This window comes from Paraclostridium sp., from assembly GCF_051657365.1.
Lineage (GTDB): Bacteria > Bacillota > Clostridia > Peptostreptococcales > Peptostreptococcaceae > Paraclostridium.
This window is the reverse complement of record NZ_JBOFKN010000032.1, coordinates 1-57,671: the sequence shown is the minus strand read 5'-3', so window position 1 is coordinate 57,671 and position 57,671 is coordinate 1. Positions and strand designations below refer to the sequence as shown.

Genomic DNA, 57,671 nt, shown 5'->3' with positions numbered 1-57,671 from the left:
ATAGCTAATAAAGTAGAAAATATATTTAAAACTAGAGATAAGCCATTAACTGTAGAAGAGATACAGGACTTAGTAGAAGTTTTACTTATGGAATCAAATAGAAAAGATGTAGCAAAACATTATATACTTTATAGAGAAAAAAGAGCTAATATAAGAAAAAAACCTTGGGAAATGGATGAGTTACAAAAATCTATATGGAAAAATAAATATAGATATAACGGAGAAAATTTTGATGAATGGATAAATAGAATATCTGCTAAAAGTAATAGAATTGCTAAATTAATAAGACAAAAAAGATTTTTATTTGCAGGTAGGATACTTGCAAATAGAGGTTTATATAAAGATGGATTGAAAGTTACATACTCAAATTGTTATGTATTAGAGCCTCCAAAAGATAATTTAGAAAGTATATTTGATACAGCTAAAAAGCTTGCTAGAACTTTTAGTTATGGTGGCGGTGTTGGAATAGATATATCTAAATTAAGACCTAGAGGAGCTAAAGTTAACAATTCTGCAAAGAATACAACAGGAGCAGTTTCATTTATGGAACTATATAGTATGACGACGGGATTAATAGGTCAAAGAGGAAGAAGAGGAGCATTAATGATATCTATGGATGTGAGTCATCCTGATATAGAAGATTTTATTGATGTAAAAACTGATTTAACAAAAATAACAAAAGCAAACATATCAGTAAGAATAAATGATGAATTTATGAAAGCTGTTGAAAATAATGAAATGTATAAGTGTGAATTTATAGTAGATGAAGGAAGTGAATATATTACTAAGGAAGTAGATGCTAGAAAATTATTTATGAAACTTTGTAAAAATAATTGGGATTATGCGGAGCCAGGTATATTATTTTGGGATAATATAAAAAATAATCATATTATGAGTGAAGACGAAACTTTTTCTCATTCAGGCGTTAATCCTTGTGCAGAAGAACCACTTCCAAGTGGAGGAAGTTGCTTACTTGGATCTATAAACTTATCTGAATTTGTTATACAACCATTTTATGAAAATGCTATATTTGACATGAATAAATTTAAATCATGTGTTAGAGAATCAGTTATAGCTTTAAATGAAGTTTTAGATGAAGGATTAAAGCTACATCCATTAGAAGAACAAAAAATAAGTGTAGATAAGTATAGACAAATAGGACTTGGAGTTATGGGAATAGGTGATATGCTTATTAAAATGAACTTAAGATATGGATCAGATGAATCTATAGAGTTATGTAGTTTAATAGCTAAAACCATGCTAAATGAAGCAGTTAAGCAATCAGCATTACTTGCAAAAGAAAATGGACCATTTAAAGAATATAAAGAAGATGCGGTATTTAAATCGGAGTTCTTTAAAAATAATATAGACCAAAATATAAAAGAATTAGTGAAACTTTATGGGCTTAGAAACTCTCAATTACTTACTATACCACCTACAGGTTCAATATCAACTATGTTGGGTATAAGCGGAGGAATAGAACCAATTTTCAACTTATCATATATAAGAAAAACAGAAAGTTTGCATGATGAAGATGTATATTATAAAGTATATACACCTATAGTGAAAGAATATATGGATTTAAATAACATAACAGAAGAAAGTGAATTACCGGATATATTTGTAACTGCGATGAATTTGGATTATAACGATAGAATAAAAATGCAACAAGCTTGGCAGAGATATATAGACGCATCAATATCATCCACAATAAATCTACCAAATGAAACTACAGTAGAAGATGTGTATGAAATATATATGAAAGCTTGGAGAGCTAAACTTAAAGGAATAACAATTTTTAGAGATGGATGTAAACGTAGTGGGGTTCTTATAAATGAAAAGCCTAAAAAAGAAAAAGAAGAAATTAAAATTGAAAAAGAAATTGCAATAACTAGTGAAGAAAGTGAAAAATTTACATGTCCTGAGTGTGGAAATGAACAAATGGCCAATACTGGGGGATGTAGTATTTGCTTAAAGTGTGGATATAGTGGATGTAATTAAATGAAATTCAAATTAAAGTGCTTAAACTTATATTAAGCACTTTAATTTTTTGTTAAAATATATAATAAAGATAAAACTAAAGGAGACGTGCAAATGAAGAATAAAAGCGTTAAGGAAATAAATGCAATTATAGAAGATATTAATGTAGATGAATATTTAAAGTATATAGATATTTTAAAAGAGGATGAAAGAAAGTCAGTTAAAAATATAGCTATTAAGTTGGCAAAGAAGCTAGATAAAATAAGAATTGAAAATGAAAGGTTAGAAATTATAAATACATTTGAAAATGAAGGTTATGAAAATGGATATACTTATATAGGAGGTATAGATGAAGCTGGAAGAGGTCCGTTAGCTGGACCTGTAGTAGCAGCTGTAGTAGTTTTTAAACCGGGAACAAAGATAGAAGGAATTAATGATTCTAAAAAACTAAGTGAAGCTAAAAGAGATGAACTATTTGATATAATAAAAGAACAAGCTCTAGATTACGGTATAGGAATAGTACAAAAAGATGAAATAGACGAGTATAACATATTAAATGCAACTTACATGGCTATGAAAAAAGCTGTAAACTGTTTAAAGAAAACTCCAGATTATCTATTAGTAGATGCAGCTCATGTACCTGATGTAGATATAGATCAAAAATCTATAATAAAAGGAGATTCAAAATCTATATCTATAGCTGCAGCTAGTATAATAGCTAAAGTTACAAGAGATAGTATAATGTATGAATATGATAAAATGTATCCTGAGTATGGATTTGCATCTCACAAAGGCTATGGAACAGATCAACATTATAAAGCTATAAGAGAACATGGAATAACATCTATACATAGAAGAAGTTTTTTAAAGAATATATTATAATTTAAAATTGAAGTGGTATAATTATATTGTTAACTAGGATGAAGGGAGATATTTAAATGGAATATAAAGAGATGTTGAAAAATGCAAGAGAAAACCTAAATGGAAGTTGCAGAGTTTGCAAAGTTTGCAATGGAGTAGTTTGTGCAAGTGAAGTTCCTGGAATGGGCGGAAAAGGAAGTGGAAGTGCATTTATAGATAATTATAAAAGTTTAGATAAAGTAAAATTAAACATGAGAGTTATACATGATGTTAAAAATCCTGATACAAGTATAGAAATGTTTGGAAAAAAAATGAAAGCTCCTATATTTGCGGCGCCTTTAACTGGAACTACTTTAAATATGGGTGGTAAATTAACTGAAAGAGAATATATAAGTAGTGTTGTAAAGGGATGTTTAGAAAATGACATATATCCTATGGTTGGAGATACAGCAGTTGATGAATTTTTAATAGAAAATTTAAGAGTATTAAAAGAATTCAATGGAAATGGAATTGTATTTATAAAGCCATGGGAAAACTCAGATATAAAAAGAAAAATAAAGTTAGCTGAAGAATCAGGAGCATTTGCAGTAGGAGTAGATATAGATGCTTGTGGATTGGTAACTTTATCTATGCATGGTAAAACAGTAGAACCTAAATCAATTGATGCTATAAGGGATTTAAAGGCATCTACAAAACTACCATTCATACTAAAAGGTATAATGACTAAAGAAGATGCATTGATGGCCGTAGAAGCTGGAGTAGACGCTATAGTGGTATCTAACCATGGAGGACGAGTATTAGATCATACTCCTGGAGTTTGTGATGTTTTAGAAGATATAGCAAATGCAGTTAAAGGAAAAGTGATAATTCTTGCAGATGGAGGGGTTAGAACTGGAGTAGATGTTGTAAAAATGTTAGGGCTTGGGGCAGATGCAATTTTAATAGGTAGACCATTTGTTACAGCTTCATTTGGAGGACTTAGTGAAGGCGTAGACATGTATGTCAAAAAACTTGTAAATGAGTTGGAATCTACAATGATTTTAACAGGATGCAAGGATATTAAAGCTATAGATGAAAAAGTTATATTTAAAAAAGATTAAGCATAAAAATAGGTGCCTGTTATAGGCACCTATTTTTACGTTTATTTAGTTGTTTTTAACTTTTATGATATCAGAAGATTTAATTATAGAAGTTGTATTGTTATACGAATTTTCTACCTTATCTAAAGGTAAATCTTTAATATTTGAAAGTTGATCTTTATTAATTATTGGGATTATCTCATAAGTTAACTTTCCATCTTTATTTGTATATTTGTTTACCCATGTTGGTATGTACTCTACACCAGATATGGTAGTTTTATCAGTTTTTAAATTTTTGTTTATATCTATATTAACCATAACTCCATCTTCAGTATAATTTTTATTTAAAATTTCATTTCTTTGATTACTTAAAAAGTTACCCATTGAGTATATGACTAGAGTTTCATTATTATTTTTAGTTGATTTAATCATCTCTATTGGTTGAACAACATGTGGATGAGAACCTATTATTATATCAACCCCATAATCACATAGCTTATTAGCTAATTCAATTTGAAATTCATTAGGATTTCTCTCATATTCATTACCCCAATGAAGAACTACAACTTGAAGGTCAGTTTTATTTTTATTCATATTATCAAGTGTATTTGTAATTTCATTAAAAGCAGAGTCTACATCATGATAGCTAAATATATTCATATTATTTAAATCACTAGATTTTATAGGCAACCCATTTAAAGCTTTGTTATTAGAAGCAACTTGTCCATAAGAATAAGAAGTAATACCTAATTTTATACCGTCTACATCTTGGATTAAAAAGTTATCACTATCTGAATTTTTTTTTGTGCCTACTGTTTTTAAATTTTTAGACTTTAAAACATCTAGCGTTCTATAAACAGAATCAGAACCTCTATCATAAGCATGATTATTAATTGTAGATACTATATCAAAACCACTATTTTTAATGGAATCTGCTAATTCATCAGGAGAATTAAATCTAGGAAAAGATGAATAACCAGCATCACTACCTGCTAAAGTGGTTTCTAGATTTGCAATGGCTAAATTAGAACTAGATATATATGGTTTTATATATTTAAAATTATTATCGAAATTATATGTTTTATTTTTTGAATTAAACTGAGCTTTTAACTGATCGTCATGGACCATTATATCTCCAACAGCTGAAAGGGTTATATTTATATTATTTTTAGAGTTTGTTACTGGATTTTCATTTTTATTGGAATTATCATAACTGCTCTTGAAAATAGTATTAAATATAAAAACACTTGTAAAAATTAAAGCTAAAACAATTGTTAAAACAATGGTGCATAGTAATATTACTTTACTTCGTCTATACTTTAATCTTTTTTTCTTTAATGTACGTTTCATAAGACCCCCAAAATTTTGATTAATATATATCCATCATAATCCTTGAAAAACTAATTAGCAACAAATAAAAAGTTACATTTAAAAAGTTGTATACTAAATGAAAGTAATGACAATAATCTAGAAAAATTTAAAATAAGGATAATTTATATGAATAATATAGAAAAAGGTAACTTGGGTGAGGAAATTGCAACTAAATATTTAAGAAGTATGGGTGCTTATATTATAGAAAATAACTATAAAATAAAATGTGGAGAAGTAGATATAATAGCCTCATTAAATAATGAAGTTATATTTGTGGAAGTTAAGGCTAGAAGTAATACTAATTTTGGTTATCCAGCTGAGGCTGTCAATTATAAAAAAAGACTTAAAATAATCAATGTTGCTAAATATTATATATTGAAAAATAAACTAGATCAGATGCCTATAAGGTTTGATGTTATAGAAGTATATTTAAAGGACAATCATATAAATCATATTGAAAATGCTTTTTAAAATAATTAATTATATTTAAAAGAGGTAAATAGATGTTAAGTATTATAAAATCAAGTACTTTAATTGGTATAGAAGGAATGTTAGTAAAAGTAGAAGTAGATATAACCAATGGAATTCCAAGTTTTAATATAGTTGGATTAGCGGGAGTATCCATAAAGGAATCAAGAGAGCGAGTAAAATCAGCTATATTAAATAGTGCATTTAAATTCCCAAACTCCAGAATTGTAGTTAATTTATCTCCAGCAGATATGAAAAAAGAAGGTGCATATTTTGATTTACCAATAGCTATAGGAATATTAAGGAATTTAATAAAAGAAAATGATGAATTTTTAGATGAAAGTATGTTTATAGGAGAGCTTTCACTCGATGGAAGGCTTAGAAAAGTAAAAGGTGTTTTATCTTTGGTTATAAATGCTAAAAATAAGGGAATAAAAAGAGTATTCTTACCTAAGGAAAATGAAAAAGAAGCTTTATTTATAAGTGATATAGATATAATTCCAATTGAAAACTTATGTGAATGCATAAGCTTTATGAATAAGGAAATAGATATAAATATAAGTAAAAGAGAAATTATTCATAACAAAGAAATATACGATGAAGATTTTTCGGATATAAAAGGAAACTATTTTGTAAAAAGAGGTGTTGAAATAGCAGCCGCAGGAAATCATAATTTTTTAATGATAGGACCTCCAGGATCAGGGAAAACAATGATTGCAAAAAGAATAAGAACTATACTTCCTAACATAAATGAAGAGGAAATTTTAGAAATAAGTAAGATATACAGTGCATCGGGGCTTATAAAAAACAATGAAGGAATTATAAGTTCAAGACCTTTTAGATCTCCACATCACACAGCGACAAAACAAGCTTTAATAGGTGGAGGAATTGATGCTAGACCAGGAGAAGTAGTACTTGCTCATAAGGGAATATTATTTTTAGATGAAATAGCAGAATTTGATAAAAAGATATTAGAAACATTAAGACAGCCAATTGAAGATAAATATATAAATATATCTAGAGTTAAAATGAACTTAAAATATCCATGCAATACGATGTTTATAGGAGCTATGAATCCATGTCCATGTGGGTTTTACATGTCTGATAAAGAATGTAAATGTAGGATGAACGAAGTTAACAGGTATTTAAATAAAATATCAGGGCCATTATTAGATAGGTTTGATATGTTTATAGAAGTAAACTCTATATCTTTTGAGGAGTTTAACAACCATAAAGTAGAAGAAAAATCAAAAGATATAAAATTAAGAGTTAATAATGCTAGAAGAATTCAGAAAAATAGATTTAAAAATGAAAATATAGAATTTAATAATGAAATAAGTTCTTCTAAATTAAATTTATACTGTGTATTAACTGATGATGCTAATGGTATGTTAAAAACAATATATAATAAATTTAACTTAGGAAATAGAAGTTATACTAAATTAATAAAAACAGCTAGAACTATTGCGGATTTAGATGATAGAGAACTTATAGAAGAAAGTCATATTCTAGAAGCTTTTTCTTTTAGAAAAGCTTATTACAATTATTTTATGGCTGAATAAATATATTTTGATGTGGAGGTGAAATATGGATAAAAGAGATATATACTTATGGCTATTATCTCTAGGAGGTATAGGAAATAAAACAATAGAAAAAATAGAAAATAGTGTAGAAAAAATAGAAGACTTAATAGATTATCCAGATAAAGATATACTTAAAATAGAAAATTTAAATTTAAATATAAAACAGAATATAGTAAAATATAAAAGTCGCTCTTATATAGATGATATAAAAAACAAATTGTATAAATATAATGTTGGATATATAAGCAAATCAGATGACTTATATCCATATGAATTAAAGCATATTTATAATGCTCCAAGTATACTTTTTTACAAAGGAGATATAACTCAACTTAAAAGCAACTTATCATTAGCTATGGTTGGATCAAGAAAGCCTACGTCTTATGGCATATGGTGTGCTCAAAATATAAGTGAAAAATTATCAAACTGTGGTATAAATATTATTAGTGGGATGGCAATGGGCATTGATGAACATTCCCATAAAGGATGTTTAAGAGGAAATTCAAAAACTATAGCTGTGTTAGGATCAGGGGTTGAAAATCCTCTACCAAAGAGTAATATGAAACTAGCTGAGCATATTTTAGAAGATGGAGGACTTTTAATATCAGAGTACAATGTAGAATATCCTGTTTCAGCTGCTAATTATCCAGCGAGAAATAGAATAATAAGTGGTCTGAGTGAAGGAGTTATAGTTGTTGAAGCTGCTAAAAAAAGTGGAGCACTCATAACTGTTGATTTTGCACTTGAACAAGGAAAGAATGTTTTTGCAATACCAGGAAATATTAATTCAGATATGAGCAAGGGTTGTCATAGAATAATAAAAGAAGGTGCTAAATTAGTTGATGATATTGAAGATATAATAAATGAATATAATTTAAAAAAATTTGATGAAATATCGGATAATAGTGCAAATAAGCCATTAAAAGGTATTCAACAAAGTATTTTTGATATTATAAAAGAAAAAGGAAGCTTGCATATAGATAAGATTTGTGATTATACTAATATGAATATACAAGATATAAATTGCATTTTAAATCTTCTTGAAATAGAAGGAATGGTTGTAGAAATGCGAAATAAGATATATAGTGTAAAATAGAATTAAAAAATTGTGGGGGTGTGGTTAAATGGCAAAAAACTTAGTCATCGTTGAGTCGCCTGCAAAAGCTAAAACCATAGAGAAATTTTTAGGAAAAAGTCATTATACAGTAAAAGCATCAGTAGGACACATAAGAGATTTACCTAAAAGTAAATTAGGAGTAGATATAGAAGATAATTTCGAACCTCAATATATAAATATCAGAGGTAAAGGGGACGTAATAAAGGAATTAAAAAAAGAGGCAAAAAAATCAAAAAAAGTCTTTTTGGCAACTGACCCCGATAGAGAAGGTGAAGCTATATCTTGGCACTTAGCGCATATATTAGCGTTAGAAGATACTGAAAACTGTAGAATAGAATTTAATGAAATAACTAAAGATGCTATAAAAAAGGCTATAAAAAATCCTAGAAATATTGACTTAGATTTAGTAGATGCACAACAGGCAAGACGTGTTTTAGATAGATTATTAGGGTATCAAATAAGTCCAATACTTTGGCAAAAAGTAAGAAAAGGACTTAGTGCAGGTAGAGTTCAATCTGTTACTACAAAATTAATTTGTGATAGAGAGAAAGAAATAGAAGCATTTATACCTAAAGAGTACTGGACTATAGATTTAGAAGCAAAGACAAAAGAAGGAGAACCTTTGACTTTAAAATTCTATGGTGAAGATAATAAAAAAGTAGAACTAGAAAATGAAACACAAGTAAATGAAATATTAGACAGAATTAAAGATGAAGATTTAGTTGTAAAAAACATAGAGTCTAAATCAAGAAGAAAATCAGCTCCTAAGCCATTTACAACAAGTATGCTTCAACAAGAAGCTGCAAATAAACTTGGCTTTACAACTAAAAAAACTATGATGATTGCACAAGAATTATATGAAGGTATAGATATTGACGGTGAAGGAACTGTCGGTTTAATTTCATACATAAGAACAGATTCAAAGAGAATATCAGAAGAAGCTAAAGAAAAAGCTAAAGAATTTATAGTTGAAGAATATAGTCAAGAATACTATAAATTTGAAGATAAGAAAAAACCTAAAACTGAATCTAAAAAAGTTCAAGATGCTCATGAAGCAATAAGACCTACATCTGTAGATAGAGTTCCAAGTAAAATAAAATCATCCCTAAGTAAAGATCAATTTAAATTATATGACATGATATGGAGAAGATTTGTAGCAAGTCAAATGGAAGATTCAGTGTTCGATACTTTAAACTTAACTTGCAAGGTTGATAATGTTATATTTAAAGCTACTGGATCAAAAATGAAATTTGATGGATATACTAAAGTATATAATTTTACAGATAGAGAAGATAAAATATTACCACATGTATGTGAAGAAGATAAATTAATTACTGAGGATGTAGAATCTAATCAGCATTTTACACAACCTCCAGCAAGATACACTGAAGCTAGTTTAGTAAAAACTTTAGAGGAACTTGGAATAGGTAGACCGTCTACTTACGCTCCAACTATAGCTACTATACTTAATAGAGAATATGTTGAAAAAAATGCCCAGAGTTTATGTCCAACAGAATTAGGTAAAATAGTTACTACTATATTAGAAGATAATTTCCAAAAGTTTGTTGATGTTGACTTTACTGCAGATATGGAAAATATGCTAGATGGAGTAGAAGAAGGTAATATAGCTTGGAAAGAAGTTGTAGCTGATGTATATGCACCATTAAAAGAAGCTATAGAAGTAGCTATTGAAAATATTGAAAAAGTAAATATGGATGAAGATACTGACGAAATATGTGAGACTTGCGGTTCTAATATGGTTATAAAATATGGTAGATTTGGTAAATTTATAGCTTGTAAGAATTATCCAGAATGTAAAACAACTAAGCCACTAGTTAATAAGATCGGTGTGAAATGTCCAAAATGTAGCAAAGGCGATATAATACTTAGAAAATCTAAAAGAGGCAAGGCTTTTTATGGATGTTCTAATTACCCTGAATGTGATTTTGTATCATGGAATAAACCAACAGGCGAGTTATGTAGTGAGTGTAATTCGTATTTAGTAGAGAAGATAACTAAGTCTGAAACCAAGGTGATTTGCTCTAATAAAGAGTGTAAAAAGGAAAAAGATTTAGAAAATAATGATAAAAGCAATGAATAATGCAAATAATGTGTCGAAATACGCTTAATAGTATTGAAAAAGATTTAAAATTATGATAATATGACAATTGCTAAAGCAAGAACGTTAACAATAATATAAATGTATTAAGGGTTATAAATTGGCCAAACTTCATGAGGAGATGATTAATAGATGGCAAGTCAAATGCTAGAGAAAACAAGAAAAATAAACAAAACACTACAAACTAGTGGTGGTAGCAGTGTATCTTTTAGTTTGTTAGCTGAAGCATTAGGTGAAGTTTTAGATTCAAATGCATATGTAGTAAGTACAAAAGGGAAAATATTAGGAGTATATCTTAACGTTGAAAAGGATAGCTCAGTTATAGAAGATGAAGAAACGCACAAGAAAATGTTTCCTGAAACATATGTAAAGAGTTTATTAAAAGTAAGCGAAACTAGAGAAAACTTAACAGGAGAAACAATGGTTGAGTTATTCCCATATGAGGGAGAAAGACAAAATAAATACTTAACTATAGTTCCTATATTATCTAGTGGACAAAGATTAGGGACACTAATACTTTCAAGATACGATGAAGAGTTTACAGATGATGATTTAGTAATTGGAGAATATAGTGCTACAGTTATAGGTCTTGAAATATTAAGATCTATGGGAGAGCAACTAGAAGAAGAAATGAGAAAAACAGCTGTAGTTAAAATGGCTATAGGAACGTTATCTTATTCAGAACTAGAAGCTGTAGAGCATATATTTGAAGAATTAAACGGAAAAGAAGGACTACTTGTTGCTAGTAAAATAGCTGATAGAGTAGGTATAACTAGATCTGTTATAGTAAATGCACTTAGAAAATTCGAAAGTGCAGGAGTTATAGAATCAAGATCATTAGGTATGAAAGGTACGCATATAAAAGTACTTAATGACAAATTAATAGAAGAATTAGATAAATTAAAATCTAATTAATTTTTAAAAATAAGACATCCATATTAATGGATGTCTTATTTTTTGGAATTAAATCGTATAAACCTTAATATGTATAAGTATAGATATTTTTAGGGGGGATAAGATGGGCAAGTCAATGGTGGCTGAACACGCTATTTGGCCTAAAGAAGAAGATATAATATTTAGCTTATCAGAAAGAGCACAAATAGATGAAAAACTATGTGGGATAGAAAATATAATAAATGCGACTATAGGTGCACTTGTAGATGATAAAGGAAAGCTTATAACATTAAAATCGGTATATGATGAGTATAAAAATTTGGACAATGAGTTAATAGCTCCGTATGCACAAATAGCAGGACAAAAAAATTATATAGAGGCTGTAAAAAAAGCATGTTTTAAAGATTATATGCCAAATGGAAATATAAGGGTAGTAGCATCACCAGGAGGGACTGGCTCCATAAAAATGGCTATTTTTAATTATACAAATGAAAACGAATCTATATTAGTACCAAATTGGTATTGGGGACCGTATAAAGTAATAGCAGAAGAAATAAATAGAAATATTATAAATTATGAGTTGTTTGACGAAGAGGGCAACTTTAATTTTAATTCATTTAAAAATCAATTCTTAAACTTATCAAATAATCAAAATAGAGTTTTTACAATATTTAACACTCCAGCACACAATCCTACAGGATACACTGTAACTGATAAAGAATGGGATGAAATACTAGGACTTTGCAAAAATACATCTTTGCAACATGAAAAAAATATAGTTTTATTTATAGATATAGCATATATAGACTTTTCAGGAAAAAATGGAAATGACACAAGAAAGTTCTTTAAAAAATTTTCCGATTTACCTGAAAATGTATTAATAATAATTGGTTATAGCATGTCAAAAGGATATACAGCTTATGGAATGAGAAGTGGAGCTTGTATATGTATATCATCAAATAAAGATATATCTGATGAATTTTACTATTCATGCTCACATTCAGCTAGAGCAAACTGGTCAAATTGTAATAGAGGAGCTATGGAACTTTTATCAACAATAATAAATGATGAAGAAAAATTGGAAAAATATGAAGAAGAAAGAAATAACTATAAGAGCTTATTAAAAGAAAGAGCTAAAAGTTTTGTACAGGAAGCTAAGGATATAAATCTTGAAATACTTCCTTATAGAGATGGTTTCTTTATAAGTATACCTTGTGAAAATCCAATTGATGTATGTGAAAAAGCTATAGAAAGCAAGTTATATATGATACCTCTTAAGATGGGGGTAAGATTTGCTGTATGTGCTGTAAGTAAAGAAAAATGTAAAAGGGCACCTAGAATAATAAAAGAAGCTATAGATTTTGTAAGTAAAAACTAAATTTTATATAAAATTATATAGATTAAATAGGGGGATAAAAGAATGAAAGTATTAATGACTGGTAATGAAGCTATAGCTCGTGGAGCGTACGAAGCTGGAGTTAAGTATGCATCAGCATATCCAGGAACTCCAAGTACTGAAATTTTAGAAAATGTAGCTACATATAAAGAAAGTATCTTAGCAGAGTGGGCACCTAATGAAAAAGTAGCACTAGAGGCTAGTATAGGTGGATCTATAGCAGGGGCTAGGACACTTTGTTGTATGAAGCATGTAGGGGTAAATGTAGCAGCTGATCCATTATTTACATTTGCATATACAGGAGTAAATGGAGGTATGATATTAATTTCAGCAGATGAACCAGGAATGCATTCATCTCAAAATGAACAAGACAATAGAAATTATGCTAAATTTGCTAAAATAGCTTTATTTGAGCCATCAACAAGCCAAGAAGCTAAGGATATGATTAAAGAAGCTTACAAAATAAGTGAAGAATATGATACTCCAGTTTTATATAGAGTAACAACTAGATTATGTCACTCTAAAGGAATAGTTAAATGTAGTGATAGAGAAGAAGTGGGTACGAAGGAATACATAAAAGATGTTAAAAAAAGAGTTACAGTACCAGCGCATGCAAAAAATTTAAGAATAAAAGTAGAAGACAGATTAAATAAATTAAGTGAGTATTCAAATACTACAGAATTAAATTTTATAGAAGCAAATAGTGAGGAAATAGGAATAATAGCAAGTGGAGTTTGTTATACATATGCAAAAGAAGTATTTCAGGACAAGGTTTCATACTTAAAGCTTGGATTTACAAACCCAATGCCAGATAAGAAGATAAAAGAATTTGCTAGTAAAGTTAAGAAAGTATATGTAATAGAAGAAAATGATAAATTCATAGAAGATCAAGTTAAAGCTATGGGAATAGATGTTATAGGAAAAGACATATTTCCATATAGTGGAGAAATGACTCCTGATATTATAAGAAAAATTATGTTAAATGAAAATATAGAAACTATAAATTATAATGAAGATTTAGTAGTGGGAAGACCACCAACATTATGCTCAGGATGTCCACATAGAGGTTTTTTCTATGAAATAGGAAAAAGAAAAAATGTAATGATATCAGGGGATATAGGTTGCTATTCACTTGGGTTTGCAAGTCCATATGATGCACTAGATTCTATTGTATGCATGGGAGCTAGCTTAAGTGTAGGACATGGAGCACAACAAGTATTTAATATGAAAGAAGATAATAAAATGAGAGTAGTTGGAGTTTTAGGAGACTCTACATTTTTCCATACAGGAATAAATTCTCTTATAGATATAGCTTATAACAAAAGCAATACTATATCTGTGATATTAGATAATAGAATAACAGGAATGACAGGCCATCAGCAAAACCCAGGTACAGGATACACACTACAAGGTAAGGAAGTTAAAGAACTTAATATAGAAAAATTGGTGTTAGCTTGTGGTATTGAACATGTGAAAATTATAAATCCAAATAACTTAGAAGAAGTGAAACAAACTATAGATTGGGCATTAGCTCTTGAAGAGCCTTCAGTAATAATAACTAGATGGCCTTGTGTACTTAAAAAATTATCAAAAGAAGATAAAGAAGAATTCAAAGGAGTATTTAAAGAAAAATGTAATGTAGATAAAGAGTTATGTATAGGTTGTAAGCTATGTATAAAGTCTGGATGTCCATCAGTATCTTTTGACAAAAAAATTAGTAAAGCATGTATAGATAAAACTAGTTGTGTAGGTTGTCAAGTTTGTTTACAAATGTGTCCAAAACAAGCTATATATAAGGAGGAAAAATAAAATGATAAAGAGTATACTTTTAGTTGGAGTTGGAGGACAAGGTACTATACTAGCTAGTAAACTTTTAACAATAGGACTTATGCAAGCGGGATATGATGTTAAGATGAGTGAAATACATGGAATGAGTCAAAGAGGAGGATCTGTGTCTTCTCAAGTTAGATATGGGGAAGAAGTTTACTCGCCTGTTATAGAAATAGGTGGTGCTGATATATTAGTTTCATTTGAAAAAATGGAAGCTTTGAGATGGGTGAAATATTTAAAACCTAATGGGAAAATAATATCTAATAATTTTAAGATAAATTCTATGCCAATAATTACAGGAAAAGCGGAGTACTTGGAAAATGAAATAGATGAAGAATTAAAGAAAATTGGAACTAAGTTAATAGATGCATCAGAAAGTGCGATGAAATTAGGAAATTCTAAAACTATGAATATAATACTTCTTGGAAGTTTAGTTAAATCTATGAACCTTGAACATATTGACTGGAATAAAATTATAAGTGATAATGTAAAAAAGGAGTTTATAGACATAAATATAGAAGCGTTTAAGGTAGGAATGAATTTAGTAAAAGGGGAGTAGCTTATGGGGTATAAAGTATTAGCAATAAATCCAGGTTCAACATCTACTAAAATTGCAGTATATGAAGATGAAAAAATGCTTTTCTCAAAAAGTATAGATCACAGCACGAGTGAATTAGAGATGTATAAAAATATAAGTGATCAGTTTGTAATGAGAAAAGAAAAGATTTTAAATGTTCTAGAGGAAAACGATTTTACAATGTGCGATTTAAACATTGTGGTAGGTAGAGGTGGAATATTGCCTCCAGTAAAATCGGGAGCATATCTAGTTAATGAAGCTATGGTAGATAGATTGAAAAATAGGCCAATTGTAGAACATGCATCAAATTTAGGTGCACTCATAGCTTATGAAATTGCTAAGAAATTAGGAATAAATGCATACATATATGATAGTGTGGCAGTTGATGAGTTAAATGATGTAGCTAGAGTTTTAGGATTTGCTGAAGTGGAAAGAACTTGTTTAAGCCATGCGCTTAATTCAAGAGCTATGGCTATTAAATTTGCAAAAGATAATAATAATGATTATAAAGATATGAACTTAATAGTTGCACATTTAGGTGGAGGAATAACTATAGCAGCACATGAAAAAGGTAAAATGGTAGATGTAGTTTCTGATGATGAAGGACCATTTTCACCAGAAAGATGTGGAAAGATACCTGTAAAAAAAGTTGTTGATATGTGTTACAGTGGAAAATACACTCATAAAGAAATGTTAAAGAAAATTAGGGGTAAAGGTGGAATTATAGCTCATTTAAACACGGTAGATATTAGAGAAGTAGAATCTATGATTGAAAATAATAATGAAAAAGCTAAATTAATATATGATGCGCTTATATATCAAGTTGCTAAAGGAATAGGTGAATTAGCTACAGTTTTAGAAGGAAATGTAGATGCTATAATATTAACTGGTGGAATAGCTTACTCTAAAAAATTAACTAAAGCTTTAAGTGATAAAGTTAAATTTATAGCTCCTGTAAATATTTTAAGTGGAGAAAATGAATTAGAGGCACTTTCATATGGGGCACTTAGAATATTAAAAGGTGAAGAGAAGTATAGAGAATATGAAGAGTTAGTTGAAGTTTTAAATTGAAATTGAACCATTTGAATTTTCACATAAAAAAGACTGTCTAAATATATAGACAGTCTTTTTTGAGAAATTGATGAATAATTACTTAGTTACAAATGTTTCACAAGATGCATCTTGCATATTTATTTGAACTGATTCGGCTTTACAACATCCGCTATTATTGTGCTTACAAGTAGAAGCTGCACATGATATAGAGTTTGTTTTAGCGCAAGTACATTCTCCAGCACAGTTTGTAAATGAACTTGATGATTTATCTTGATAAGTTCCACAATTTGTTTGAGAAGTAGTATTAGCACGAGCTCCTTTTACTTGTATTCCTGATGCATAACATCCACCACTATTGTTATAAGCACAAGTAGAAGCTGAACAATTTATCGGATTTGACATATCAAATACCTCCTAAAATAATAAACTCGTAGTTATATAACTACGAGTTTATTATTTGTTTATTTATAAAAATTATTAGTATTATATAAAATTTACTTATTTAAACAATTTTGACAAAGTACATTAACATCATCATAAGTTTCTCTTCCAAAAGTATCGTTTATATGATAAACCTCTAAATTATCAATACAACCGCATTTTGAACATTCATTTTCAAAATGATTAAGTGCTTTTTCTTTAAAAACTTTCCAATGTAGAGATTTTAAATAAGTAGAGTAATTTACTTTAAGTGTACTTTCTAAAAAATTAACATATAAATTATCTAAGTCTATATTATCAAATCTTGCATTTTCTGGGTCAAAGCTTTCACAAGTAATTTCACCTAAAGGAGCTGTATCTAAAATTACACATTTTATATCATAAGTAAAATCTTTATTAGGGCCTTCTAAGGAAAGATGCTTGCAGTCGGAACAAGATTTTTTCGGTAGTTTTGCTTCTAAAGCTTTTATCTTAGCATTCATAAATATTACCCTCCAATAATGGTTATTTGTACAAGTATATTATTTAAATTATATATTTATGATAAAAATTTATTTAGAAATTACTTTGGATTCAAAAGGATAAACAATACAAAGAAGGAAGTAGTTAGTATGTTGTAAAAATATAGCTAGGGAGATTGTTATGAAAGTTAATAATTTAAATGAATTAAGATCAAGTACAATTACTAATGTCCAAAAAAAATTAATTCAAGTTTATGATAGAGAAGAAATTAATTTAAATATACTAAATGAACATATGGAATTTATTAATGATAAAAATATAAGCGTAGTAAAAAGTTTGAATTTAAAATACATAAAATTTAGAAACGTTGATTTTGGAGATATTGAATTTAAAAATTGCAGTTTTGAAAATAGTATTTTTATAAACTGTAAATTTAAAAGTGTAAGTTTTTCAGATTGCAACCTACAAAATACAATGTTTAAAGATTTAAATGCTAATAAATTTATTATTGAAAACAGTGGATTAAAGAAAAGCATATTATCTAATTGTATTATAGAAAATATGATTATTAGGGATTGCGACCTAAAATCCTTTAAGTTAATAGAATCTAGTATTTATAATTTTGAATTTGATGATAGATTATTAACAAAATTTGATGAATATACTTTCTTTGATAAATTGAAAATTGAAGATAAAGAAAAATGCTATAAGTTTTATAAAACCATAGCTTATAAATTTCAACAAAATAATTTACTGCATCATTATGGAGAGTATTTTTATATGTATAAGAATACAGAAAGAAAAACTTTAACTGGAATAAATAAATTTAAATCAATTTCATTGTGGTTAATATGTGGCTATGGAGAAAGACCTACTTATGCACTTATAACTTCATTAGAGATAATACTTATATTTACTATACTTTATATGATTTTTGGACTTAATTTGCAAAATGAAATTATATCTTGTAAAGAACTATATACAGGTGATAAGCATTTTGTATTAATATTTAATTACTTTATTAGATCATTTCATTTTAGCATAGTTACATTTACAACTGTTGGATATGGAGATATAACTCCAATTGGATATAGTATTTTATTATCTGGAATAGAAATGTTTTTGGGTGTGACTATGGTTGGTATTTGGACGGCTACATTAGCTAGAAAAATAAATAGATAATATATATAGAATATATCTATACTTACATAAAAAAGTATAGATATATTCTATTGTACATTTATGGAAAAATTTAGGTATAATTGAAATGAGCAAAAAGGGGAAAAAGTATGAAAATTAAATAAAATAGTCGAAAAAGAAGAAATCATTTTAAGGAGGGAAAAATGTCAAAAATATTAGTAGAATTTATAAACACATGACCTACTTGCGATGAGCATGGAATGCTGATTAAAAAAATTGGGGAGAAGTACAAAGATAAAATAGATGTTAAATTATATCAAGCAGGAAAAGATTTTTCTTATATAAAAAAATACGGAATTATAACTAAGGGGACTTTAATTATAAATCAAAGAAAAAAATATGATAGATTATCAAAAGATGTTATAGAAAAAGCAATCATTGAAGCTATAAATGATTAGGGGAGACAAAAATGTATATTATAGAATTTTTTAAAGACGTATTATTTTCATCCATAAGCATATTAAATGGAGCATCAGGGTGGCTAGTAATAAGTTTTGTAATCGCAGGTCTACTACACAATCTAATAAGTCCAGAAAAATTTCAAAAATCTCTAGGAAATACAAAAATATCATCTTTATTAAAAAGTACAATTTCAGGAATGTTACTTCCAATATGTAGTTGTGGAGTAATACCAATAGGCATTAGCATGTATTACTCAGGTGCATATTTAGGACCAGTTCTTGCATTTATGACATCAACACCTATAATTAATCCTATTGCAGTTGTTTTAAGCTTAGGATTGTTAGGACCAGATATCACAATTATATATGTTATATCGGGATTTGTTGTGCCTTTAATAGTTGGAATATTAGGTAATAAACTAGGAAAAAGTGAACTATGTGTTAAACAAGATGAAGAAATAGCTATAGAATTAGAAGAAGAAGAGTTAACTTTTACCCAAAAAGTAGTTGAAGGTCTTAAGTGGTCTTTTTCAGAATTAGCACTTACAATTAGTAAATATGTAGTTATTGGTATGCTAGTTGCAGGATTTATAACAACGGTGTTTCCAAGTAGTATAATTCAAAAATATTTAGGGAATCCAGGAGTTCTATCCCTTGGAAGTATAGCGGTTCTTGCATGCGTAATGTATGTTTGTGCAGTTGGACACATACCATTTATTGCAGCATTAGTTGCAAGTGGAGCATCTCCAGGTGTAGCTATAACATTCTTGATTGCAGGTGCGGCTACTAATTTACCAGAGCTTATAAGTATGTATAATGTAATAGGTAAAAGAACAGTTGCAATATACTCAATAACACTTACAACATCTGCACTGGTTATAGGATATATAACAAATAAACTTTTAATAGGAAAAGCTCCAAATTTAAATATGAGCTACACTCAAGATTCTATAAATATAGCTAATACTATAATGTTAGATATACCTGATACTATGAAATACTTATGTTCATTTATAATATTTATTTTCTTTATAAAAGCTATATTGCCTAATTTAAGAAAGGTTGTTAAAAATGAAGCGTAAAAAGATATTAATAATAATCGGTGTGATTGTAGTTTTTTTTGGAATTGGAATATATAGTGCAGAAAAAAAGAAACAAACAAGCAGTTTACCAAAAGTTAATGAAAAATATTTAGATTATTTCAAACAAAATGCAAAATATGAAAATATAATTACCTATACTGAAAGAGATATAAATAATGACAAAATAAATGATTTATTAGTTGTTTATAAAAAAGATAATAGATACAACGAAATGGTAGGAATTATAAGTGATAAAGATAAAATTTATATGACTAAACCTATATTAGCACCTCAAGAAGATGTGCTAATAGAATTTAAAAATATAGATGATAAAGATGAAGTAGAGTTAGTATTGTCTGGGTCTAAAAATGGAAATGTGGGATATGCAATATATCGATTAGAAGGAAATAAGTTTGTTGACTTGTTTGGAGAAGGCATGAACTCATGTTGCTAATAAAATAGAAATCATAATGGGGAGGATTTAAATGAAAATATCAAAGAAGGTACAAGCGTTAGTGTTAATAGGAGCAATAAGTACAACTGTTTTAACAGGATGTGGGAGCAAGGAAAGTAAACAAGAAACAGCTACAAAAGGGGATTCAGATTACGCTATAAAATTAGGATATTATAATTGTGATCATATGACAGCAGCACCAGTAGCAGTTGATGCTGGAATATATAAAGATTTAGGTTTAAATGTAGAAGCTGTTGGAAATGGTAAAGTTCCAGAAGCTATGGCGGCAGGTCAAATGGATGCAGGTTATATTGGAACAAAAGGATTAGTTGGAGCTATACCAAAAGGGTCACCAATAGTTGTAGCTGCAAATAATCATACAGGAGGATCAGAATATTTAGTTGTATCAAATGATATTAAAGATCCTAAAGATTTAATAGGTAAAAAGATAGCATCTGATCCAGATGGAGATTTACTATGGACGACAGATTATGGACCAGAAACAGGACTTCCAGTAGATTCATCTAAATATGAAGTTGTGAATATGGATTCTAGTAAAGATGCATATTTAGCATTAAAAACTGGCCAAATAAAAGCTTTCAGTACATGTGACCCATGGGGTTCTCTTGCAGAAAAAGAAGGAGTTGGTAAAATAATTGCATCAACTCAATATAAGCAAAAAAATACAGGTAAAGATTATAACTGTTGTTCATTCTCATTAAATACAAACTTTGTAAAAGAGCATCCAGACTTAGCTAAGAAAATGGTTTTAGCTCATACAAAAGCTATAGAATATATATATACTAATCCAGTTCAAGCAGCTAAAATATTTGCTAAAAACTATAATGTAGATGAAGAAGTTGCATTAATGACTATATACAAAAAGACTGTAGGAGAAGGCAGAACTCTTACATGGAAAATAGATGGTAAAGAATATCAAAATAACTTAGATATGTATAAAGAAAATAAAGCTTTAGAAGAAATACCTGAGTACAATAAAGTTGTAAATGATGAACTTTTAAAATCTTGTGGAGCTGATGATTTTGATACATTTATAAAAGAAAAAGTAAATCCAGTATTCCCAGAAGGTATGAGCTACCAAGATTGGAAAGCAAAGGCAATGGAGATAGATGGACAAAAGTAAGAATATATTAATTGGGATAATAATAATAGCAGGAAGTTTATGTATATTATTTTTTAATCCAAATGATGAAAAAATAGATGGAAATATAAGGATAGGGGTATCTGATGATACCTCTGGCTTTGTAATTAACTATATGATAAATCAAAATTATTTTTCAGATGTAGATGTTGAGAATTTATTAGAACCATATGCTATAAATGATTGCTGAGCAAGTACCATGCAATGGGCTCTGAGTTCAGACCAAATAGATATGGCTATAATTTGTAAAGAAGCTGCAGATAAGTTTATTAAGTATGATGAAAAATTTGAAATAATAGATACGGTAGTTCAAAATTCAGATGTATTTTTATTAAAAAAAGACAATCCAACAAAAATAGGATTTACACAAAATAGAAATTACCAACTAGACTTAATAAAACAATATTATAAAAATTCAAAAGCAATACCTTTTATAAGTGGAGGATTAGCTTATGCCCTAGAAAGCGATAAAGTTGATGGAATTGTAGTAGATGCTATAAAGTCACTTAGTTTAGAAGGTACTAAACTTTCAACATCAGTAAATAGTGATTATGATACTTATGTTTTAGTAGTTAACAAAGAATTTAAAAATAGTAAACTTTATGAACAATTTATAAAGCTTTATAACAAAAGTGTTGTAAGTTTAAAAAATAAAGAAGTTTTTAAAGCTGAATTAGAAAATTATACAAATAAAAAAATATCAGATAAAGATTTGGGGGAATTTGAAAAGTGGAAGTTAAAGTTTCTGCAAATACAAAAATAAAAGATAGAAAAATAAATAGAAAATTATTAGATGTGTTTTATAAAATAATAGTATTTGCACTTATAATTGGAATATGGCAAATAAGTGCTCAGAAAATAGGTAGTTCCTTATTATTACCAATGCCTATAGATGTATTTAGAGAATTTATAACTTGTATAACAGATCCAGAAATAGTAAAAAACATATTAATAACATTACAAAGAGTATTAAAAGGTTTTATGTATGCTATGTTATTTGGATTGCCACTAGGATTAATAATGGGATTCTCATCTACATTTGAAAAACTATTTTCACCAGCAGTAGATTCAGCAAGACAAGTACCTATAATGGCATGGGTACCACTTACAATAGTTTGGTTTGGTATAGGTGATGGGCCAACTATATTTTTAATAGCATTTGCAGGAGTATTTCCTATAATACTTAACACTATACAAGGGGTTAGATCTATATCGAAAGATTACTACAATGCAGCAAAGAGTATGGGAGCATCTCCATTTACAATATTTACAAATGTAATGCTACCAGCAGCGCTACCAGATATTTTAACAGGAGCTAGACTTGCAATAAGTACAGGTTGGATGTCTGTAATTTGAGCCGAGTTTATAGCAACGAGTGCCGGTCTTGGTTACTCAATGGTACAAGCTCAAACAATGATGAACACAGAACTTTTGATAGGGCTTATGATATTTGCAGCATTAATAGGATTTATTATAGATAGAATATTAAAATTTATAAATAAAAGCCTTTGTAAATGGAGGTTTGATAACTAATGAAGCTTAGAATAGAAAATGTGAATAAAACATTTATAAATAACAAAGAAGAAAATAAAGTTTTAGAAAATATAAACTTAGATATAAATGAAGGAGAATTTGTATCACTACTTGGACCATCTGGTTGTGGGAAGACAACATTACTTACTATAATAGGTGGGTTTCAATCATGTGAAGAAGGGCGAGTTTTATTAAATAACAAAGTTGTAAACAAGCCCGGAATTGATAGAGCTTTTGTATTTCAAAACTATGCACTTTTTCCTTGGAAAACAGTTAAATCTAATGTAGAGTTTCCCATGAAACAACAAAAACTACCAAAGGATGAAAGAGAAAAAAAACTAAAAGAGCTATTTGAAATATCTGATTTAAAAGGAAAAGAAAAGATGTATCCACATCAATTATCAGGGGGTATGAAGCAAAGAGTTGCAGTAATACGAGCATTAGCTTGTAACCCAGAAGTTCTTTTAATGGATGAACCATTAGGTGCTGTTGATTTTCAGATGAGACAAAATCTTCAAGAAGAACTTGAAAGTATATGGATAAAAAATAAAATAACAGCAATAATGGTTACTCATGATGTAGATGAAGCAGTTTATATGAGCGATAGAGTTGTAGTTATGTCTAGAGATAAAGGGCGTATATTAGAAGATTTAAAAATAGATTTAGATAGACCTAGAGATAGAGATAGTGATGAGTATTTAGAATATAAAAATAGATTAACTAGAAAATTATCAGCATGTTATGGAGTATAAGGGAGATATAAATGAAAATAAATAAATATAGAAGTTTAAGTAAAATTCAAAAAAATATTAGAGTGTCGATAATGGATATGATAATAGAGATGAAAAGACCTGTAAGATTAGATGAAGTAGTTGTATGGGTAAAAGATAAGCTGAATTTAGAAAAAGATATTATAAATGAAAGTTTAAACTTATTTGTATCTAAAAATATAATGGTTGTAGATGATGATAAATATATAAATTTTATATATCCAGTATCAGCACATAAAACAATGCATAAAGTTACTTTAGCTGATAAAAGAGAGGCTAATGCAATGTGTGCAATTGATGCTCTTGGTTTTAGATGTACTTTCAATCAAGATATAGATGTTAATTCTAGGTGTTATACAACTGGAAAAGAAATTAATATATCGATAAAAAATGGGGAAATAGTACATTTAAATAATCCGGATATAAGAGTACTGCATTTAAATTTAGATAAACATGAAAACTGGGCAGCAAGTTGTTGAAACATAATGAACTTCTTCTGGACGAAGAATGAATTTGATGCTTGGGTAAATAATAATGGATTTGAGAATGATGAAGATATATACTGTTTGGATATAAATGAAGCAATGGATGCTTCATATGATATATTTTATGTAGGATAATAAGGTATACCTTAAGCGAGGATGGCACATTAGCTATTTTGTTTAAGGTATTTTTTATGAGAAAAAACTAAAAAAGGTACCTAAAAATAAATTTACATTTGTATTTTATAAAGGAAGAGTAAATAACGAATATAATTTTTAAAATATAAATAGCAAATTTTGGAGGAACTTTATAGTGAAATGGATAGTAGGAATTTTATCAGTAGCAGTGTTAACGGGAACATGTATAATAGGAATTTACGCAAATGCTAATGGAAGTATTGATGAACAAACAGAGTTAACATCAAGTATAGAGAGTGAACTGCAAGGCGTTTTGAAAGGTGAATACAATAAAGATTGGTGTGAATATATGAATGAAAAGTATGGAGATAATTGGGCGAATATATTAGATTATAAATATGGAGATAATTGGGAATCGAAATTTAATAAAATGTATCTAGGAGATGATACTAACAATGATGACACTAATAATTATATAGATTATAGTGATGAAATTAATGAAAATAATGAAGTAGAGAAAGATAATATAAACGATAGTGAAGTAAAGAAAGCTGATAAAATAGATAATATAGACGACAGTGAATTAGAACAAGGTGACAAAATAGATAATGTAGATGATAGTCAAGAAAATCAAGATAACAAAATAGATAATGAACATAGCAATCAGGAAGATCAAGATGATGGAATAAAAATTATAGATGATAAGGAAACAGAACAATCTGACGAAGTGAATGAAAATGATGAAACAGATAATGAAAATACTATTAAAGTAGAACCAAATTATAAATCAGAAGTTATAAATGAAAATAACACAGATAAGTATGATAATAAAAAAATCTAGACTAATAAATAAATAAATAATATTATAGTACTAATGATAGTTTTAGCATTAAAATATACCTCAGTGAACCCTGGGGTATATTTTAATGTTAAAACTGTATTGAGTTTATAAAGAATTTATTAAACTTAATAGCAAATGAAAAGGAGTTAATAATATTTTATGGATTTTAAAAGTGAAGATTTTAAAAATATTGATACAAATAAATTTATACAAGATCATATACCATTTATAATAAAGACGATAAATGAAACGACTAAAAGATATGTTTGTTTGGATAATGATGAAGAAATAAGTATAGGACTTATGGCTTTTAATGAAGCTATTCAAAAATATGATGACTCTAAAGGTCATTTTTTACCTTATGCAAAGTTAGTTATAAAAAGTAGAATTATAAATTATATTACAAAAGAAAATAAAACTAATAAAGAAGAGTCTTTAGAAAAACTTAAAGAAGAAGGATTTGATTTTAGCCATGAATTACATAATCCTATAGAAGACAAAGTGTTACTAATAAAAGAAGTGGATATATTAAAAACTCATGTAAATACATTTGGATTTAAACTAGAAGACCTAGTAGATGAAGGGCCTAAACATAAAGACACAAGAGTAAGAGCTGTAGATTTATCAAATAGAATAAATGAAGATAAACATATCAAAGAATTTATGTATACTAAAAAAAGACTTCCAATCAAGCAAATATCACTTAAGTATGTTATAAGTGAAAAAATTATAAAAGGAAGTAAAAAATTTATTATAACGGTAGTTATAGTTTTTGATAAAAATTTAAGAAACTTAAAATTATGGATAAGAAAGTAGGTTTATATATGTATTTTAAAGCAATTGTGGTGGAATTAAAAGATAACTATTCAATAGTTATGAAAGATGATTTTACTATGGTTAGAATTAAAAATAGAGATGGTTTAAAAGAAGGAGACGTAATTGTATTTTTAGAGGATGATATCTATGAAATGGAAAATACAAAAAAAACAACTAACACAATAATAGGCTCATTTATAGCTATTGCATCAATTATAATGATATTAATAATTCCAACCATGTATAAAAATAGCGATAATGTATATGCAGTAGTTACTATAGATATTAACCCGAGTATACAAATAGATGTTAATAAAAGCAAGCGTATAGTTAAAGTTACTGCGTTAAATGAAGATGGAAAAAATTTAGATTTAGATAAAGTTACTGGAATGGAAATAGAAGAAGGATTAAGAAATATCAAAATAATTTTAGAAAAACAAAATTATAAAATAAAAGATGGTTTTGCTTTAATTGGAGTTGCATTACTCAATGATGATACAGAGTATGAGAAAGAACTTGAAAATATTATTAAAACAAGTTTTGAACAAACTAATATAATTTTTCTAAGTTCTAATAAAATAGATTTAGAAAAAGCGAATAAGCAGGGAATAAGTTTAGGTAGATATTTAGCTAAACTTAAAATGAGTGGCTATACAGGTATAGACATAGAAAACTTAAGTGTTGAAAAAATAGTAAATATGTTAAAAGATGAAAAAAAAGAAAAAGTTGAAGCAAAAAAAGTTAAAAATGATTTTGCAAATGATAAAAAAGATAGTGAAAAATATTATCAAAATGAATCACAAATAGAAAATTTAAGAGAAAATAACAATACTCAAGAAGATAAAAAAGATGGAAATCAAGAAAATCATAATAATGAAAATGATCAAGAAGAAGATAAAGAAGATGGAAATCAAGAAAATCATAATAACGGAAATGATCAAGAAGAAGATAAAGAAGATGGAAATCAAGAAAATCATAATAACGGAAATGATCAAGAAGAAGATAAAGAAGATGAGATTAATAGTAATCACAATCACAATCACAATCACAATCATAGTCATAACCACGATTTTATCTATGATTTTTTACCAAAGTTAGAAAGTGGTAATTATTAAGATTGATTTTTTTACAAAAGTGTTACTGTAAGTATTTAAATAGATATTGTATAATTAGTCTATTAAAGAAAGGTGATGATAGAATGAAAAAACTATTATGTTTATTATTAGTAGTTTTGGCAATGGGAACTATGTATTATTTTTCAAGTCAACAAGGTGATGTATCTAAAGGTCAATCAGATAGTGCAGTTAAAGTTATCGATTATATAAGAGATGAAGTTACTTTAAAAGATCATAGATTAATAAGTGTAAAAGATAAAGTTTTTAATGTACTTAAAGACTATGGAGATAAAGGATATATAGTTAGAAAAATGGCTCACTTTAGTATATATGCATGCATTGGAGCATCTATAAGTTTACTGGTGTATATTCTTAGTAAAAGAATATACATTGCTAGTGTAGTAGCAATGATAGTAAGTATTGCTTATGCGTATTATGACGAGATGAGACAATTATCTGTAGCTGGTAGAGTTGGAAGTGTAAAGGATGTAGTTATAGATTCATCTGGAGCTTTTACGGGTATTGCCATATTGTTTTTTATAATTATTACATTTAAAGGAATAAGAGGATTTTTCAACTTCGTATTTAAAAGAAATAAACACAATGAAGATAAAAAGGCTGTGTAGTTATACAGTCTTTTTTTGTGCAAAAAAAATATAAAAGGTAATTTAATTGCATGAAATTGAATTTCAGTGCGTAAAAACCAAATGTTAATCCAAATCAGACAATAAAATAAAGAATTATGATAGTATATGAATACAATGAAAAGTTTAAATTTTCTGTAATTTTAACAAGAGAAAAAAGTAGCGCTACTTATATATTAAAAGTTTAAATATAGAAAAAAGTACTAAGATTTGTAATATATTTTTTAATAGACCTAAGAGGTTTACAATTTAAAGGTTCGCTTAACAAAACTTTAGAATTTTAATGTAAAAATACAATTGATATAAAAATATATAAATTAATTTGTATCTTTATAATTATTTTAATTTATTTTTTATAAATTAGTAGGGAGAATTAAATATAAATCTAGGAAGTAGTTTTAAAATACAACTTTTCTTATAAATTAATAGCTTTATATAACAATGAAAAAAATTATACTTGAATTTTAAAATAAGAAAGTTGATTTGTAGTGAAAATATTGTAAACCCTATAAAACAAACAGACATAAATAATATAACTAGACGAATAAAATTATAGGGAGAAATACATATGAAAAATTTTAAAATAGGAAAAAAGCTTAGTATAGCTTTTATTATCTTACTTACATTTACACTGTTTACAAATATTTATACAATATTTAATTTAAAAAAATCGGAAAATTTAAATACAGAATTATTTGAAGGACCATATAAAGCAACATCTCAGTCTATGGGTGTTCGTAGAGATGTAGTTTCCATAGGAAGAAATATTAACAATGCAATGCTTGAACAAAATCCAGCTAAATATAAATCAATAATTACAAAGGATTTTGATAGCTTAGAAAAAAGAATTAATGAACTTTATAAAACATCTTCAAATGAAGAAGTTTTAATCCATGAACTTGAAAAATATATAGATGATTTAAATCAAGAGTTTTCTAAAATTTATGAAGTTATGGAAAAGGGAGATTATAAAACTGCTAAAGAAATGATTTCAAGTCAAAGTAATGCAGTTAAAATATATGATAAATGTGCAAAAACATCTATAAAGCTTAATCAAGATGAAGAAGCTATAGGTATTGAATTTAATGAAGGCATAAAAAAGACAGTAAGTCATTCAACTAGATTATCAATAGTTATTAGTACTATTAATATATTGGCTGGAATACTTATATGTATATATATTACGAGAAGCTTAACTAATCCTATTAAAGAAATAGAAATAGCTTCTAATAGTATGGCATCTGGAAACTTTGATATTAATATAGAATATGAATCAAGAGATGAGTTAGGTTTACTATCAGATAGTATGCGTGAAATGAGTAATAAAGTGAAATTTATGATAGATGATACTGTAAATATTTTAAAAGAAGTAGCATCTGGAAATTTTGATGCTAAACCACAAGTGGAATATATAGGAGTATTTAAAAATATTGAAGAATCGATGAGTAAAATAACGACTGATTTAACAAACACAATGACTCAAATAAATTTAGCGTCAGAAGAAGTAGAACTAGCATCAAATCAGGTATCTAGTGGATCACAAATGTTAGCACAAGGTGCTACTGAACAAGCAAGTTCAGTTGAAGAATTATCTTCGATTATCATAGAAATATCGGAGAAGATAAAAGATACAGCAGTAAATGCAAAAGAAGCTAATGATTTATCAATAAGTGCAGGCACTCAAATTAAAAATGGTAATGAACAGATGAAACAAATGATTATAGCTATGGAAGAAATTTCAATTACTTCTAATGAAATTGGAAGAATTATAAAAACAATAGATGATATAGCATTCCAAACAAATATATTAGCATTAAATGCAGCTGTAGAGGCTGCACGTGCTGGAGATGCTGGTAAAGGATTTGCGGTTGTTGCTGATGAAGTAAGAAACCTTGCATCTAAATCTGCAGAAGCTGCTAAAAATACATCTGATCTTATTGAAAACTCAATACAGTCAGTTGATAGGGGAACTGATATAGTAGATAATACGGCACAAGCTCTACAAATGATAATTGAAACTACTAATAGGACGGCTAGTTTAGTAGACACAATAGCCAAAGCATCTGAAGAAGAAGCTATTGCTATTGAGCAAGTGACATCGGGGGTAGAACAAATTTCAAGTGTAGTGCAAACAAATTCAGCTACAGCAGAAGAAAGTGCAGCAGCCAGTGAAGAATTAACAGGACAAGCTCACATGTTAAAAATACTTATGGACAACTTTAAATTAAAAGGTGACGATAAGATTAATAAATATATAGATAATGATAAATGTTAAATTAATTAAAAAAGATGAGTGTATAAATTGCACTCATCTTTTTATATTTTTATTATATAATTTTAAACAATTTTATTATATGGTAATCTAGAAAATTGAGATATAAAACTTTTAGGCATTTTACTTAAGAAGTACACTACCATAATACAAGACAATGGTTTATCAACCACATTACTAAGTATTCTAGGAATAAATGCAGATGTAAATATTTCTTGTCCAGATTGAACTAAAAATCCAACCAATAAATCAGCTCCACTTCCGCTTAAACCTCCAAATAATAAAATTGAAATAGGTGTACCAATTAAAGGACAAACAATAGCTAACAATAAACCTGTAAAAATAGCTTCTTTGTAACCAAACCCTTTTTTCTTAGCAACAAATCCAACGATAAGACCAAGTGCTATATTAACTAATGCAAAAGGAATATTAGTAGGACCTGATATAACTCCTAAAACTAAATTAGTACAACCTCCAACAAGCGCTCCCCAAAATGGTCCTAAAACAACTGCTCCAAGCACAGTACCTATAGTATCTAAAAATAGAAGTGGTATATTCAACATGCTTACAAACATACCAAAAACTATATTCACAACAATACACATAGCGCTAAATGTTATTTTCTTAGTATTCATAAATTCATAATCCCCCTATGTAATTTTAAATTAGTTCACAATTTATATTAATATAAAATTCAAAATTATTGAAATAGAAAAAATATATAGGTTACTTGTTGGAAATAGCAAATATCTATAACTTAAAAATAAGACAATATGATAATATAGAAATATTAATGGGGAAAAGGAGAAAATTATGGATAGAAAACGAGAAATAGTAGTCGTTTGCCACTGTATATTAAATTGCAACTCAAAGGTAGAAGGACTATCTACATTTACAGGTGCGCACAATATATCAAGCGAAATAATAAATGAAGGATATGGAATAATTCAACTACCATGTCCGGAAATGATCATGTATGGAATAAAAAGATGGGGACATGTAAAAGAGCAATTTGATAATACATTTTTTAGAAATCAATGCAAAATAATGTTGGAACCCTATATAAAACAATTTGAAAATTATATGAAAAACAACTATCAAATAAAATCAATAATAGCTATAGATGGAAGTCCTAGTTGTGGTTACAACAAAACTTGTAGTTCTAAGGATTGGTATGGAGAAATAGGTGGATGTGAAAACATAATGGATAAAATCAATAATCTAAAAATTGTAGAAGAAAAAGGTATATTTATAGAAGAACTAGAAACATTGCTAAAAGAAAATAATTTACAAATACCTATAATCGGATTAGATGAGAATATAAAAGATAATAGAAAAATCATTAATAATATAAAATTAAAATAGATTCGCTAAGCAAAGGTGGGATAAATAGCTCTTGACGTGAAATAAAGAGCTATTTATCCCGCTGAGCTTTTCACGAATTTATTTTAATATGAAACCAGAGATAACTTTAGCAACACCATGATTATCATTACTATCAGTAACATGATTTGCAATATCTTTTATACTATCCCTAGCATTGCCCATAGCAACTCCAAGACCAGCAAACTCAATCATATGTCTGTCATTTTCCTCATCTCCAACAGCAATAACCTCAGAAGGATCGATTCCTAGCTTATCACATAAAGCCTGAAGGCCTGAACCTTTGTTAACTTTTTTATTTAAAAACTCTAAGAAAAATGGAGCAGAACGAACTATCGTATACTTGTCATGGAATTCTTTAGGAACTTTAGTTATGATATCCTCTATAACCTCAGGCTCATCTACAAGCATAACCTTACAGAAAGTTAAATCAGAATTAATCTCAGACTCATCCATGCAAATTACAGGGATATTATTTAAAGTAGACTCGTGTACACTATACTTAGGAGCTTCCTTATAAGGAACAACTACAGCATCTGGAGTATTTATATGGATTTTAACATTATGCTTTTTAGATAATTCATTATATATAAAATCAAAATCTTCATGGCTCATCTCTATATTAGAAATAACATCTTGAGAAGAAATTTCTTGAACAAGTCCACCATTAAAAGTAACTACATAATTTTCCTCATCATTAAGCTTTAACTCTTTTAATAATTTTTGAACGCCAGGAAGCGGTCTCCCTGTAGATAAAACAACCTTAACACCTTTTTCCTTTGCACTTTGTATTGCATCAAAAACTTCCTTAGTAACTTCCTTCTTACTATTTAGAAGTGTTCCGTCTATGTCTAAAGCGATTAGTTTATACATTAAAATCCTCCCAATATATTGTTTAATTTATTAAATACAACTTATATTATATATAAAATTATATCAATGTTCTAGTCACTACTATAATTGATTTTCAACTATTCATATGGTAAAGTATGCGTAAAGAGTAAATTAGGAAAAATTTACAAAATAAAAATTACTATTTACTAAAAAACTACATAAGATAATAGTTTTTAGATAACCTAATAAAATGAAAAAAATTAAAGATAGGAGTGACAAAATGAAATTCAATGAATTCAAATATGAAAGACCAAATTACGATAAAATAAAAATTAAATTTGAAAAATTAGTTAAAGATATGAAAGCAAGTTCAAATTATGAAGAACTTAGAACAAATATTGATGAAATCAATAAAATAAGAAATCATATAGAATCTATGGCAACTCTGGTATCTATAAGATATAGCATAAATACACAAGATGAATTTTATGAAAAAGAAAAAGAGTATTGGGATGAAAATGGACCTCATTACGAAGAGTTAAATTCATTATTTTATAAAGCTATAGTAGAATCTAAATTTAAAGACGAACTTATTAAAGATTTAGGTAAGCAATTTATGTCTATAGCAGATTACTCAATACAATCTTTCTCTAAAGAAATAATAAGTGAATTACAAGAAGAAAATAAGCTTGCATCAGAATATACTAAGCTTTTAGCATCAGCTAAAATACCTTTTGATGGAGAAGAAAGAAACCTTTCAGGATTAGGACCTTTTATGACTTCTCAATTTAGAGATGAAAGAGAAAAAGCATCTAAAGCTTATTACGGATTTTTCGAAAAAAATGAAGAAAAATTTGATGAATTATTTGATAAGTTAGTTAAAGTAAGACATAAAATGGCTAAAAAATTAGGGTTTGATAACTTTGTAGAACTTGGATACATAAGAATGCTAAGAACTGATTATAACGCTGAAATGGTTTCTAAATTTAGAAGTCAAGTTAGTGAATATATAGTTCCTGTTGCATCGGAATTATTTAAGAGACAAAAAGAAAGACTAGGACTTCAAGAGTTAAGATATTTTGATGAAAACTTCGAGTTTAACAGTGGAAATGCAACTCCAAAAGGAGACTCAGATTTTATAATGAACAATGGAATTCTTATGTATTCTGAGTTATCAAAAGAAACTGATGAGTTCTTTAAATTTATGATGGAGCATGAATTAATGGATTTAGAAACTAAAAAGGGTAAAGGTGCTGGAGGATATTGTACTTATATACCAGATTATAAAGCTCCTTTTATATTCTCAAACTTTAATTCAACTGCGGATGATATAGATGTTTTAACTCATGAAGCAGGACATGCTTTTCAAGTTTACATGTCTAGATGGATAGATATACCTGATATAAACTTCCCGACTTTTGAAAGTTGTGAAATTCATTCAATGAGTATGGAGTTTATAACTTGGCCTTGGATGGAACTTTTCTTTAAGGAAGATACTAATAAGTATAAGTTTACTCATTTAGGAAGTGCTATTAAATTTATTCCTTATGGGGTTTTAGTAGATGAATTCCAACATATTATTTATGAAAATCCTCATATGACTAAAGATGAGAGAAAATTAGTTTGGAGAGATTTAGAGCAAAAATATCAGCCTCATAAAAATTATGAAGGTAGTGACTTCTTAGAAAGAGGTGGTTGGTGGTTTAAGCAAGGCCATATATTTAAAAATCCTTTTTATTATATAGATTATACTTTGGCTCAAATTTGTGCGCTTCAATTTTGGAAGAAAATGCAAGTTGATAGAGTTAAAGGATGGGAAGATTATTTAAATATTTGTAAGATTGGTGGTACTAAGTCTTTCTTAGGAATTGTTGAAGATGCTAACTTGATTTCTCCTTTTGAAGAGGGGTGTGTTAGTAGCGTTATTGGAAGCATAGATGAATACCTAAAATCACTAAATGATAAAGAGATGTAGTAAAACTTGTAAGGGTGGAGAGTGGGTAATTGTTTGTTTCCTTTGCACAAAGTCCTGAATTGAGCGGACTTTAAGTGCGTCGTCAACAAACAATTACCCACTCTCACATTAAAAGTTTTATGATGGAAAGAAAATAAAAAAGATGGAAAATCTATATTATAGATTTTCCATCTTTTTTATTGAGACAAAAGTGAATACATCCTTATTTTGGAAATTAGATTAATTTGTTGACTATTGTGATTCTTATGATATAATAAAAAAATAAATATAAGTGATAATTAATTTCAAATACAAATAAAAAACAACTGGGAGGCGTATTCATGAGAAAAAGGAAGTCATTAGTGTTACTTGCAGCTGTGGTAGCTACTTTAGGTATTGTTACTGGATGCTCAAGTGATTCTTCATCAAATAAAGAAAGTGAAAAAACTAGGACGGTTCAGTCTGTTAAGGGAGAGGTGGAAATTCCTGCTAATCCTAAGAGAATTGTAGATATTTCAGGGAGTAGTGAGGAACTTCTAATTTTAGGACATACTCCTGTGGCTACGGCTAATGTAGATTCTTATGAGACAACTAAGGTTCCTACATATATGGAAAAAGAACTTAAAGATTCTAAGGTTGTTGGTCATTCTATGATGGATACTATGGACGTTGAAGGTATCTTAGAAACTAACCCTGATTTAATAATAATGAGTCAAAGACAAGAAAAAATTTATGATCAGTTAAAGGAAATTGCTCCTGTAGTTATGATTAAGGATTATGCTAATGATTGGAAAGGGAAGTTAACTGATGTTGCTAAAATTTTTAATCAAGAAGAAGATGCTAAGAAATGGTTAGCATCTTATGATGAGAAAGCTAAGAAGTTAGGCAAAGAGGTATTGGATAAAAATGGAGATCAAACTTATTTAACTGTATTAGCATCTCAAGGTCAGTTTATGGTATTTAGTGACGCGGGATTAGGAACTATTGTCAATGACGATATGAAACTAGCTAGACCAAAGAATATGCCTCCACAAGAAGGTATTACATTACCTATGGTTAGTATGGAAGGTTTAACTGAAATAGATCCAGATCACATTATTGTTATAGCTACGGATTCTGATAAAAAAGATTTAGAAAATAGTTCAGTATGGGCTCAAATAAGAGCTGTTAAGGACAACAATGTAACTGTACTTGATGCTTCACCATACTTTACTCAATCATACAACCCAATGGGGAGAGAATTATTATTAGAATCAGTTAAAACTGAGTTAATAAAATAATTAAGTATAACAGGTGTGAATAATGAAGCTCATTTTCACACCTGTTTTTAATAGGAGAAATTTACATTATATTAATTGTGATTTTGGAAAGGTAAAGTTTTAATATGAAGATAAGTAAAAAAAATTCAACTTGTTTATTAATAACAATTGGTTTGATTATTCTTTTTATCGGTATTTTTATATCTGTATCTATTGGAGCTAAGGATATTAGTTTAAGTACTATGATAGATAGTTTAAAATCAAATTCAAATAATATAAATACGAAAATTATAAGAGATGTAAGAGTACCAAGAGCAATAGCGGCAGCTTTAGTGGGAGGATTTTTAGCTGTTTCAGGAGCTATAATGCAGGGAATAACTAGAAATCCAATAGCAGAACCTTCTGTAATGGGTATTACACAAGGGGCGACTTTTACGATTTCTATAGCTTTAGTTCTTCAAAAGATGATGCCAGGATTTGCACCTGGAAGTTTTGGACTTATGATGTTTGCTTTTATTGGGGCTAGTATTAGTGGCATTTTAGTTTATTTTATAAGCTCAAGATCAAGAGGAAAAGTAGATCCTGTAAAACTAGCTTTAGCAGGTACCGCACTAGGAACTTTATTAGTTTCTTTAGCTATGGCAGTTTCTATGTACTTTAATTTGTCTCAGCAGTTAAGTTTTTGGATTTCAGGAGGATTAGTAAGTGCTAAATGGGAAGGTGTTAAACTTTTATTAATTGTTGGAGGTTTTGGATTTTTAATGTCTATGATAATGGCTCCTAGAATTACTATTTTAAGTCTTGGAGAAGAAGTTGCTATAGGTCTTGGACAAAAAACTAATTTAGTTAGATTTATAGCTTTATCAATAGTTGTTTTAATGACTGGGGCATCTGTAGCTGTAGCTGGAAATATTATATTTGTAGGACTTATAGTTCCCCAGATAGCCAAGGGTATAGTGGGAGCTGATTATAAGTATATAATTCCTAGTTCTTTAGTATTAGGTTCTATTTTATTAGTTTATAGTGATATTTTGTCAAGAATGATAAATCCACCTTATGAAACACCAGTAGGTTCAATAACTGCACTTATTGGAGTTCCAGTATTTATATATCTTGTAAGAAAGGAAACTAGATAAATATGAAAACTAATAAAAAAACTAAAACTATAATAATATCCGCTATAATATTTACTTTAATTATTATTACTATATTAATAAGTTTGAATATGGGGTCTTTTGCTATTGAACCATTAGATGTATTTAAAACATTAATTGGGCAAGGACAAAGAAACCAGGAAATAGCTATTTTTAAACTTAGGTTACCTAGAATAGTAATTGCTATATTAGTGGGAAGTGCATTAGCAACAGCAGGAACGATACTACAAGGAGTTACTAAAAATGATTTGGCGGATTCTGGAATTTTAGGAATAAATTCAGGAGCAGCACTTTTTGTAGTTATATATATGTATCTTATGAACGGAAATGTGTACGACGGAGTAAGTAATTTAACAATATTTACTATGCCTATAGTTGCACTTTGTGGTGCTTTATTTGGAGCTTTTTTAATATATATTTTGGCTTTTAAAAATGGAATTAGCTCACAAAGACTATTACTAATAGGTATAGGAATAAACATAGCTTTTACTTCTGTATTAACAATATTTCAACTAAAGTTTACTACTCAAGAGTTTAATAGAGTTATGGCTTGGACTTCGGGAAGTATATGGGGTAGTAACTGGAAATATGTAATAGCTATATTACCTTTTATAATATTATTTATTGCTTTATCAATTTACAAAGCAAGATATTTAGATGCTCTAAATTTAGGGGATGATATATCTACAGGCTTAGGTATTAATGTAGAAAAAGAAAGAAGAAAACTAATAGTTTATGCAGTTATATTATCTGGAGTAGCAACTTCAGTAGCTGGAAGTATTTCTTTTTTAGGGCTAGTAGCACCTCACATAGGAAGAAAGCTAGTAGGACCTAAGCATAAAAAACTAATACCTGTATCAGCACTTATAGGAACTTTTATGATATTAGCTGCTGATACTATATCGAGAAACTTATTAGCACCAATAGAGATACCCGTTGGAATAGTTATTTCTATAATAGGTGTACCATATTTTATATACTTAATGTTATCAAACTAGAAAGAGGAAATTACTATGAATTCTATAACTACTAAAAATTTAAATATATCTTATGGAAACATAGATATTGTAAAAAACTTAAACTTAGAAATACCTAAAGGTAAAATAACTACAATAATAGGTGCTAATGGATGTGGAAAATCTACTATACTAAAAACTTTAGGTAGAATTATAACTCCAAAGAGCGGAAATATTTATATAAATGGAAAAGACTTATATAAAGAAAAGCCAACAGAAATTGCAAAAAACATGGCTATACTTCCTCAAAACCCACAAGCACCGAGCGGACTTACAGTAGAAGAGTTAATAGCTTATGGAAGATTTCCACATCAAAAGGGATTTGGAAAAACTAATAAAGAAGATAAAGATATTGTAGCATGGGCTATGGAAGTTACAGGAATATCTGAATTTAAAGATAGAAATATAGATGATCTATCAGGAGGACAAAGACAAAGGGCTTGGATTGCTATGGCCTTAGCTCAAGAAACAGATATACTTTTATTAGATGAACCAACAACTTATTTAGATTTAGCTCATCAATTAGAAATTTTAAGCCTTCTATATGATTTAAATAAAAATCAAGGACGAACTATTGTTATGGTTATACATGAATTAAATAATGCAGCTAGATTCGCAGATCATATGATAGGTATAAAAAAGGGAAGTATAGTATGTGAAGGAAAAGCAGATTCGGTTATGACAAAAGAAAATCTTAAAGAAATTTTTAATATAGATGCAGAAGTAGTTAAAGATCCAAGAACTAAAAAGCCAGTTTGTATAACCTATGATATGGTAGAAAAAAATAAATAAAAAATAAAAATAAAAAGAAGGAATATTTAGTAAATATTAGAATAAATATAAATCGTGGGAATTAACTGAACTGTATACAAAAAACGAGAGAAAACGATTATCTCAAAGAATACAGCAATAGCAATGCTTTGACAAAAAATAGACAAATACTACAAAAAAACTTAAAAAAATATCAAAAAAAGTATTGTATATATTTACCATGGTGGCTATAATGTAATTAAGAAATACAAATCAACAAACGCAACAAAGGGGCTAAGACAAAACTAAAAATTAAACCGTGTGAAGGTTGAAGGAGACAATCTCTATTGTGGGGACACTAGAGATGACCGAAGGGACAAACTTAAATCCATCCCAAAAAGATTTAAGTGAAATTCTCAGGTAAAGGGACTTTAACTGGACGGACCTCTGAAAAGAAATTTGACAGGGAACTAAGTGGGGACTTAGTTTCCTGTTTTTTAGTTTAACAAAAGAAATATTGAAAGTGAGTGTAGACTTATGTTAATAATCACTAATAATCCTATAGTTAAGGAAAACGTTAAAGATAAAGAAGTTTTAACGTTAGAGACAGACTATATAGGAACACTAACACATTGTAGAGATTTAATTCATGAGGGGTATGAATTATTATCACATCCGCTTTATGGGAGCGTAAAACCCAATGAGACACCATATCGTACAGTCATAATGAAAAAGGGGAAATCTTTAGACACAAATTCACTAAACTTAATAGAAGATGCAATAGAAACAGCAAACAAATTTAAAAATAATAAAGCTACTCCTTTATGGACTGAAAGAGTTTTAGATGATTTCAGAGTAATCGATTTTGATATAATAAGAAATACAATACAAAGAATGCAGTATGCATAACCTTTGGTGTATATATATTAATAAAAATAGGGGGTCGTAATAATGGAAAATTTATATGACATAGTCATAATAGGTTGTGGACCTGCAGGACTTGCAGCTGGTTTATACGGTGCAAGAGCTAAAATGAAAACTTTAATACTTGAAAAAGATAAAACTGGTGGTCAAATAGTTATAACTCATGAAGTTGCTAACTACCCAGGATCTGTTGAAAATGCAACTGGACCAAGTTTAATAGCTAGAATGGTTGAACAATGTAGGGAGTTCGGTGCTGAAATAGTTAGAGATTCAATAGTTGATACTGAATTAGATGGAAATATAAAAGTATTAAAAGGTGAAAAAGGTGAGTATAGAGCTAAGGCTGTTATAATAGCTACTGGAGCTACTCCTAAGAAAATAGGATGCCCAGGAGAAAAAGAATTAACAGGTAAAGGAGTTTCTTACTGTGCTACATGCGACGCTGACTTCTTCGAAGATTTCGAAGTATTCGTAGTTGGAGGAGGAGATAGTGCAATAGAAGAAGCATTATACTTAACTAAATTTGCTAGAAAAGTTACTATAGTTCATAGAAGACAAGGATTCAGATGTGCTAAGTCTATATTAGAAAAAGCGCAAAACAATGCTAAAGTAGAATTCTTATTAGATACTGTTATAGAAGAAATAAAAGGTGATGGATTAGTTGAATCTGTAGTATTTAAAAATACTCAAACAGGTGAAACTAATGAATATTTAGCTGATGAAGAAGATGGAACTATGGGAATATTCGTATTCGTAGGTTTCGATTCTCAAACTAAGTTATTTGATGGTAAAGTAGAAATGGATGATCATGGATACATAAAAACTGATGATAATATGCTAACAAATATACCAGGTGTATTTGCTGCAGGGGATTGTAGAGTAAAATCTTTAAGACAAGTTGTTACAGCTACTGCTGATGGAGCTATAGCAGCCGTTACTGCTGAAAAGTATATAGAAGCACACTTCGAAGAAGAAGTAACTAACTGCTAATATTACTTTAGACTAAGGTTATCGGGGGATGATGTTTAGTTTATCTAGACATTACTTAGAGCGGTACTTTAAAAAATTTAAATAGCTAATAATATATTGAAAAATATATTAAATATATAATAATCCAATAAGGGGGATTCTGAAATGATAGCATTAGAAAAAGATACATTTGATCCAGAAGTGTTAGAAGCTGAAGGTGTAGTTTTAGTTGATTTCTGGAGTCAAGGTTGTGAACCATGTAAGGCGTTATTACCTGATATAGAAAGATTTGCAGAAATGTATGGAGAAAACATAAAGTTCTGTAAGTTTGATACTACTAAAGCTAGAAGAGTTGCTATAAAACAAAAAGTTTTAGGACTTCCAACTATAGCTATCTACAAAGATGGAGCTAAAATAGACGAAGTAACTAAAGATGATGCTACAGTTTCTAATATAGAAGCTATGATAAAGAAGTACTTATAAGAAATTAATGAGGATAAACTCCTCGTTAAAATAAATTAAGTTCAAAAAATTAGGGGGTGCCAATATGCGTCTTGAGTTAGGGAAGATCTTTATAAAAGATGTGCAATTTGGAGAAGTAACAGAAGTTAAAGATTCAGTATTATACATCAACAAAGAAGAGATGTTAAATGTAATTGGTGGAGATGAACATATAAAATCAATAGATTTAGATATAGTTCGTCCTGGAGAAAGTGTTAGAATAATACCAGTTAAAGACGTTATAGAACCGAGAGTCAAAGTTGAAGGTAAGGGTGGAATATTCCCAGGTGTTATATCTAAAGTAGATACTGTTGGAGAAGGTAGAACTCATGCACTTAAAAATGTTGGAGTTGTTACAACTGGTAAAATAGTTGGTTTCCAAGAAGGTATAATAGATATGCAAGGTCCTGGAGCTGAGTATACTCCATTCTCTAAGTTAAACAATGTTGTTGTTATAGCTGAGCCAGTAGATGGATTAAAGCAATACGACCACGAGAGAGCTGTTAGAATGATAGGATTCAAGGCTGCTACTTATTTAGGAGAAGTTGCTAGAAACTTAACTCCAGATGAAGTTGTAGAATATGAAACTAAGCCATTACTTGAAGCTGTAGCTCAGTATCCAGAACTTCCAAAAGTAGGATATGTGTATATGCTTCAAACTCAAGGTTTATTACATGATACATATGTTTATGGAGTTGACGCTAAGCAAATAGTACCAACTTTATTATACCCAACTGAATTAATGGATGGAGCTATAGTAAGTGGTAACTGTGTTTCTGCTTGTGATAAGAACCCAAGTTATGTTCATATGAATAACTCTGTTGTTGAAGATTTATATTTACAACACGGAAAAGAAATAAACTTTGTAGGGGTTATCATAACTAATGAAAACGTATACCTTGCAGATAAGGAAAGATCTTCTAACTGGACTGCTAAATTATGTAAGCAATTAGGATTAGATGCTGTTATAGTATCTCAAGAAGGATTTGGAAATCCTGATACTGACCTTATAATGAACTGCAAGAAAATAGAAGGTCAAGGTGTTAAAACTGTTATAGTTACTGATGAGTATGCTGGTAGAGATGGAGCTTCTCAATCTTTAGCTGATGCTGATGTTAAGGCTGATGCTGTTGTAACTGGTGGAAATGCTAACCAAGTTATTGTACTTCCTAAGATGGATAGAGTAATAGGACATGTTGAAGTTGCTGATGTTATAGCTGGTGGAGCTAGTGGATCTTTAAGAGAAGATGGTTCTATAGAAGCTGAGATACAAGTAATAACAGGAGCTACAAACGAAACAGGATTCGGATTCTTAACAGCAAAAGGATACTAGGAGTTGTTCTAGGCGGGGGTTGCTCGTGCCATTTGAACATTGTTTCCTTCACACAAAGTCCTAAAGTACGCGGACTTGAAGTGTTCGTCAACAAATATTCAAAAGTCACTTCGCTACAATTGCCGTAGGCACAATATCGGGGCGAGGGTGAGATAAAAACCTAAAACCAAGGTATAAAGATTCTATAAGATGTTAAGTATTTGAACCGATAGATATGGTTTGAAATGAATTCTTTAACTATAGGTTAGAGATTAAATATAAAAATAAATTAAAAAAGGAGAATTATTATGAGCTTATTAAGTAATAAAAAGATCATAATCATAGGTGACCGTGATGGAATTCCGGGACCTGCGATTGAAGAGTGTGTTAATACTGTAGAAAATACTGAAATAGTTTTCGCTTCAACAGAATGTTTTGTCTGAACTGCTGCTGGGGCTATGGACTTAGAAAACCAAAACAGAGTTAAGGATGCTACTGAGAAATTCGGTGCTGAAAATGTTGTGGTTTTACTAGGTGCTGCTGAAGCCGAAGCTGCAGGTCTTGCAGCTGAAACAGTAACTGCTGGAGATCCAACTTTCGCTGGACCACTTGCTGGTGTTGAGTTAGGATTAGCTGTTTATCATGTTGTTGAACCAGAAATGAAAGAGTTATTTGATGAGTCTGTTTATGAAGATCAAATAAGTATGATGGAAATGGTTCTTGAAGTTGATGAAGTTGTAGAAGAGATGAATAGTATAAGAGGTCAATTCTGCAAATATAATGCCTAATTAAATCAAAAGGGGTTGAGATAAGATGGAAAAGATAAGAGTAGTTCACTACGTAAACCAATTCTTCGCTGGAATTGGTGGAGAAGAAAAAGCTGACACTAAGCCACATATAGCTGAAAGCTTACCTCCAATAAGTGTTCAATTAAACAAGTTATTAGGGGACGATATTGAAATAGTTGGAACTGTAGTTTGTGGGGACAGCTACTTCGGAGAAAATATGGATGCTGCTAGCCAAGAAGTTTTAGGTATGGTTAAGAGCTTCAATCCACAATTATTTATAGCTGGACCAGCTTTCAATGCAGGAAGATACGGGGTTGCTGCAGGAAGTATAACTAAGTTTGTTAAAGATGAGTTAAATATACCAGCTTTAACAGGAATGTACATTGAAAATCCAGGAGCTGATATGTTCAAGAAAGATCTATACATTGTAGAGACTGCTGACTCTGCTGCTGGTATGAGAAAGGCTCTTCCAAAGATAGCTACGTTAGCTAAGAAATTAGCTAACGGTGAAGAAATAGGATCTCCTGCTGAAGAAGGTTACATCCAAAGAGGAGTAAGAGTTAACTACTTCGCTAAAGAAAGAGGTTCTAAGAGAGCTGTAGATATGTTATTAAAGAAAATAAAAGGTGAAGCATTTGTAACTGAGTATGCAATGCCTAACTTTGATAGAGTTGATCCACAACCTGCTATAAAAGATTTATCTAAGGCTAAAATAGCATTAGTTACTTCTGGTGGTATAGTTCCTAAAGGAAACCCAGATAGAATAGAATCTTCTTCTGCTTCTAAGTATGGAGAGTATAATATAGCTGGTGTTAATGATTTAACTGAAGAAACTTATGAGACAGCTCATGGTGGATTCGACCCAGTTTATTGTAACTTAGACTCTGATAGAGTTTTACCAGTAGATGTTTTAAGAGATTTAGAAGCTGAAGGTGCTATAGGTTCACTTCATGAATTCTTCTACTCAACTACAGGTAACGGAACTGCTGTTGCAAGTTCTAAGAAGTTTGCTGCTGAGTTTGCTCAAAAGTTAATTGCTGCTGGTGTTGATGCAGTTATATTAACTTCTACTTGAGGCACTTGTACTCGTTGCGGTGCAACGATGGTAAAAGAGATAGAAAGAGCTGGTCTTCCAGTTGTTCATATCTGTACAGTAGTACCTATATCATTAACTGTTGGAGCTAATAGAATAGTTCCTGCAATAGCTATACCTCATCCACTTGGAAATCCTAAGCTAGATCCTGCTGAGGAAAAAGCTTTAAGAAGAAAATTAGTTGAGAAGTGCTTAGTTGCTTTAGCTACTGAAGTTGATGGTCAAACAGTATTTGAAAAAGATATAGTTCTTAAGGATATAATGGCTAACGCTTAATTGGTTGCCAGGTACTTAAGCTTTTGAATAATAAAAAGAATAGTTAAATTAGTAAAACTAAATAGATGGGTTATTTGACCCATCTATTTTTTAGATATACCAAAATAATAACATATATACATTGGGGGTAAATAAAATGACATTTCCAGTTTTAAAAGGGGCAAGCTATGCTTTAGTTCATACGCCAGATATGATAGTTCAAAATGGTACTACTTGTGCAGTTGAGAGAGAGACTCATCCAGATTCAGAATTTTTAAAAGAAATTACTAAACATATAAGAAGCTACGAAGAAGTTGTAAATTATATACCAAATCAAGTTTACATAGGAAACAATAGACCAGAGGAATTAAGAGAGATAGCTCTTCCTTGGTGTGAACACAAGATGGAAGGTACTAGACAAGGAAAACTTGGAGAGATTATGCCTCAAGATGAGTTTTTAGTAATGATGCAAATATGCGATGCTTTTGATTTAGTTAAGTTAAAAGAAGATTTTGTTAATAATATAAAACCTGATTTCGAAAATAATTACCCAGAGCTTGCTCCATTCTTTGGAAAAGTTAAGGGATCTAATATAGATGATGCAAGTGAATTAATAGAAAATCACCATGCTGAAGGATTATACCATGATGGGGCTTTAGTTGGTTATGTTAAGAGAGCTCATGATGTTGACGTTAACTTAAATGCTCATACAATGTTTGAGAATTTAGTTGTGAAGGCTTCTGGAGTTGTTTCTGCTATTTTATTAATTAGAAAAAATAATATAAATCCATTAGATGTTGATTATGTTATAGAGTGTTCTGAAGAGGCATGTGGGGATATGAACCAAAGAGGTGGAGGAAACTTCGCTAAGTCTATAGCTGAGATGGCTGGACTTTTAAATGCTTCTGGTTCTGATACTAGAGGTTTCTGTGCTGCTCCTACTCATGCTTTAATAAATGCTGCCGCTTTAGTTAAAGCTGGTGTTTATAAAAATGTTATGGTTGTTGCTGGTGGTGCTAGTGCTAAGTTAGGTATGAATGCTAAAGATCATATCAAAAAAGGTCTTCCTGTTTTAGAGGATGTTGTTGGTGGATTTGCTGTTTTAGTTTCTGAAAATGATGGTGTTAATCCAATAATAAGAACTGATTTAACTGGTAAGCATACTGTTGGAACAGGATCAAGTCCTCAAGCTGTTATGACTGCTTTAATAACTGCTGGTCTTGATAGAGCTAACTTAAAGATAACTGATGTTGATGTTTATTCAGTTGAGATGCAAAACCCAGATATAACTAAACCTGCTGGAGCTGGAGATGTTCCTGAGGCTAACTATAAGATGATAGGTGCTCTTGCTGTTAAGCGTGGAGATTTAGATAAGAAAGAATTAAAGAGCTTTGTAAGTGAGAAAGGTATACCAGGTTGGGCTCCAACTCAAGGGCATATACCTTCAGGGGTTCCTTATATAGGTTTCTGTATAGATGATTTAACTACAGGGGATAAAAATAGAGCTATGGTAGTTGGTAAGGGAAGTTTATTCTTAGGTAGAATGACTAACTTATTCGATGGTGTTTCTTTCATAGTTGAGAGAAATCAAGGTGTAGAAGAAGCTGCTGCTGTTTCTAAAGAAGAAATCAAAAAAATAATAGCAGAATCAATGAGAAAGTTAGCTCAAGATATGTTAATAGAAGAGTAAAGTTTGACAAAGTATAAATAGGTGGCTTCGGTATAAATTTTGGGGCTTCCGGGATATGGCAATAGTAAGTTTCCCTTCGCTCCCAAAATTTATACCTTCGCCTTCTGACTATTTATGCCTTATAACAAACTCTACTTTCTAGTTCTAAATATTTTGAGTAGGAAAGAATAGAGAAAGAATAAGACGGATGGAATTTTAAAAAATTCACTTTGAGAGGGGAATTGTTATGCCTAAGAAGATTATTGCTGATACTTTTTTAGATATAGCTAATGCTATTGAAAGCGGCGAGTTTGGTAAGAAAGTAAGAGTTGGTTTGACTACTTTAGGAAGTGAGCATGGTACTGATAATTTAGTAAAGGGTGCTCATCTTGCTCAGTCAAATTTATTTGATATAGTTTTAATAGGACCTAAGGTTGATACTGATCTTGAGGTTGTTGAGGTTAATGATGAAAGTCAAATGCATGCTAAGATGGAAGAGTTATTAGACTCAGGTTTTATTGATGCTTGTGTTACTATGCATTATAACTTCCCTATAGGTGTTTCTACTGTTGGTAGAGTTGTAACTCCTGGTAGAGGTAAGGAGATGATTCTTGCTACTACTACTGGTACTAGTGCTACTAATAGAATAGAAGCTATGGTTAGAAATGCTGTGTATGGTATATCTACTGCTAAGAGTATAGGAATGAAAAATCCTACTGTAGGTATATTAAATGTTGATGGTGCTAGACAGGTAGAGAAGGCTTTAAAAGATTTACAAGCTAATGGTTATGATATAAGCTTTGCTGAGTCTGTTAGAGCTGATGGTGGTTGTGTAATGAGAGGAAATGACTTATTATGCGGTGCTCCTGATGTCATGGTTACTGATACTTTAAGCGGTAATATATTTATGAAGGTATTCTCTTCATTTAATACTGGTGGAGATTACGAAGCTGCAGGCTTTGGTTATGGTCCTGGTGTAGGTGAAGATTATGATAGAAAAGTTTTAATATTATCAAGAGCATCTGGTTCTCCAGTTGTTGCTAATGCACTTAAATATGCTTATGATGTTGTTAAAGGTGATGTAACTCAAGTATCTAAGGATGAGTTTAAAAATGTTAAAAATGCTAAATATGACGATATTATAGCTGCTTTAACTAAAAAAGAAGTTAAAAAAGATGATGATGAGGACGTTAAAATGCCTGAAAAGGAAGTTGTTACTCATCAAATAGCTGGTGTAGATATTATGGATTTAGAAGATGCGGTTAAAGTTTTATGGAAAAATGGAATTTATGCAGAAAGTGGTATGGGTTGTACGGGTCCTATAGTACTTGTTGCTGATGGAAAAGGGGAAGCATGTGTTAAGTTGCTTCTAGATGCAGGTTATACTGCTAAGTAGATTGAATTAGGAATCCTTGCCATGGGTTTGTTTAATAGATGAAGGCGTATCTCAACGTAGAGATACGCCTTTTTAATTTGAAAAATATAGATGACTAGGTAAAAAACTACCAATAAAAGAGAAAAGATTGAGTAGCTACTAAAATGTATATGTGCTAATATATATTTAGTAAAAACTTAACAATGGAGGAATATTATGAGTACTTTTAAAAAGATCGTTATAGGACTTATTGTATTTGTCATAGCTGTTCCACTTGTAGCTTTCGGATACTTCTATTTCAAATTGAATTCTATGTATGATCATGATACTGCAAAGGATATAGAAAAAAAGATTCAAAAAGTTGAAAGCAAAGATGGTATAACTAATATATTACTGGCTGGAGTTGATGGAAATAACTTAGAAAAAGGTAATAGATCTGATTCTATGATGATTCTTACTATCGATGAAAAAAATAATGATATTAGAATAACTTCTTTAGCAAGAGATACATATGTTAAGATACCAGGATATGGCGAGGAAAAACTTACTCATGCTTATGCTTATGGGGGACCTGCACTACTTCTTCAAACTATTGATCAAAACTTTGGACTGAAGATTGATAAATATGCAGCGGTTAGTTTCGATTCTTTTGAAAAAATAATCGATGCCATAGGTGGAGTAGAAATTGATGTACTTCCTAAAGAAGTAAGTCATATACCAGGAATTGATGGTGCTGGTAAGCAAAATTTAAACGGAGCTGAAGCTCTAGCTTACAGTAGAATAAGATATGCAGATGATGCTTATCACAGAGATAATAGACAAAGAACTGTACTTCAAGCGGCTTATGACAAGCTAGCAACTGTTTCAAGTGGAGATTTAATGGAACTTGGAAATACTATCCTAGGTTACACTAAAACGAATATACCTCCAATGGAAATATTCAACTTAGCAACTAAGGTTTTAAAAATGAAAACTAGCAACTTTGCACAACTTGAATTCCCATTAGATGGGCATAGAGATGGTAAAATAATTAGTAAAGAAAAAGGTTGGGTAATTCTTTGGGATAAAGAATACAACAACGAACAATTACACAAATTTATATTCGATTATAAAAACTTTACACAACAATAATTAGAATTTTAAATAGGATAGCAAATTGTTTGCTATCCTATTTTTATGTATTTTTAAAATAATGTAGAATTTATAAAAAATTATATGTTCGACAAAAATATACAAAATATATTAAGTAAAAGTGTTATATTATATCTGTAAAGGAAATATTAGGGAGGATGTTTTTAGATGAAATACAAAAACAACACAGAAAAAGTTATTATATCCATAGCCTGCACAATGACAGTATTAGCAGTTCTAGGGTTTACACTTATGCAAGGAACTGCAAAAGAAAAAGAAAGTGACTACGTATCAAAGCAAATAAATATAAAATCACAAATATCAGAAAACGACTATGAAATATTAAAAAAAGAAGATAAAGACAATAAGACGATATTCATAGTACTAGAAAAACGAAATTTAAACTCCGAAGAAATATCTGAATTGACTAATCAAATCGTAAAAGATACTAGCAAAAAATTTGAAATATATTTATTTGATAACAAAGAAAAAGCAAATAGCTTTGAATATACAAAAGATCAAATACAGACACTTATAACACCAACAGAGGAAAGTGACATACAAATACAAGACTACTATATAGTAAACAAAGAAATAGAAAACACACCACAATACTATACAGTAGAATCAATAAAAGAATCTAAAGGAAAAACAACAATAGAACTTGACTTAAGAGAAACAAAAAAACCAGAAGAAGCATTAGCTCAAATGAAGTTCTTGGGTCAAAATATAAAAGACTTAAATCCTAACAAAGATTTAGAAAACTTAGAAATAAAAGCTTATTGCAAAGAAAACACAAACCCTAGCTGGGAATATACATCACAAGATAAACAATTAATAATTCATAATGAAATAGTAGAACTATAAAAAGAAAGGGGATAAAGCATGAAAAATAAAACGATAATTGGATTAACTACAGTAGCAATACTATGCACAAGCAGTATCGCTTTTGCTAATGATATAAAAATAATAAAAAAAGATAGTATAGAATACATACCCCTTAAAAAGGTAATTCAAAAAGCTGGAGGAAAAATAGAAATATCAAATGATAAAGCTCAAATAGTTATAGGTGGTAAAAATGTAACAATAGAAAAAAACTCATCATTTGTAAAAATAGATGAAAAATACTATCCATTAGACAAAAAAGAAGTAAATGGATTTGAAATTCCAATAAACACAAAGCCATTATATGAAGGTAATGAAATTTATATAGAAAAAGACTTTTTAAAAGAAAATAAACTAGTTAATTATAAAATAGAAAAAGATAGCGTAATAGTGAACACACAAACAGAGTCTAAATCACAAAATAATAGTGAGGAAACTACAAAAAAAGAAGAACCTAAAAAAGACAAAGAAGATACAAAAGAAAATAATATAGAAAAACCAGAAAATACAGAAAAACCATCGAAGCCAGAAACACCAATAAAACCACCAACAAAACCAACAAAACCAACGAAACCACCGATAAAACCACCAAAGCCACCAACAAAACCTGATAATAATGGTGGAAGTGGAAATACTGGAGGAAACACAGGCAGTGGAGACAATAACAGTGGAAGTGGAAATACCGGAGGAAACACAGGCAGTGGAGACAATAACAGTGGAAGTGGAAATACTGGAGGAGATACAGGAAACGGTGACAATAGTGGGAATACTGGAGGAAACACAGGTGGAGACTCATCTGGAGGAACAACAACTCCTGAAAATCCAAGTCCAGAACCTATAACAAATAATTAACATATAAATAAAAACAAATAAAGATTAAAGAAAAATAATAAAATACCGATAATGTAAAATAATGTCGAAAAAAAGGAGTGTTTGTAGAATATATATACAAACACTTTTTAAAGGAGTATTATATAGCAGTAAAAGTCAAAAAATGAAAATATATTAAGTAAATTAATTAAATATATATTAATATGTAGAAAAGTGGAGGACAAAATGGAAGAAACGATTGACTTAAGGGAGTATTTTCAAATCATTAAAAAGAGGGCTTGGATAATTGTATTAATAACAGTACTTGCAATGATAACAAGTGGAATAATAAGCTTTTTCGTATTAAGCCCTGTATATGAAGCAAACACAACATTAATAGTTAACACAGAACAAAGTAAAGAAACAAACAACATGATAACAGGAGATCAACTTAACGTTACTCAAAAGTTAACATTAACTTATGGAGAAATAATTAAATCTAGAGCAGTAATAGATTCAGTAATAGATAAACTAGATTTAGATATGGATTATGATGAAGTATCAAAAATGGTAAACGTTGCTCCAGTTAAAGACACACAAATAATGTCAGTAACAGTTCAAGACACAAATGCTAAAAGAGCAAGAGATATAGCTAACGCTATACCAACTGTATTCACAAAAGAAGTTAAAAGAATAACAAAGGCTAATAGTGTTGAAGTAATAGACAAAGCTATAGCTCCAGAAAATCCAATAAAACCAAATAAGGTTATGAACATAGCAATAGCAGCAGTTCTAGGTATTATGATAGGGTTATTCATAGTATTTGTACTTGAATATATGGATAACAAGATAAAAACACCACAAGACATAGAAAAACATATAGGACTACCGATACTTGGAGTTGTGCCTAATGAAAATATGAAGAAGGGTGGTAGATAATATGATAGGAAAGTTAATAACAAGACAAGATCCAAAATCACCTATATCAGAAGCATACAGAACTATAAGAACTAACATAGAATTTTCTAACTTAGATGAAGAAATAAAAACTATAGTAGTAACAAGTTCTCAGCAAAATGAAGGTAAAAGTACAGTAATAGCAAACTTAGCAGTTAGTTTTGCATCAATGGAAGATAAAAAGGTATTAGTAGTAGAAGGGGATCTAAGAAACCCTACAGTACACAGAATGTTTAATGTTAGTAACACTCATGGTATTACTGAAATATTAACAAATCAAAAAAGTTTTGAAGAATGTGTACATGTAACTGAGGTAAAGGGGTTACATGCTCTTACTTGTGGAAAAATACCACCAAATCCATCAGAGATGTTAGGTTCAAAGAAGATGAAGTTCTTTATAGAGTCATTAAAAGATCATTATGATTATATATTTATAGATGCACCACCAATAGGGATTATAACGGATGCAGGAATTATATCTACTTATGCTGATGGAACTATGTTAATAGTTGGTTCTAAGGAAGTAGATGTTGAAATGGTAAAGATAGCTAAGGAAAGATTAGAAAAAGTTAATGCAAATATATTAGGTGTTGTGCTTAATAAATTTGAAGATGCTAGTGGATCTTATGGATACTATAACTATTATTACGAAGGTAGTGATACAAACAGAAGTTCTAAACATAAAGGTAAAAGAAAGAAGAAGTAATTGGAAATGAAAAAGCTATGCATTAAAACTTATCAGAGATTTAGCGCATAGCTGGTATATACAAAGAACCGCCAAGAACTTTTGTATATGAATAGTTTTGGGTTTAAATGAAATACCCTTGTATATATTATAAGTGTATTGTCATTCAAACTCCATAGTAAATTTAAAGGGGGAGATTGTATGTCAGAAAATAGCGCTGCTTTTCAATTTGATGAGCAAAGCGTTAAAGAAGAACTAAGTGGATTGAGTAACAATGTGAGTATCGGTTACCTAGTATTAAAAAGAATTATAGATATTATAGGAGCATCAGCAGGAATCATATTATTATCACCAATATTTATAATAGTAAGCGTACTTATAAAGTTAGAAGATCCAAAAGGTTCTATATTCTTTGGGCAAGAGCGATGTGGGCAATATACTAAGCCATTTAAAATGTTAAAATTTAGATCAATGGTCCATAATGCAGAAGAATTATTAGAAGAACTTCAACATTTAAATGAACAAACAGGGCCAGTATTTAAAATAAAGGAAGATCCAAGGATAACGAAAGTAGGGAAATTTATTCGTAAAACAAGTATAGATGAATTACCTCAATTATTTAATATACTTAAGGGGGATATGAGCTTAGTAGGTCCAAGACCACCTATTCCTAGAGAAGTAGAACAATATGATGAATATCAACTACAAAGACTAGCAGTAAAGCCTGGGCTTACTTGTTACTGGCAAGTAGGAGGAAGAAACAGTATAGACTTTGATGGATGGGTAGAGCTAGATGTTAAGTATATAGAAGAAAGAAGTACCTTACTAGATATAAAACTTATATTTAAAACTGTAGGAGTTTTATTTGGAGATGAAACAGCATCATAGAAGGAGTGATAAAAGATGAATAAGATTAAGGTGATGAGTGTTTTTGGTACAAGACCTGAAGCTATAAAAATGGCGCCACTTGTAAAAGCACTAGAAGCAGATGAAAGGTTTGAATCTATAGTTTGTGTTACAGCACAACATAGGGAAATGTTAGATTCAGTATTAGAAATATTTGATATTAATCCTAAATATGACTTAAATATTATGGATCATGGTCAAACGATTATAGATATTTCAAATAAGGTACTTAAAGGGGTAGATGAAGTTATAAAAAAAGTTGAACCAAATATAGTGTTAGTTCATGGAGATACATCTACAACTCTAAATGGAGCATTAGCAGCTTTTTATAATAAAGTACCAGTAGGACATGTAGAAGCCGGGTTAAGAAGTCATGATATTTACTCGCCATTCCCAGAGGAAATGAATAGAAAATTAACGGGTGGGATTACTGAATTACATTTTGCACCAACCAAAATTAATGAAAGAAATTTACTTTCAGAAGGTGTAGATAAACAAAAGATACATATTACTGGTAATACAGTAATAGATGCATTATTAAAGGTTATTAATGAAAATCATAAATTTGAGGATGGAATTTTAAATAATATAGATTTTGTTAATAAAAAAGTTGTACTATTAACAACTCATAGAAGAGAAAATTGGGGAGAACCAATGGAAAATATCTTCAAAGCTATGATTGAGTTAATGGATAATAATAAAGATGTAGAAGTTATATTTCCAATGCACAAGAACCCATCTATAAGAGAATTAGCTCATAAATATTTTGACAAATATATAGATAAGGTACATCTAATAGAACCATTAGAATATGTTGAATTTACAAATTTAATGTCTAAGGTTTACTTAATTATGACTGATTCAGGAGGAATTCAAGAAGAAGCACCTGCTTTAGGAAAGCCTGTGATTGTATTAAGAACAGAAACAGAGAGACCAGAAGCTGTAGAAGCTGGAACAGTTAGGTTATCAGGAATTGAAAAAACAGATATATTTGCTATAGGTAATGAATTAATAAAAAATAAAGATGCATATAAAAGTATGGGGCAAGCAACTAATCCTTATGGGGATGGAAAAGCTTGTGAAAGAATATTAAATATAATAGAAAAAAATTTATATATATAAGGGATGTAAAGTAAAATGAAAAAATTAAACATTATAGGATTAGGTTACATAGGATTACCAACAGCATTAATGTTTGCTGCAAATGGAGTTGAAGTAGTAGGTACTGATTTAAATAATAAATTAGTAGAAACTTTAAATGAAGGTAAATTAACTTTTGAAGAAGAAGGATTAGAAGAAGTATTTAATAAAGCTTTAAATAAAGGAATTGAATTTAAAAAAGAATATGAAAAAACTAATAAATATATAATTACAGTTCCAACACCGTATATGACTATGTCTAAGCAAATTGATGCTAACTATGTTATTGCAGCTACTAAGCAAGTGTTAGAAGTTTGTGAACCAAATACAATCCTTGTGATTGAATCAACTATTTCACCAGGAACTATTGATAAATTTGTTAGACCTATAATAAAAGAAAAAGGATTTAAAATAGGTGAAGATATTCATCTAGTACATGCTCCAGAAAGAATAATACCAGGGAAAATGATTTATGAATTAGAACATAATTCAAGAACTATTGGAGCAGATTCAAGAGAAGTGGGAGAGGAAGTTAAATCTTGGTATGAGAGTTTCTGTAGAAGTGAAATAGTAGTTACTGATATAAAAACAGCAGAAATGAGTAAGGTTGTTGAAAATACATTTAGAGATATAAATATTGCATTTGCAAATGAGTTAGCTAAAATTTGCAACAGAGAAGAAATGGATGTATATGAACTTATAAGAATTGCCAATAAACATCCAAGAGTAAACATCCTTACACCAGGCCCAGGTGTTGGAGGACACTGTATATCTGTAGATCCATGGTTCTTAGTTGGAGATTATCCAGATATAGTTAATGTTGTACTTGGAGCAAGAGAAGTAAATGATGCAATGCCTCAATATGTATTTGACAAGATACATAAAATAATGAAGGAAAACAGTATAAAAGATTACTCTAAGGTCGGATTATATGGGTTGACATATAAAGAAAATGTTGATGATATGAGAGAAAGTCCTACTTTGCAATTACTTGATATATTTGAAAAGTATAATATAGATAGTATTAAAATATATGATCCATTTATAAAAGAACAGAAATTTAAAAATCAAGTTATGGATATGGATACTTTTTTAAGTAATACTGAAATAGTTGTAATTTTAGTAAGTCATGATGAAATTAAAAATAGCGAACAATTATTAAATAATAAGATAGTTTACGATACTAGAAATATAATAAATACTGGAAAACTAGTTTATAGAATATAAAAAGCATAGTAATCTAATAACTCATCTTACATAAGTATAGATTTAAGCGAGGTAGTTAAATGAATTTGAGTAAGAATTTTAGAGCTAGTGATGAAAGGTTAATAATATATTTAATGATATTGACACCATTTATAGATTTATTAAATGGTGTGTTTGACCAAATATTAATCACAAATATTTCACCAGGCATATTAATAAGAAGTTGTATTTTAATTTTGATAATGTATATTTATGTAATTCAAAAAAAAGAAAATTTAATAAAATTAATATTTATAATTAGTTTGTTTTTATTTCAAATGTTAATATTGAATTTTTCATATAATATTCGTATACATGATGAAATATCTTTTATTTCAAAGATATATTATAATATGTTTTTATTTTTTATAATTTATGATTTAGCAAAAAGGCATAGAATAAATTTTGAATGTTATATAGATAAATTGGTTTTTGTAAATATAGTAGTTACTATTTCACTAGTTATTACAAAAATTATTGGATTAGGTGAGGGCGCATATGATAATGGGATAGGGTTTAGAGGGCTATATATTGGCCTAAATGATCTTACGGCAGTTTGTATTATTACATTTCCATTTTTACTGTATAAGTTAATAATAGAAAATAAAAAGATTAAATATGGTATTTTTACAATTATATCAGCTTTAAGTATTATTAATATAGGAACCAAAACATCTATAATTATACTAGGCGTAATATTAATATTTTTTATTTGTGAGATAATTTTTAAGGATAAAAGAATAGGAAATAAATTTATTTTTGCTATAGCGATAGTTATATTAATAGTAATATTCAAACGTTTTTTTTGGGATGAATATAGTTCAACGATTTTAACAAGATTACAGTATTTTAGAGAAACATTAGATTTTAAGACATTTTTAGTTAGTGGTAGAAATGTTACTTTAAGAACTGCATTTGATTTTTGGGATGATAGTGTGTTCAATTTTTTATTTGGAACTGGATTTACTAGAGGATCTTTTTTTATAGGAAGTTTTCTTGAAGGTCATGGTATGATAGAAATGGATTTTTTTGATATCTTATATTTTTATGGTGTTATTATGTTTTTAATGATTTTTATACCTTTACTTAAAGCAATGATTAAGTCTATATATATTTTTATGAAATCTAATATATTAATATATAAGGTAATATCATTAATGTATTTAATCACTATAATGATATCTTTTTTAGGCGGACATATTCTATTGAGTCCTTTAGCGGGTATATATTTTGTGGTAGTTTATGGTATGATAAGTCAGATAAATTTAAGAGAGGAAACTTATGAAAAAAGTATTTCAGATAGGTCCTGATATGAATTTAAAAGGAGGAATAGCAACTGTTATTAGGCAAATAAGCTTATCAGAAAAATTAAATAAAAAATATGATCAAGTATTTATTAGTTCAACAAATGATACTAATAAATTGATTACATATTTAAAATGCATAATAACTGTATTGTTTATTAAAAAAGGAAGTATAGTTCATATACATGTAGCATCAAATGGAAGTTTTATTAGAAAATATATACTATTTAAATTGCTTAGAAATAAAACAAAAAAAATAGTTCATATTCATGGTGGCAACTTTATTAATTATTATAGAAAATCAAATAAATTATTAAAATTATGTATTACAGATATGATTAACCAAGCTAATAGTGTAATAAGTGTATCAGATTATATGATAAATGAATTAAAAAGTGAATTTTCTAATTATGATTATAAATTTGCAAAAGTATATAATGGTATAAAATTAGAAAATAAAAAAATTAGATATGAAGATAAACAAAATATTATATTGTACATGGGTAAAATTGTAACATATAAAGGTATTTATGATTTAATAACAGCAATAAATTATATAAAAGATGTATTTGTAGATAATAATTGGAAAGTAGTTATAGCTGGCAATGGAGAAATTGATAAGATTTTAAGTATTATAAAACAAAATGAACTAAGTGAGATTATAGAAATAGCTGGTTGGGTAGATGGGAAAAATAAAAAAAAGTTATTAAAAGACTCTAAAATAACAGTTGTACCATCACATATAGAATCTTTTGGAATCAGTGCTGTAGAAGCTATGGCATATGGAAATGCAATAATAGCGACTGATGTGGGAGCTTTACCTGAATTAATTACTGAGAGTGAAAATGGGTTTATTATAAATAAAAGTGATTGTATAGAGTTAGGTAATAAAATTAAATTTTTAATAAAAAATGAGAAGTTAATAGAGACAATGTGTTTTAAAAATATAAAACATTCACAAAATTTCTCTGATGAATTAATGTTTGAAATGATTATGGAGATATATGGAAATTTGTAGATGATGATTTTGATTAATTCATATTATATTATGCTTTATAATTTAATACAACTATATTATGAAGTTTAAAATCAATTTTAAACTTTATACTCTAAAAATATATGAAATATGGGATATTAATATATTGAACTAGATATGTTTGAGATTTGATTATAAGAAATATTAAAACTAGATATTAAATATTAGAGGATATAGTTTAAAAAGTAGTTGTAT

55 protein-coding genes and 1 riboswitch (1 of these 56 running past the window's edge) are annotated in these 57,671 nt (G+C 29.1%); of the genes, 50 read left to right on the top strand and 5 right to left on the bottom strand.

Features of this window, described 5'->3' with window-relative positions; all coding sequences use genetic code 11:
- The 3 genes from ACRCYC_RS02230 to ACRCYC_RS02220 form a co-directional block, all read left to right on the top strand.
- A protein-coding gene (locus ACRCYC_RS02230; RefSeq protein WP_438617544.1) for an adenosylcobalamin-dependent ribonucleoside-diphosphate reductase crosses the window boundary here: on the top strand, positions 1–2,001 show its 3' portion. 123 nt of this gene lie to the left of the window's left edge; 2,001 of the gene's 2,124 nt are visible here — the last part of the coding sequence; its start codon lies off the left edge, out of view; the stop codon is at positions 1,999–2,001.
- A 93-nt stretch (positions 2,002–2,094) separates the two neighbouring features.
- Positions 2,095–2,862 (top strand): ribonuclease HII, encoded by a 768-nt coding sequence (locus tag ACRCYC_RS02225; protein WP_438617543.1) that lies wholly within the window; start codon positions 2,095–2,097, stop codon positions 2,860–2,862.
- A gap of 56 nt (positions 2,863–2,918) precedes the next feature.
- Positions 2,919–3,941, top strand: coding sequence for an alpha-hydroxy-acid oxidizing protein (locus tag ACRCYC_RS02220; RefSeq protein ID WP_438617542.1), 1,023 nt, complete (start codon positions 2,919–2,921; stop codon positions 3,939–3,941).
- Positions 3,942–3,986: 45 nt separating this feature from the next.
- Here the strand turns inward: ACRCYC_RS02220 and ACRCYC_RS02215 are convergent, their stop codons facing one another.
- Positions 3,987–5,270 (bottom strand): CapA family protein, encoded by a 1,284-nt coding sequence (locus ACRCYC_RS02215; protein WP_438617541.1) that lies wholly within the window; start codon positions 5,268–5,270, stop codon positions 3,987–3,989.
- A 147-nt stretch (positions 5,271–5,417) separates the two neighbouring features.
- On the opposite strand from ACRCYC_RS02215, the gene ACRCYC_RS02210 reads away from it, so the two are divergent.
- The 9 genes from ACRCYC_RS02210 (at position 5,418) to buk (ending at position 16,346) form a co-directional block, all read left to right on the top strand.
- Positions 5,418–5,762 carry a YraN family protein gene (locus ACRCYC_RS02210; RefSeq protein WP_438617540.1) on the top strand — a complete coding sequence of 115 codons (345 nt, stop codon included), beginning with the start codon at positions 5,418–5,420 and terminating at the stop codon, positions 5,760–5,762.
- Positions 5,763–5,794: 32 nt separating this feature from the next.
- Complete coding sequence (locus ACRCYC_RS02205; protein WP_438617539.1) at positions 5,795–7,321, top strand: YifB family Mg chelatase-like AAA ATPase; 1,527 nt, start codon at positions 5,795–5,797, stop codon at positions 7,319–7,321.
- A gap of 25 nt (positions 7,322–7,346) precedes the next feature.
- A complete protein-coding gene (gene dprA / locus ACRCYC_RS02200; RefSeq protein ID WP_438617538.1) occupies positions 7,347–8,438 on the top strand; it encodes a DNA-processing protein DprA in 1,092 nt (363 codons plus the stop codon).
- Positions 8,439–8,466: 28 nt separating this feature from the next.
- Positions 8,467–10,560 carry a type I DNA topoisomerase gene (gene topA, locus ACRCYC_RS02195; RefSeq protein WP_438617537.1) on the top strand — a complete coding sequence of 698 codons (2,094 nt, stop codon included), beginning with the start codon at positions 8,467–8,469 and terminating at the stop codon, positions 10,558–10,560.
- Positions 10,561–10,710: 150 nt separating this feature from the next.
- Positions 10,711–11,493 (top strand): GTP-sensing pleiotropic transcriptional regulator CodY, encoded by a 783-nt coding sequence (gene codY, locus ACRCYC_RS02190; RefSeq protein ID WP_438617536.1) that lies wholly within the window; start codon positions 10,711–10,713, stop codon positions 11,491–11,493.
- 103 nt (positions 11,494–11,596) lie between these two features.
- The gene (locus ACRCYC_RS02185) at positions 11,597–12,850 is read left to right on the top strand and encodes a pyridoxal phosphate-dependent aminotransferase (protein WP_438617535.1); all 1,254 of its coding nucleotides are present in this window, start codon (positions 11,597–11,599) and stop codon (positions 12,848–12,850) included.
- A 42-nt stretch (positions 12,851–12,892) separates the two neighbouring features.
- A complete protein-coding gene (gene iorA / locus ACRCYC_RS02180; RefSeq protein ID WP_438617534.1) occupies positions 12,893–14,677 on the top strand; it encodes an indolepyruvate ferredoxin oxidoreductase subunit alpha in 1,785 nt (594 codons plus the stop codon).
- Between the two features lies 1 nt (position 14,678).
- Positions 14,679–15,257 (top strand): indolepyruvate oxidoreductase subunit beta, encoded by a 579-nt coding sequence (locus ACRCYC_RS02175; RefSeq protein ID WP_438617533.1) that lies wholly within the window; start codon positions 14,679–14,681, stop codon positions 15,255–15,257.
- Positions 15,258–15,260: 3 nt separating this feature from the next.
- The gene (gene buk / locus ACRCYC_RS02170) at positions 15,261–16,346 is read left to right on the top strand and encodes a butyrate kinase (RefSeq protein ID WP_438617532.1); all 1,086 of its coding nucleotides are present in this window, start codon (positions 15,261–15,263) and stop codon (positions 16,344–16,346) included.
- Positions 16,347–16,424: 78 nt separating this feature from the next.
- Here buk and ACRCYC_RS02165 read toward each other — a convergent pair whose 3' ends face one another.
- Together ACRCYC_RS02165 and ACRCYC_RS02160 are read right to left on the bottom strand one after the other, a co-directional pair.
- Positions 16,425–16,730, bottom strand: coding sequence for a DUF1540 domain-containing protein (locus ACRCYC_RS02165; protein ID WP_438617531.1), 306 nt, complete (start codon positions 16,728–16,730; stop codon positions 16,425–16,427).
- Positions 16,731–16,822: 92 nt separating this feature from the next.
- A complete protein-coding gene (locus tag ACRCYC_RS02160) occupies positions 16,823–17,251 on the bottom strand; it encodes a hypothetical protein (RefSeq protein ID WP_438617530.1) in 429 nt (142 codons plus the stop codon).
- Positions 17,252–17,411: 160 nt separating this feature from the next.
- On the opposite strand from ACRCYC_RS02160, the gene ACRCYC_RS02155 reads away from it, so the two are divergent.
- The 14 genes from ACRCYC_RS02155 to ACRCYC_RS02090 all read left to right on the top strand — a co-directional run bounded on the left by ACRCYC_RS02155 (position 17,412) and on the right by ACRCYC_RS02090 (position 30,144).
- A complete protein-coding gene (locus ACRCYC_RS02155) occupies positions 17,412–18,413 on the top strand; it encodes an ion channel (protein WP_438617529.1) in 1,002 nt (333 codons plus the stop codon).
- A 161-nt stretch (positions 18,414–18,574) separates the two neighbouring features.
- The gene (gene saoT, locus ACRCYC_RS02150; protein ID WP_438617528.1) at positions 18,575–18,829 is read left to right on the top strand and encodes a thioredoxin-like (seleno)protein SaoT; all 255 of its coding nucleotides are present in this window, start codon (positions 18,575–18,577) and stop codon (positions 18,827–18,829) included.
- 11 nt (positions 18,830–18,840) lie between these two features.
- The gene (saoE, locus tag ACRCYC_RS02145) at positions 18,841–19,914 is read left to right on the top strand and encodes an efflux transporter SaoE (protein ID WP_438617527.1); all 1,074 of its coding nucleotides are present in this window, start codon (positions 18,841–18,843) and stop codon (positions 19,912–19,914) included.
- Entirely contained in the window at positions 19,904–20,368 is a 465-nt protein-coding gene (gene saoC, locus ACRCYC_RS02140; protein ID WP_438617526.1) for a Cys-Cys-COOH (seleno)protein SaoC, read from the top strand. The genes saoE and saoC overlap by 11 nt, the downstream gene beginning before the upstream one ends.
- A gap of 31 nt (positions 20,369–20,399) precedes the next feature.
- The gene (gene saoX, locus ACRCYC_RS02135) at positions 20,400–21,512 is read left to right on the top strand and encodes an ABC transporter substrate-binding subunit SaoX (RefSeq protein WP_438617524.1); all 1,113 of its coding nucleotides are present in this window, start codon (positions 20,400–20,402) and stop codon (positions 21,510–21,512) included.
- Complete coding sequence (saoB, locus tag ACRCYC_RS02130) at positions 21,499–22,293, top strand: ABC transporter substrate-binding (seleno)protein SaoB (RefSeq protein ID WP_438617522.1); 795 nt, start codon at positions 21,499–21,501, stop codon at positions 22,291–22,293. The genes saoX and saoB overlap by 14 nt, the downstream gene beginning before the upstream one ends.
- Positions 22,260–23,063, top strand: a complete 804-nt coding sequence (gene saoP, locus ACRCYC_RS02125; protein WP_438617520.1) for an ABC transporter permease subunit SaoP — start codon at positions 22,260–22,262, stop codon at positions 23,061–23,063. Before saoB ends, saoP begins: the two co-directional genes overlap by 34 nt.
- Positions 23,063–23,815, top strand: coding sequence for an ABC transporter ATP-binding protein SaoA (gene saoA, locus ACRCYC_RS02120; RefSeq protein ID WP_438617519.1), 753 nt, complete (start codon positions 23,063–23,065; stop codon positions 23,813–23,815). Before saoP ends, saoA begins: the two co-directional genes overlap by 1 nt.
- Positions 23,816–23,826: 11 nt before the next feature.
- A complete protein-coding gene (gene saoL / locus ACRCYC_RS02115; protein WP_438617518.1) occupies positions 23,827–24,453 on the top strand; it encodes a MerB-like organometallic lyase SaoL in 627 nt (208 codons plus the stop codon).
- Positions 24,454–24,628: 175 nt separating this feature from the next.
- Positions 24,629–25,294 carry a hypothetical protein gene (locus ACRCYC_RS02110; protein WP_438617517.1) on the top strand — a complete coding sequence of 222 codons (666 nt, stop codon included), beginning with the start codon at positions 24,629–24,631 and terminating at the stop codon, positions 25,292–25,294.
- A gap of 159 nt (positions 25,295–25,453) precedes the next feature.
- Complete coding sequence (locus ACRCYC_RS02105; protein ID WP_438617516.1) at positions 25,454–26,110, top strand: sigma factor; 657 nt, start codon at positions 25,454–25,456, stop codon at positions 26,108–26,110.
- Positions 26,111–26,118: 8 nt separating this feature from the next.
- A complete protein-coding gene (locus ACRCYC_RS02100; RefSeq protein ID WP_438617515.1) occupies positions 26,119–27,225 on the top strand; it encodes an anti-sigma-I factor RsgI family protein in 1,107 nt (368 codons plus the stop codon).
- An 83-nt stretch (positions 27,226–27,308) separates the two neighbouring features.
- Positions 27,309–27,851 carry a VanZ family protein gene (locus ACRCYC_RS02095; RefSeq protein ID WP_438617514.1) on the top strand — a complete coding sequence of 181 codons (543 nt, stop codon included), beginning with the start codon at positions 27,309–27,311 and terminating at the stop codon, positions 27,849–27,851.
- A 586-nt stretch (positions 27,852–28,437) separates the two neighbouring features.
- Positions 28,438–30,144, top strand: coding sequence for a methyl-accepting chemotaxis protein (locus ACRCYC_RS02090; RefSeq protein WP_438617513.1), 1,707 nt, complete (start codon positions 28,438–28,440; stop codon positions 30,142–30,144).
- A gap of 62 nt (positions 30,145–30,206) precedes the next feature.
- On the opposite strand, the gene ACRCYC_RS02085 is transcribed toward ACRCYC_RS02090, so the two are convergent.
- Complete coding sequence (locus ACRCYC_RS02085) at positions 30,207–30,776, bottom strand: CD3073 family putative ECF transporter S component (protein ID WP_438617512.1); 570 nt, start codon at positions 30,774–30,776, stop codon at positions 30,207–30,209.
- A gap of 178 nt (positions 30,777–30,954) precedes the next feature.
- Between ACRCYC_RS02085 and ACRCYC_RS02080 the strand changes: the two genes are divergently transcribed.
- Complete coding sequence (locus ACRCYC_RS02080; RefSeq protein WP_438617511.1) at positions 30,955–31,506, top strand: CD3072 family TudS-related putative desulfidase; 552 nt, start codon at positions 30,955–30,957, stop codon at positions 31,504–31,506.
- A gap of 78 nt (positions 31,507–31,584) precedes the next feature.
- Here ACRCYC_RS02080 and yidA read toward each other — a convergent pair whose 3' ends face one another.
- The gene (gene yidA, locus ACRCYC_RS02075) at positions 31,585–32,397 is read right to left on the bottom strand and encodes a sugar-phosphatase (protein ID WP_438617510.1); all 813 of its coding nucleotides are present in this window, start codon (positions 32,395–32,397) and stop codon (positions 31,585–31,587) included.
- A gap of 241 nt (positions 32,398–32,638) precedes the next feature.
- Here yidA and ACRCYC_RS02070 point away from each other — a divergent pair, with 241 nt between their 5' ends.
- From ACRCYC_RS02070 to ACRCYC_RS01960, 23 genes are all read left to right on the top strand, one after another.
- Positions 32,639–34,333 (top strand): M3 family oligoendopeptidase, encoded by a 1,695-nt coding sequence (locus ACRCYC_RS02070; RefSeq protein ID WP_438617509.1) that lies wholly within the window; start codon positions 32,639–32,641, stop codon positions 34,331–34,333.
- A gap of 320 nt (positions 34,334–34,653) precedes the next feature.
- Entirely contained in the window at positions 34,654–35,592 is a 939-nt protein-coding gene (locus ACRCYC_RS02065; protein WP_438617508.1) for an iron-hydroxamate ABC transporter substrate-binding protein, read from the top strand.
- Between the two features lie 104 nt (positions 35,593–35,696).
- Positions 35,697–36,707 carry a FecCD family ABC transporter permease gene (locus ACRCYC_RS02060; protein ID WP_438617507.1) on the top strand — a complete coding sequence of 337 codons (1,011 nt, stop codon included), beginning with the start codon at positions 35,697–35,699 and terminating at the stop codon, positions 36,705–36,707.
- Between the two features lie 2 nt (positions 36,708–36,709).
- On the top strand, positions 36,710–37,723 hold the full coding sequence (locus ACRCYC_RS02055; protein WP_438617506.1) for a FecCD family ABC transporter permease: 1,014 nt from the start codon (positions 36,710–36,712) through the stop codon (positions 37,721–37,723).
- Between the two features lie 15 nt (positions 37,724–37,738).
- A complete protein-coding gene (locus ACRCYC_RS02050; protein WP_438617504.1) occupies positions 37,739–38,533 on the top strand; it encodes an ABC transporter ATP-binding protein in 795 nt (264 codons plus the stop codon).
- Between the two features lie 279 nt (positions 38,534–38,812).
- A riboswitch (glycine riboswitch) is annotated at positions 38,813–38,933 on the top strand.
- A 95-nt stretch (positions 38,934–39,028) separates the two neighbouring features.
- Positions 39,029–39,400, top strand: a complete 372-nt coding sequence (locus ACRCYC_RS02045) for a GrdX family protein (RefSeq protein ID WP_438617503.1) — start codon at positions 39,029–39,031, stop codon at positions 39,398–39,400.
- A gap of 42 nt (positions 39,401–39,442) precedes the next feature.
- Positions 39,443–40,405 carry a thioredoxin-disulfide reductase gene (gene trxB / locus ACRCYC_RS02040; protein WP_438617502.1) on the top strand — a complete coding sequence of 321 codons (963 nt, stop codon included), beginning with the start codon at positions 39,443–39,445 and terminating at the stop codon, positions 40,403–40,405.
- A 144-nt stretch (positions 40,406–40,549) separates the two neighbouring features.
- Positions 40,550–40,867, top strand: coding sequence for a thioredoxin TrxA (gene trxA / locus ACRCYC_RS02035; protein WP_438617501.1), 318 nt, complete (start codon positions 40,550–40,552; stop codon positions 40,865–40,867).
- 64 nt (positions 40,868–40,931) lie between these two features.
- Positions 40,932–42,218, top strand: coding sequence for a glycine/sarcosine/betaine reductase component B subunit (locus ACRCYC_RS02030; protein WP_438617500.1), 1,287 nt, complete (start codon positions 40,932–40,934; stop codon positions 42,216–42,218).
- A 287-nt stretch (positions 42,219–42,505) separates the two neighbouring features.
- Positions 42,506–42,985: a glycine/sarcosine/betaine reductase complex selenoprotein A gene (gene grdA, locus ACRCYC_RS02025; RefSeq protein WP_438617499.1), complete on the top strand. Its 480-nt coding sequence runs from the start codon at positions 42,506–42,508 to the stop codon at positions 42,983–42,985.
- Positions 42,986–43,010: 25 nt separating this feature from the next.
- The gene (gene grdB, locus ACRCYC_RS02020; protein ID WP_438617498.1) at positions 43,011–44,354 is read left to right on the top strand and encodes a glycine reductase complex selenoprotein B; all 1,344 of its coding nucleotides are present in this window, start codon (positions 43,011–43,013) and stop codon (positions 44,352–44,354) included.
- Between the two features lie 136 nt (positions 44,355–44,490).
- Entirely contained in the window at positions 44,491–46,023 is a 1,533-nt protein-coding gene (grdC, locus tag ACRCYC_RS02015) for a glycine/sarcosine/betaine reductase complex component C subunit beta (protein WP_438617497.1), read from the top strand.
- Positions 46,024–46,249: 226 nt separating this feature from the next.
- Positions 46,250–47,398 (top strand): glycine/sarcosine/betaine reductase complex component C subunit alpha, encoded by a 1,149-nt coding sequence (gene grdD / locus ACRCYC_RS02010; protein WP_438617495.1) that lies wholly within the window; start codon positions 46,250–46,252, stop codon positions 47,396–47,398.
- Positions 47,399–47,593: 195 nt separating this feature from the next.
- Complete coding sequence (locus ACRCYC_RS02005) at positions 47,594–48,508, top strand: LCP family protein (RefSeq protein ID WP_438617494.1); 915 nt, start codon at positions 47,594–47,596, stop codon at positions 48,506–48,508.
- Positions 48,509–48,676: 168 nt separating this feature from the next.
- Positions 48,677–49,375 (top strand): hypothetical protein, encoded by a 699-nt coding sequence (locus ACRCYC_RS02000; protein WP_438617493.1) that lies wholly within the window; start codon positions 48,677–48,679, stop codon positions 49,373–49,375.
- An 18-nt stretch (positions 49,376–49,393) separates the two neighbouring features.
- Positions 49,394–50,245, top strand: a complete 852-nt coding sequence (locus tag ACRCYC_RS01995) for a hypothetical protein (protein WP_438617492.1) — start codon at positions 49,394–49,396, stop codon at positions 50,243–50,245.
- Positions 50,246–50,449: 204 nt separating this feature from the next.
- Positions 50,450–51,142, top strand: coding sequence for a YveK family protein (locus tag ACRCYC_RS01990; protein ID WP_438617491.1), 693 nt, complete (start codon positions 50,450–50,452; stop codon positions 51,140–51,142).
- Position 51,143: 1 nt separating this feature from the next.
- On the top strand, positions 51,144–51,866 hold the full coding sequence (locus ACRCYC_RS01985) for a CpsD/CapB family tyrosine-protein kinase (RefSeq protein ID WP_438617490.1): 723 nt from the start codon (positions 51,144–51,146) through the stop codon (positions 51,864–51,866).
- Positions 51,867–52,046: 180 nt separating this feature from the next.
- Complete coding sequence (locus ACRCYC_RS01980) at positions 52,047–52,733, top strand: sugar transferase (RefSeq protein ID WP_438617489.1); 687 nt, start codon at positions 52,047–52,049, stop codon at positions 52,731–52,733.
- Between the two features lie 15 nt (positions 52,734–52,748).
- Complete coding sequence (gene wecB, locus ACRCYC_RS01975; RefSeq protein WP_438617488.1) at positions 52,749–53,873, top strand: non-hydrolyzing UDP-N-acetylglucosamine 2-epimerase; 1,125 nt, start codon at positions 52,749–52,751, stop codon at positions 53,871–53,873.
- A gap of 15 nt (positions 53,874–53,888) precedes the next feature.
- On the top strand, positions 53,889–55,118 hold the full coding sequence (locus tag ACRCYC_RS01970; RefSeq protein WP_438617487.1) for a nucleotide sugar dehydrogenase: 1,230 nt from the start codon (positions 53,889–53,891) through the stop codon (positions 55,116–55,118).
- Positions 55,119–55,177: 59 nt separating this feature from the next.
- A complete protein-coding gene (locus ACRCYC_RS01965; protein WP_438617486.1) occupies positions 55,178–56,446 on the top strand; it encodes an O-antigen ligase family protein in 1,269 nt (422 codons plus the stop codon).
- Complete coding sequence (locus tag ACRCYC_RS01960; RefSeq protein ID WP_438617484.1) at positions 56,418–57,458, top strand: glycosyltransferase family 4 protein; 1,041 nt, start codon at positions 56,418–56,420, stop codon at positions 57,456–57,458. The genes ACRCYC_RS01965 and ACRCYC_RS01960 overlap by 29 nt, the downstream gene beginning before the upstream one ends.
- Positions 57,459–57,671 lie beyond the last annotated feature (213 nt).

Bases quoted from the DNA above. Each gene is read 5' to 3' on its own strand.
- ACRCYC_RS02225 (WP_438617543.1), top strand. From the start codon at position 2,095: ATGAAGAATAAAAGCGTTAAGGAAATAAATGCAATTATAGAAGATATT.
- ACRCYC_RS02220 (WP_438617542.1), top strand. From the start codon at position 2,919: ATGGAATATAAAGAGATGTTGAAAAATGCAAGAGAAAACCTAAATGGA.
- ACRCYC_RS02215 (WP_438617541.1), bottom strand. From the start codon at position 5,270: ATGAAACGTACATTAAAGAAAAAAAGATTAAAGTATAGACGAAGTAAA.
- ACRCYC_RS02210 (WP_438617540.1), top strand. From the start codon at position 5,418: ATGAATAATATAGAAAAAGGTAACTTGGGTGAGGAAATTGCAACTAAA.
- ACRCYC_RS02205 (WP_438617539.1), top strand. From the start codon at position 5,795: ATGTTAAGTATTATAAAATCAAGTACTTTAATTGGTATAGAAGGAATG.
- dprA (WP_438617538.1), top strand. From the start codon at position 7,347: ATGGATAAAAGAGATATATACTTATGGCTATTATCTCTAGGAGGTATA.
- topA (WP_438617537.1), top strand. From the start codon at position 8,467: ATGGCAAAAAACTTAGTCATCGTTGAGTCGCCTGCAAAAGCTAAAACC.
- codY (WP_438617536.1), top strand. From the start codon at position 10,711: ATGGCAAGTCAAATGCTAGAGAAAACAAGAAAAATAAACAAAACACTA.
- ACRCYC_RS02185 (WP_438617535.1), top strand. From the start codon at position 11,597: ATGGGCAAGTCAATGGTGGCTGAACACGCTATTTGGCCTAAAGAAGAA.
- iorA (WP_438617534.1), top strand. From the start codon at position 12,893: ATGAAAGTATTAATGACTGGTAATGAAGCTATAGCTCGTGGAGCGTAC.
- ACRCYC_RS02175 (WP_438617533.1), top strand. From the start codon at position 14,679: ATGATAAAGAGTATACTTTTAGTTGGAGTTGGAGGACAAGGTACTATA.
- buk (WP_438617532.1), top strand. From the start codon at position 15,261: ATGGGGTATAAAGTATTAGCAATAAATCCAGGTTCAACATCTACTAAA.
- ACRCYC_RS02165 (WP_438617531.1), bottom strand. From the start codon at position 16,730: ATGTCAAATCCGATAAATTGTTCAGCTTCTACTTGTGCTTATAACAAT.
- ACRCYC_RS02160 (WP_438617530.1), bottom strand. From the start codon at position 17,251: ATGAATGCTAAGATAAAAGCTTTAGAAGCAAAACTACCGAAAAAATCT.
- ACRCYC_RS02155 (WP_438617529.1), top strand. From the start codon at position 17,412: ATGAAAGTTAATAATTTAAATGAATTAAGATCAAGTACAATTACTAAT.
- saoE (WP_438617527.1), top strand. From the start codon at position 18,841: ATGTATATTATAGAATTTTTTAAAGACGTATTATTTTCATCCATAAGC.
- saoC (WP_438617526.1), top strand. From the start codon at position 19,904: ATGAAGCGTAAAAAGATATTAATAATAATCGGTGTGATTGTAGTTTTT.
- saoX (WP_438617524.1), top strand. From the start codon at position 20,400: ATGAAAATATCAAAGAAGGTACAAGCGTTAGTGTTAATAGGAGCAATA.
- saoA (WP_438617519.1), top strand. From the start codon at position 23,063: ATGAAGCTTAGAATAGAAAATGTGAATAAAACATTTATAAATAACAAA.
- ACRCYC_RS02105 (WP_438617516.1), top strand. From the start codon at position 25,454: ATGGATTTTAAAAGTGAAGATTTTAAAAATATTGATACAAATAAATTT.
- ACRCYC_RS02100 (WP_438617515.1), top strand. From the start codon at position 26,119: ATGTATTTTAAAGCAATTGTGGTGGAATTAAAAGATAACTATTCAATA.
- ACRCYC_RS02095 (WP_438617514.1), top strand. From the start codon at position 27,309: ATGAAAAAACTATTATGTTTATTATTAGTAGTTTTGGCAATGGGAACT.
- ACRCYC_RS02090 (WP_438617513.1), top strand. From the start codon at position 28,438: ATGAAAAATTTTAAAATAGGAAAAAAGCTTAGTATAGCTTTTATTATC.
- ACRCYC_RS02085 (WP_438617512.1), bottom strand. From the start codon at position 30,776: ATGAATACTAAGAAAATAACATTTAGCGCTATGTGTATTGTTGTGAAT.
- ACRCYC_RS02080 (WP_438617511.1), top strand. From the start codon at position 30,955: ATGGATAGAAAACGAGAAATAGTAGTCGTTTGCCACTGTATATTAAAT.
- yidA (WP_438617510.1), bottom strand. From the start codon at position 32,397: ATGTATAAACTAATCGCTTTAGACATAGACGGAACACTTCTAAATAGT.
- ACRCYC_RS02070 (WP_438617509.1), top strand. From the start codon at position 32,639: ATGAAATTCAATGAATTCAAATATGAAAGACCAAATTACGATAAAATA.
- ACRCYC_RS02065 (WP_438617508.1), top strand. From the start codon at position 34,654: ATGAGAAAAAGGAAGTCATTAGTGTTACTTGCAGCTGTGGTAGCTACT.
- ACRCYC_RS02060 (WP_438617507.1), top strand. From the start codon at position 35,697: ATGAAGATAAGTAAAAAAAATTCAACTTGTTTATTAATAACAATTGGT.
- ACRCYC_RS02055 (WP_438617506.1), top strand. From the start codon at position 36,710: ATGAAAACTAATAAAAAAACTAAAACTATAATAATATCCGCTATAATA.
- ACRCYC_RS02050 (WP_438617504.1), top strand. From the start codon at position 37,739: ATGAATTCTATAACTACTAAAAATTTAAATATATCTTATGGAAACATA.
- ACRCYC_RS02045 (WP_438617503.1), top strand. From the start codon at position 39,029: ATGTTAATAATCACTAATAATCCTATAGTTAAGGAAAACGTTAAAGAT.
- trxB (WP_438617502.1), top strand. From the start codon at position 39,443: ATGGAAAATTTATATGACATAGTCATAATAGGTTGTGGACCTGCAGGA.
- trxA (WP_438617501.1), top strand. From the start codon at position 40,550: ATGATAGCATTAGAAAAAGATACATTTGATCCAGAAGTGTTAGAAGCT.
- ACRCYC_RS02030 (WP_438617500.1), top strand. From the start codon at position 40,932: ATGCGTCTTGAGTTAGGGAAGATCTTTATAAAAGATGTGCAATTTGGA.
- grdC (WP_438617497.1), top strand. From the start codon at position 44,491: ATGACATTTCCAGTTTTAAAAGGGGCAAGCTATGCTTTAGTTCATACG.
- grdD (WP_438617495.1), top strand. From the start codon at position 46,250: ATGCCTAAGAAGATTATTGCTGATACTTTTTTAGATATAGCTAATGCT.
- ACRCYC_RS02005 (WP_438617494.1), top strand. From the start codon at position 47,594: ATGAGTACTTTTAAAAAGATCGTTATAGGACTTATTGTATTTGTCATA.
- ACRCYC_RS02000 (WP_438617493.1), top strand. From the start codon at position 48,677: ATGAAATACAAAAACAACACAGAAAAAGTTATTATATCCATAGCCTGC.
- ACRCYC_RS01995 (WP_438617492.1), top strand. From the start codon at position 49,394: ATGAAAAATAAAACGATAATTGGATTAACTACAGTAGCAATACTATGC.
- ACRCYC_RS01990 (WP_438617491.1), top strand. From the start codon at position 50,450: ATGGAAGAAACGATTGACTTAAGGGAGTATTTTCAAATCATTAAAAAG.
- ACRCYC_RS01985 (WP_438617490.1), top strand. From the start codon at position 51,144: ATGATAGGAAAGTTAATAACAAGACAAGATCCAAAATCACCTATATCA.
- ACRCYC_RS01980 (WP_438617489.1), top strand. From the start codon at position 52,047: ATGTCAGAAAATAGCGCTGCTTTTCAATTTGATGAGCAAAGCGTTAAA.
- wecB (WP_438617488.1), top strand. From the start codon at position 52,749: ATGAATAAGATTAAGGTGATGAGTGTTTTTGGTACAAGACCTGAAGCT.
- ACRCYC_RS01970 (WP_438617487.1), top strand. From the start codon at position 53,889: ATGAAAAAATTAAACATTATAGGATTAGGTTACATAGGATTACCAACA.
- ACRCYC_RS01965 (WP_438617486.1), top strand. From the start codon at position 55,178: ATGAATTTGAGTAAGAATTTTAGAGCTAGTGATGAAAGGTTAATAATA.
- ACRCYC_RS01960 (WP_438617484.1), top strand. From the start codon at position 56,418: ATGAAAAAAGTATTTCAGATAGGTCCTGATATGAATTTAAAAGGAGGA.